The sequence below is a fragment of the gamma proteobacterium symbiont of Lampromicra miyakona genome, from assembly GCF_059730895.1.
In genome coordinates, this window is record NZ_AP035932.1 from 2,859,700 (window position 1) to 2,914,220 (window position 54,521).

At 57.9% G+C, this 54,521-nt stretch carries 59 protein-coding genes, 1 tRNA gene and 1 pseudogene (1 of these 61 running past the window's edge); 32 read left to right on the plus strand and 29 right to left on the minus strand.

Annotated features, from left to right (window positions below):
• The 3 genes in view from AC6I8P_RS13390 to AC6I8P_RS13400 are tightly spaced (at most 22 nt apart) and all read right to left on the minus strand, a layout consistent with a single transcriptional unit that may run on beyond the window.
• Positions 1–671: the 5' portion of an ABC transporter substrate-binding protein gene (locus AC6I8P_RS13390; protein ID WP_058781250.1), read on the minus strand. The gene continues 217 nt to the left of window position 1, outside the view; 671 of the gene's 888 nt are visible here — the first part of the coding sequence; the start codon lies at positions 669–671; its stop codon lies beyond the left edge, outside the window.
• Between the two features lie 22 nt (positions 672–693).
• Positions 694–1,488, minus strand: a complete 795-nt coding sequence (locus tag AC6I8P_RS13395) for a deaminated glutathione amidase (RefSeq protein ID WP_498030665.1) — start codon at positions 1,486–1,488, stop codon at positions 694–696.
• A gap of 2 nt (positions 1,489–1,490) precedes the next feature.
• On the minus strand, positions 1,491–2,450 hold the full coding sequence (locus tag AC6I8P_RS13400) for a hypothetical protein (protein WP_058775270.1): 960 nt from the start codon (positions 2,448–2,450) through the stop codon (positions 1,491–1,493).
• Positions 2,451–2,586: 136 nt separating this feature from the next.
• On the opposite strand from AC6I8P_RS13400, the gene AC6I8P_RS13405 reads away from it, so the two are divergent.
• A complete protein-coding gene (locus AC6I8P_RS13405) occupies positions 2,587–3,942 on the plus strand; it encodes an aminotransferase class I/II-fold pyridoxal phosphate-dependent enzyme (protein ID WP_211725135.1) in 1,356 nt (451 codons plus the stop codon).
• Here the strand turns inward: AC6I8P_RS13405 and AC6I8P_RS13410 are convergent.
• The 3 genes from AC6I8P_RS13410 to pagP all read right to left on the minus strand — a co-directional run bounded on the left by AC6I8P_RS13410 (position 3,926) and on the right by pagP (position 5,643).
• A complete protein-coding gene (locus tag AC6I8P_RS13410) occupies positions 3,926–4,351 on the minus strand; it encodes a GNAT family N-acetyltransferase (RefSeq protein WP_058769427.1) in 426 nt (141 codons plus the stop codon). The genes AC6I8P_RS13405 and AC6I8P_RS13410 overlap by 17 nt on opposite strands.
• A gap of 359 nt (positions 4,352–4,710) precedes the next feature.
• Positions 4,711–4,920 carry a transcription antiterminator/RNA stability regulator CspE gene (cspE, locus tag AC6I8P_RS13415; RefSeq protein ID WP_010615627.1) on the minus strand — a complete coding sequence of 70 codons (210 nt, stop codon included), beginning with the start codon at positions 4,918–4,920 and terminating at the stop codon, positions 4,711–4,713.
• A gap of 150 nt (positions 4,921–5,070) precedes the next feature.
• A complete protein-coding gene (gene pagP, locus AC6I8P_RS13420; RefSeq protein ID WP_021508599.1) occupies positions 5,071–5,643 on the minus strand; it encodes a lipid IV(A) palmitoyltransferase PagP in 573 nt (190 codons plus the stop codon).
• A 398-nt stretch (positions 5,644–6,041) separates the two neighbouring features.
• On the opposite strand from pagP, the gene AC6I8P_RS13425 reads away from it, so the two are divergent.
• Entirely contained in the window at positions 6,042–6,227 is a 186-nt protein-coding gene (locus AC6I8P_RS13425; RefSeq protein ID WP_058757910.1) for an ECs_2282 family putative zinc-binding protein, read from the plus strand.
• A 33-nt stretch (positions 6,228–6,260) separates the two neighbouring features.
• On the opposite strand, the gene AC6I8P_RS13430 is transcribed toward AC6I8P_RS13425, so the two are convergent.
• Positions 6,261–6,383, minus strand: a complete 123-nt coding sequence (locus tag AC6I8P_RS13430; protein ID WP_445081475.1) for a small membrane protein YohP — start codon at positions 6,381–6,383, stop codon at positions 6,261–6,263.
• A gap of 218 nt (positions 6,384–6,601) precedes the next feature.
• On the opposite strand from AC6I8P_RS13430, the gene AC6I8P_RS13435 reads away from it, so the two are divergent.
• Positions 6,602–6,847 carry a hypothetical protein gene (locus AC6I8P_RS13435; protein ID WP_021508600.1) on the plus strand — a complete coding sequence of 82 codons (246 nt, stop codon included), beginning with the start codon at positions 6,602–6,604 and terminating at the stop codon, positions 6,845–6,847.
• Positions 6,848–6,948: 101 nt separating this feature from the next.
• A complete protein-coding gene (locus AC6I8P_RS13440) occupies positions 6,949–8,031 on the plus strand; it encodes a malate/lactate/ureidoglycolate dehydrogenase (protein WP_104092680.1) in 1,083 nt (360 codons plus the stop codon).
• 33 nt (positions 8,032–8,064) lie between these two features.
• Here the strand turns inward: AC6I8P_RS13440 and gntT are convergent, their stop codons facing one another.
• Positions 8,065–9,381 carry a gluconate transporter gene (gntT, locus tag AC6I8P_RS13445; protein WP_021508602.1) on the minus strand — a complete coding sequence of 439 codons (1,317 nt, stop codon included), beginning with the start codon at positions 9,379–9,381 and terminating at the stop codon, positions 8,065–8,067.
• Positions 9,382–9,658: 277 nt separating this feature from the next.
• Here gntT and AC6I8P_RS13450 point away from each other — a divergent pair, with 277 nt between their 5' ends.
• Positions 9,659–10,804, plus strand: a complete 1,146-nt coding sequence (locus tag AC6I8P_RS13450) for an iron-containing alcohol dehydrogenase (RefSeq protein ID WP_498030666.1) — start codon at positions 9,659–9,661, stop codon at positions 10,802–10,804.
• 34 nt (positions 10,805–10,838) lie between these two features.
• On the opposite strand, the gene AC6I8P_RS13455 is transcribed toward AC6I8P_RS13450, so the two are convergent.
• From AC6I8P_RS13455 to AC6I8P_RS13465, 3 genes are all read right to left on the minus strand, one after another.
• Positions 10,839–11,666 (minus strand): Cof-type HAD-IIB family hydrolase, encoded by an 828-nt coding sequence (locus AC6I8P_RS13455; RefSeq protein WP_498031167.1) that lies wholly within the window; start codon positions 11,664–11,666, stop codon positions 10,839–10,841.
• A gap of 109 nt (positions 11,667–11,775) precedes the next feature.
• Entirely contained in the window at positions 11,776–12,237 is a 462-nt protein-coding gene (locus tag AC6I8P_RS13460; protein WP_058781243.1) for an RcnB family protein, read from the minus strand.
• Between the two features lie 779 nt (positions 12,238–13,016).
• Positions 13,017–13,256 carry a DUF1272 domain-containing protein gene (locus AC6I8P_RS13465; protein WP_262256330.1) on the minus strand — a complete coding sequence of 80 codons (240 nt, stop codon included), beginning with the start codon at positions 13,254–13,256 and terminating at the stop codon, positions 13,017–13,019.
• A 192-nt stretch (positions 13,257–13,448) separates the two neighbouring features.
• On the opposite strand from AC6I8P_RS13465, the gene AC6I8P_RS13470 reads away from it, so the two are divergent.
• The 5 genes from AC6I8P_RS13470 (at position 13,449) to AC6I8P_RS13490 (ending at position 17,021) form a co-directional block, all read left to right on the plus strand.
• Complete coding sequence (locus AC6I8P_RS13470) at positions 13,449–14,555, plus strand: AI-2E family transporter (RefSeq protein ID WP_498030667.1); 1,107 nt, start codon at positions 13,449–13,451, stop codon at positions 14,553–14,555.
• A gap of 238 nt (positions 14,556–14,793) precedes the next feature.
• Positions 14,794–15,954: a diguanylate phosphodiesterase gene (locus tag AC6I8P_RS13475; protein WP_282954286.1), complete on the plus strand. Its 1,161-nt coding sequence runs from the start codon at positions 14,794–14,796 to the stop codon at positions 15,952–15,954.
• Between the two features lie 66 nt (positions 15,955–16,020).
• Positions 16,021–16,302, plus strand: a complete 282-nt coding sequence (locus tag AC6I8P_RS13480) for a hypothetical protein (RefSeq protein ID WP_021508608.1) — start codon at positions 16,021–16,023, stop codon at positions 16,300–16,302.
• 180 nt (positions 16,303–16,482) lie between these two features.
• The gene (locus tag AC6I8P_RS13485; RefSeq protein ID WP_021508609.1) at positions 16,483–16,743 is read left to right on the plus strand and encodes a hypothetical protein; all 261 of its coding nucleotides are present in this window, start codon (positions 16,483–16,485) and stop codon (positions 16,741–16,743) included.
• A gap of 80 nt (positions 16,744–16,823) precedes the next feature.
• Complete coding sequence (locus AC6I8P_RS13490; protein WP_058781240.1) at positions 16,824–17,021, plus strand: hypothetical protein; 198 nt, start codon at positions 16,824–16,826, stop codon at positions 17,019–17,021.
• 32 nt (positions 17,022–17,053) lie between these two features.
• On the opposite strand, the gene AC6I8P_RS13495 is transcribed toward AC6I8P_RS13490, so the two are convergent.
• From AC6I8P_RS13495 to ycgZ, 3 genes are all read right to left on the minus strand, one after another.
• Positions 17,054–17,320, minus strand: a complete 267-nt coding sequence (locus AC6I8P_RS13495) for a biofilm development regulator YmgB/AriR family protein (RefSeq protein WP_136545627.1) — start codon at positions 17,318–17,320, stop codon at positions 17,054–17,056.
• Positions 17,321–17,453: 133 nt separating this feature from the next.
• Positions 17,454–17,723: a hypothetical protein gene (locus AC6I8P_RS13500; protein ID WP_136545626.1), complete on the minus strand. Its 270-nt coding sequence runs from the start codon at positions 17,721–17,723 to the stop codon at positions 17,454–17,456.
• A 99-nt stretch (positions 17,724–17,822) separates the two neighbouring features.
• Positions 17,823–18,065 (minus strand): regulatory protein YcgZ, encoded by a 243-nt coding sequence (ycgZ, locus tag AC6I8P_RS13505; RefSeq protein WP_021508613.1) that lies wholly within the window; start codon positions 18,063–18,065, stop codon positions 17,823–17,825.
• A gap of 312 nt (positions 18,066–18,377) precedes the next feature.
• On the opposite strand from ycgZ, the gene AC6I8P_RS13510 reads away from it, so the two are divergent.
• The gene (locus AC6I8P_RS13510) at positions 18,378–18,617 is read left to right on the plus strand and encodes a biofilm development regulator YmgB/AriR family protein (protein WP_058775260.1); all 240 of its coding nucleotides are present in this window, start codon (positions 18,378–18,380) and stop codon (positions 18,615–18,617) included.
• A 221-nt stretch (positions 18,618–18,838) separates the two neighbouring features.
• Here AC6I8P_RS13510 and AC6I8P_RS13515 read toward each other — a convergent pair whose 3' ends face one another.
• Positions 18,839–19,099, minus strand: coding sequence for a hypothetical protein (locus AC6I8P_RS13515; RefSeq protein WP_031279895.1), 261 nt, complete (start codon positions 19,097–19,099; stop codon positions 18,839–18,841).
• Between the two features lie 67 nt (positions 19,100–19,166).
• Here AC6I8P_RS13515 and AC6I8P_RS13520 point away from each other — a divergent pair, with 67 nt between their 5' ends.
• Positions 19,167–19,307 (plus strand): hypothetical protein, encoded by a 141-nt coding sequence (locus AC6I8P_RS13520; RefSeq protein ID WP_168926247.1) that lies wholly within the window; start codon positions 19,167–19,169, stop codon positions 19,305–19,307.
• On the opposite strand, the gene AC6I8P_RS13525 is transcribed toward AC6I8P_RS13520, so the two are convergent.
• Positions 19,299–20,762 (minus strand): sugar porter family MFS transporter, encoded by a 1,464-nt coding sequence (locus AC6I8P_RS13525; protein WP_081316057.1) that lies wholly within the window; start codon positions 20,760–20,762, stop codon positions 19,299–19,301. The two genes, AC6I8P_RS13520 and AC6I8P_RS13525, sit on opposite strands and share 9 nt — an antisense overlap.
• Positions 20,763–21,105: 343 nt before the next feature.
• On the opposite strand from AC6I8P_RS13525, the gene AC6I8P_RS13530 reads away from it, so the two are divergent.
• Positions 21,106–21,681, plus strand: a complete 576-nt coding sequence (locus AC6I8P_RS13530; protein ID WP_193751868.1) for a TetR/AcrR family transcriptional regulator — start codon at positions 21,106–21,108, stop codon at positions 21,679–21,681.
• A 23-nt stretch (positions 21,682–21,704) separates the two neighbouring features.
• Here the strand turns inward: AC6I8P_RS13530 and AC6I8P_RS13535 are convergent, their stop codons facing one another.
• Complete coding sequence (locus AC6I8P_RS13535) at positions 21,705–22,445, minus strand: BPL-N domain-containing protein (RefSeq protein ID WP_498030668.1); 741 nt, start codon at positions 22,443–22,445, stop codon at positions 21,705–21,707.
• Between the two features lie 239 nt (positions 22,446–22,684).
• Positions 22,685–23,140: a MarR family winged helix-turn-helix transcriptional regulator gene (locus tag AC6I8P_RS13540; RefSeq protein ID WP_058769416.1), complete on the minus strand. Its 456-nt coding sequence runs from the start codon at positions 23,138–23,140 to the stop codon at positions 22,685–22,687.
• A 77-nt stretch (positions 23,141–23,217) separates the two neighbouring features.
• Here AC6I8P_RS13540 and AC6I8P_RS13545 point away from each other — a divergent pair, with 77 nt between their 5' ends.
• Positions 23,218–24,297 (plus strand): FAD-dependent oxidoreductase, encoded by a 1,080-nt coding sequence (locus AC6I8P_RS13545; protein ID WP_498030669.1) that lies wholly within the window; start codon positions 23,218–23,220, stop codon positions 24,295–24,297.
• Positions 24,298–24,687: 390 nt separating this feature from the next.
• Positions 24,688–27,921 carry an autotransporter domain-containing protein gene (locus tag AC6I8P_RS13550; protein WP_498030670.1) on the plus strand — a complete coding sequence of 1,078 codons (3,234 nt, stop codon included), beginning with the start codon at positions 24,688–24,690 and terminating at the stop codon, positions 27,919–27,921.
• Between the two features lie 260 nt (positions 27,922–28,181).
• Here AC6I8P_RS13550 and AC6I8P_RS13555 read toward each other — a convergent pair whose 3' ends face one another.
• The 3 genes from AC6I8P_RS13555 to AC6I8P_RS13565 all read right to left on the minus strand — a co-directional run bounded on the left by AC6I8P_RS13555 (position 28,182) and on the right by AC6I8P_RS13565 (position 30,885).
• Entirely contained in the window at positions 28,182–28,403 is a 222-nt protein-coding gene (locus AC6I8P_RS13555; protein ID WP_136545622.1) for a hypothetical protein, read from the minus strand.
• 150 nt (positions 28,404–28,553) lie between these two features.
• Entirely contained in the window at positions 28,554–28,979 is a 426-nt protein-coding gene (locus AC6I8P_RS13560) for a cell envelope integrity TolA C-terminal domain-containing protein (protein ID WP_278427544.1), read from the minus strand.
• 361 nt (positions 28,980–29,340) lie between these two features.
• Positions 29,341–30,885, minus strand: a complete 1,545-nt coding sequence (locus AC6I8P_RS13565) for a methyl-accepting chemotaxis protein (protein WP_481657778.1) — start codon at positions 30,883–30,885, stop codon at positions 29,341–29,343.
• A gap of 826 nt (positions 30,886–31,711) precedes the next feature.
• Here AC6I8P_RS13565 and AC6I8P_RS13570 point away from each other — a divergent pair.
• Positions 31,712–31,833, plus strand: a pseudogene (locus AC6I8P_RS13570) (integrase); the annotation flags it as partial.
• A gap of 36 nt (positions 31,834–31,869) precedes the next feature.
• Here the strand turns inward: AC6I8P_RS13570 and AC6I8P_RS13575 are convergent.
• Both AC6I8P_RS13575 and AC6I8P_RS13580 read right to left on the minus strand, forming a co-directional pair.
• Positions 31,870–31,946 (minus strand) — tRNA-Arg (locus AC6I8P_RS13575).
• 95 nt (positions 31,947–32,041) lie between these two features.
• Positions 32,042–32,545 (minus strand): DUF1198 family protein, encoded by a 504-nt coding sequence (locus tag AC6I8P_RS13580; protein WP_152391275.1) that lies wholly within the window; start codon positions 32,543–32,545, stop codon positions 32,042–32,044.
• 175 nt (positions 32,546–32,720) lie between these two features.
• Here AC6I8P_RS13580 and folD point away from each other — a divergent pair, with 175 nt between their 5' ends.
• Both folD and ybcJ read left to right on the plus strand, forming a co-directional pair.
• Positions 32,721–33,587: a bifunctional methylenetetrahydrofolate dehydrogenase/methenyltetrahydrofolate cyclohydrolase FolD gene (gene folD, locus AC6I8P_RS13585; RefSeq protein ID WP_058757932.1), complete on the plus strand. Its 867-nt coding sequence runs from the start codon at positions 32,721–32,723 to the stop codon at positions 33,585–33,587.
• Positions 33,587–33,799 (plus strand): ribosome-associated protein YbcJ, encoded by a 213-nt coding sequence (ybcJ, locus tag AC6I8P_RS13590; RefSeq protein ID WP_010618497.1) that lies wholly within the window; start codon positions 33,587–33,589, stop codon positions 33,797–33,799. The genes folD and ybcJ overlap by 1 nt, the downstream gene beginning before the upstream one ends.
• Positions 33,800–33,881: 82 nt before the next feature.
• Here ybcJ and cysS read toward each other — a convergent pair whose 3' ends face one another.
• Positions 33,882–35,267 (minus strand): cysteine--tRNA ligase, encoded by a 1,386-nt coding sequence (gene cysS / locus AC6I8P_RS13595; protein WP_282995909.1) that lies wholly within the window; start codon positions 35,265–35,267, stop codon positions 33,882–33,884.
• A 218-nt stretch (positions 35,268–35,485) separates the two neighbouring features.
• On the opposite strand from cysS, the gene ppiB reads away from it, so the two are divergent.
• The 4 genes from ppiB to purK all read left to right on the plus strand — a co-directional run bounded on the left by ppiB (position 35,486) and on the right by purK (position 38,400).
• On the plus strand, positions 35,486–35,980 hold the full coding sequence (gene ppiB, locus AC6I8P_RS13600; RefSeq protein ID WP_021508631.1) for a peptidylprolyl isomerase B: 495 nt from the start codon (positions 35,486–35,488) through the stop codon (positions 35,978–35,980).
• A complete protein-coding gene (locus AC6I8P_RS13605) occupies positions 35,980–36,696 on the plus strand; it encodes a UDP-2,3-diacylglucosamine diphosphatase (RefSeq protein ID WP_262264317.1) in 717 nt (238 codons plus the stop codon). Before ppiB ends, AC6I8P_RS13605 begins: the two co-directional genes overlap by 1 nt.
• A 133-nt stretch (positions 36,697–36,829) precedes the next feature.
• The gene (gene purE, locus AC6I8P_RS13610) at positions 36,830–37,339 is read left to right on the plus strand and encodes a 5-(carboxyamino)imidazole ribonucleotide mutase (RefSeq protein ID WP_058769411.1); all 510 of its coding nucleotides are present in this window, start codon (positions 36,830–36,832) and stop codon (positions 37,337–37,339) included.
• Entirely contained in the window at positions 37,336–38,400 is a 1,065-nt protein-coding gene (purK, locus tag AC6I8P_RS13615; protein WP_211726328.1) for a 5-(carboxyamino)imidazole ribonucleotide synthase, read from the plus strand. The genes purE and purK overlap by 4 nt, the downstream gene beginning before the upstream one ends.
• A gap of 161 nt (positions 38,401–38,561) precedes the next feature.
• On the opposite strand, the gene ybbP is transcribed toward purK, so the two are convergent.
• Both ybbP and ybbA read right to left on the minus strand, forming a co-directional pair.
• Positions 38,562–40,979 (minus strand): putative ABC transporter permease subunit YbbP, encoded by a 2,418-nt coding sequence (ybbP, locus tag AC6I8P_RS13620; protein WP_481657779.1) that lies wholly within the window; start codon positions 40,977–40,979, stop codon positions 38,562–38,564.
• Positions 40,976–41,662: a putative ABC transporter ATP-binding protein YbbA gene (ybbA, locus tag AC6I8P_RS13625; RefSeq protein WP_021508636.1), complete on the minus strand. Its 687-nt coding sequence runs from the start codon at positions 41,660–41,662 to the stop codon at positions 40,976–40,978. The genes ybbP and ybbA overlap by 4 nt, the downstream gene beginning before the upstream one ends.
• Here ybbA and tesA point away from each other — a divergent pair.
• From tesA to AC6I8P_RS13650, 5 genes are all read left to right on the plus strand, one after another.
• The gene (tesA, locus tag AC6I8P_RS13630; RefSeq protein ID WP_021508637.1) at positions 41,630–42,256 is read left to right on the plus strand and encodes a multifunctional acyl-CoA thioesterase I/protease I/lysophospholipase L1; all 627 of its coding nucleotides are present in this window, start codon (positions 41,630–41,632) and stop codon (positions 42,254–42,256) included. The genes ybbA and tesA overlap by 33 nt on opposite strands.
• 31 nt (positions 42,257–42,287) lie before the next feature.
• The gene (locus AC6I8P_RS13635) at positions 42,288–43,061 is read left to right on the plus strand and encodes an SDR family oxidoreductase (RefSeq protein WP_132466477.1); all 774 of its coding nucleotides are present in this window, start codon (positions 42,288–42,290) and stop codon (positions 43,059–43,061) included.
• Positions 43,062–43,140: 79 nt separating this feature from the next.
• Entirely contained in the window at positions 43,141–43,995 is an 855-nt protein-coding gene (locus AC6I8P_RS13640; RefSeq protein ID WP_021508639.1) for a thioredoxin family protein, read from the plus strand.
• Positions 43,996–44,059: 64 nt separating this feature from the next.
• Entirely contained in the window at positions 44,060–44,974 is a 915-nt protein-coding gene (locus tag AC6I8P_RS13645; protein WP_021508640.1) for an SPFH domain-containing protein, read from the plus strand.
• Positions 44,974–45,432 (plus strand): NfeD family protein, encoded by a 459-nt coding sequence (locus AC6I8P_RS13650; RefSeq protein ID WP_058769407.1) that lies wholly within the window; start codon positions 44,974–44,976, stop codon positions 45,430–45,432. The genes AC6I8P_RS13645 and AC6I8P_RS13650 overlap by 1 nt, the downstream gene beginning before the upstream one ends.
• On the opposite strand, the gene cueR is transcribed toward AC6I8P_RS13650, so the two are convergent.
• Positions 45,408–45,824 (minus strand): Cu(I)-responsive transcriptional regulator, encoded by a 417-nt coding sequence (gene cueR, locus AC6I8P_RS13655; protein WP_498030671.1) that lies wholly within the window; start codon positions 45,822–45,824, stop codon positions 45,408–45,410. The genes AC6I8P_RS13650 and cueR overlap by 25 nt on opposite strands.
• A 95-nt stretch (positions 45,825–45,919) precedes the next feature.
• Here cueR and copA point away from each other — a divergent pair, with 95 nt between their 5' ends.
• The 3 genes from copA (at position 45,920) to ybaK (ending at position 49,943) form a co-directional block, all read left to right on the plus strand.
• Complete coding sequence (copA, locus tag AC6I8P_RS13660) at positions 45,920–48,430, plus strand: copper-exporting P-type ATPase CopA (RefSeq protein WP_498031168.1); 2,511 nt, start codon at positions 45,920–45,922, stop codon at positions 48,428–48,430.
• Between the two features lie 68 nt (positions 48,431–48,498).
• Positions 48,499–49,299, plus strand: coding sequence for a TraB/GumN family protein (locus AC6I8P_RS13665; protein WP_021508644.1), 801 nt, complete (start codon positions 48,499–48,501; stop codon positions 49,297–49,299).
• A 164-nt stretch (positions 49,300–49,463) separates the two neighbouring features.
• Positions 49,464–49,943: a Cys-tRNA(Pro)/Cys-tRNA(Cys) deacylase YbaK gene (gene ybaK, locus AC6I8P_RS13670; RefSeq protein WP_021508645.1), complete on the plus strand. Its 480-nt coding sequence runs from the start codon at positions 49,464–49,466 to the stop codon at positions 49,941–49,943.
• On the opposite strand, the gene AC6I8P_RS13675 is transcribed toward ybaK, so the two are convergent.
• Positions 49,940–50,809: a LysR family transcriptional regulator gene (locus AC6I8P_RS13675; RefSeq protein ID WP_021508646.1), complete on the minus strand. Its 870-nt coding sequence runs from the start codon at positions 50,807–50,809 to the stop codon at positions 49,940–49,942. The two genes, ybaK and AC6I8P_RS13675, sit on opposite strands and share 4 nt — an antisense overlap.
• A 90-nt stretch (positions 50,810–50,899) precedes the next feature.
• On the opposite strand from AC6I8P_RS13675, the gene AC6I8P_RS13680 reads away from it, so the two are divergent.
• On the plus strand, positions 50,900–51,331 hold the full coding sequence (locus AC6I8P_RS13680; protein WP_104092665.1) for a multidrug/biocide efflux PACE transporter: 432 nt from the start codon (positions 50,900–50,902) through the stop codon (positions 51,329–51,331).
• A 34-nt stretch (positions 51,332–51,365) separates the two neighbouring features.
• Here AC6I8P_RS13680 and ushA read toward each other — a convergent pair whose 3' ends face one another.
• Complete coding sequence (ushA, locus tag AC6I8P_RS13685) at positions 51,366–53,117, minus strand: bifunctional UDP-sugar hydrolase/5'-nucleotidase UshA (protein WP_278709017.1); 1,752 nt, start codon at positions 53,115–53,117, stop codon at positions 51,366–51,368.
• Positions 53,118–53,280: 163 nt separating this feature from the next.
• Here ushA and AC6I8P_RS13690 point away from each other — a divergent pair, with 163 nt between their 5' ends.
• A complete protein-coding gene (locus AC6I8P_RS13690) occupies positions 53,281–54,480 on the plus strand; it encodes an MFS transporter (protein ID WP_058769404.1) in 1,200 nt (399 codons plus the stop codon).
• Positions 54,481–54,521: the final 41 nt, after the last annotated feature.

Below are 54,521 nucleotides of genomic sequence, written 5' to 3' on the forward strand. Positions count from 1 at the left end.
TGCCCCTGCGCCTGCTCAATGAAATAGGTCAGCGGCGCCTGCGAGGAGAAGAAGGCATCCGAACGCTTCGAGCGCACCGCCAGGATCGACGAAGGCTGATCGGTAAAGGACTGCACCACGACTGCAGGTTTGCCCGCAGCCTCACAGGCGGCTGACTGTTTGCGGATCACCTGCTCCGCCGAACCGGCCGCCATTACCGCGATGCGCTTGCCGCAGGTATCTGCCAGACCGTTGATGTGCGCCGGATTGCCCTTCTGCACGCCAAACACCACGAACTCCTGCACGTAGTCGATGAAGTCCACCTTCTGCTGGCGATCCGGATAATCACCTATCGGCCCGATGGCCATCTGATAGCGTCCGGAATTAATGCCGGCCAGTACGCCGGACAGACCGCTCACCGTCGCGTGTTCAATTTTCACGCCCAGCAGCTGGCCGAGCGCCACGGTAAGATCGGCCGAGGCGCCATCCATTGAGTGCGGCCCGTTAACGATCTCATACGGCGGAAAGGAGCCGTTGTTTACCGAGATCATTTTGCCAGCCTGTTTGATCTGCGCTGGCAGCCGATCGTGCAGCGCCTTATCCATTTTTTGCGTAGGAATGGCGTCCGCTGCCTGGACGACGCTCGCCGTCAGGCCGGTCGCCAGCGCGATGGCGGTTAAAAGCATTTTCATCAGTCAGTTTCCCCCAGGCAGGTCAAAGTGATTGCAATTCCGGACGGGCAAAGCGGCGATTTTCCAGTACCGGCAGCACGCTGCGGGCGTAGGCGATGCGGGCCGGATCCATTTCGGCAAACACCAGTGCAGCGCACTCCGGTGCCTTAGCAATCACCACGCCAAGCGGATCGATCACCAGACTGTTACCAATGTTGCGCGGCCCGCACTCGCCTACCGCCACCATGTAGCAGGTGTTTTCCAGCGCGCGCGCACTGGTCAGCAGTTCCCAGTGCATCTCCTTTAACGGTCCTTTTACCCAGGCGGAAGGCAGCACCAGCACGTCGGCACCGTCCAGCACCAGCCGGCGCGCCAGTTCGGGAAAACGCACGTCGTAGCAGGTCATCAGCCCGACTTTCATGCCAGCCACCTCAACCAGTGGCGGCACGGCATCACCCGGATTAACCCGCTGCGACTCCTGCATGGCGAAGGCATCGTACAGATGCAGCTTGACGTACTGCGCGATGATTTCGCCATTACGCACGGCAATCAGCACGTTGTGCGCTTTGTTATCCTGCGTCGGCACGTGCACGCTCATCATGGTGGTCAGCGCGTTACCTTTGCTGGTTTCCAGCAGCTGACTGACAAACGGCCCGTCCAGCGGCTGTGCGGCTTTTAACACCAGATCGGGATCGGCGATATCGCGCGCCAGCACGCCTTCCGGCAGCACCAGCAGATCGGCGCCCGCCGCCAGCGCATCCTGCATCAGACCACGACAAATGGCGGTGTTCTCCTGCCATTCGCGGCTAACGGCGAACTGCCCCATGGCTACTTTCATTTTCACTCCCCTCTGGCCGCCGCCGGGAAAATCTCCTCCGGCGAGAGCAACGTTGTGGTTAAGCCCTGCTGAAACAGCTCACGGGCGAAGTCGGCAATCATCCTTTTGTTAGCGGTAAATCCGTTTTGATTCCAGTCGGCAGGCAATTCCTGCGCGGTGCGTCGCAAATCATCCAGCAGCCACGGCGTGGTATCCGCGTACTTCTCGCGTTTGCGCATCCACAGCTGATACGCGCGATCGATCACCTCGCTCAGCGCCTGCGGCAGCCACGGATGCGCCGCCGCCAGCGCCGGCTTCAGCGCCAGCAGATGAATACCGGGCACATAGCCGACGCGGTTGAAGTAGTCGCGCTCGGCACTGACGAAATCCGCCTGCAGCTGGCGCAGACCGGAATCTTTCAGGAAAAAGCCCTCAGGCATAAACGGCGTGAACACCGCATCCAGCTCGCCGGCTTTCAACAGTTCAATCAGCGGACGCTCGTCCGGCGCCGGTTCGATACGGCCCGGGCGACCAAATCCCGCCAGCCGGTCAACAATCGGATGATCAGCAGTCAGGCGTCCGGCAAACCAGAAGGCGTCGTTGATATCGACGCCCGCTTCGCGCAGCACGGTGCGCGTCCAGGTATTGCCGGAGTCCTGCCAGCCGGTAACGCCGATTCTTTTGCCTTTCAGCTGGGCTGGCGTGGTGAGCGGGCTGGCGGTGGTGGTGATGATGCAGCGCTGGCGAAAGCCACGCATCAGAAAGTGCGGCAGGCCGAGCAGTGAGCTGTCGCCGCGCGCCCGTGCCTGCGCATAGCGGCTGAACGACACCTCACCGCCTTCGTAGTGTTCACTGCTGGCCAGGTTATCCACCAGCGTGCCTACGCGGTCAATGACCAGCCTGAAGCCCTGTGGCTGAATATCGCCCAGCGCCAGCGGCGTGAAGTAATCCCAGTCGCGCACCGCCAGTCTGATAGTGATCATCGTTGTGCTTCTCCATTTGTTCAGCCGCCACGCTGGCGCTGTGCATTTTTTCTGCAAATTGTGCTTGAATTTGAGTCTAAAACGCGAATACTAATCTGAACAATCATTTCTTTGTTACTGAACAAAGCTTTTTCTTATGACGCAAATTGTGGATGCAGAGTGGCTCAGCCAGCACATTAACGACGCCTCGGTAAAAGGCATTACCCTCGCCGCGTCAACATTGATTCGCGACGGACAGATTGCCGTAGGCATGCAGATGCCGGCAGTGCGCGATTTGGCGGAGCGGCTGGGCGTGAGTCCGGCCACGGTATCCGCGGCCTGGGCGCAGCTGAAAAAGCAGAAAGTGCTGGCGGGTAAAGGGCGAAGCGGAATCTGGGTGTGCGGCAACAGTGTGATGCCGCGACCGGTCCGCTTTGAGAAAATTGGCAACTATGGTGAAAACGTCAAAGCCGCGCTGGCGATGGCAGCACCCGATCCGGCACTGCTGCCGGATCTGCGCCCGGCGATGCTGGCCGGGCTGGCGTCACCGCAGCTGAATAGCTATCAGCGTGAGGCGATTTCGCCACAGCTGCAGGCGGCCATTGCGCCGCGCTGGCCCTGTCCGGCGGAGGCGTGGCTGGCGACCGATGGCGGCTTCGATGCCATGAACCTGATAGTGCAGACGCTGCTGTCACCCGGCGATCGGGTAGTGATTGAAGATCCGACGGCGACGCGTCTGCTGGATATGCTCGACAACATCGGTGCCGAGATCCTGCCGCTGCCCGGTGATGAGCAGGGACCGCTGCCTGAGGTGCTGGCGACACACTTACAGAAAGCGCCAGCGATGTTCATTTATCAGCCACGCACCCACTCAGCGACCGGCTACAGCGTCAGCCAGCAGCGCAGCGAAGCGCTGGCGCAGGTGCTGGCGCAGAGTGCCACCCTGATTGTCGAGGATGATGGCATCGGCGATTTGTCGCGCTGGCCGGTATGGAGTCTCGGCCGCCACTATCCGCAGCGCACGCTGCATGTGCACTCCTTTTCCAAAGCCTACGGCCCGGATCTGCGGCTGGCGGTGGTATCCGGCACGGCAGAACTGGTGAAACGGCTGCAGTCGTGGCGTAACTTCGGGGTCAGCTGGACCAGCCGTATTTTGCAGGATGCGGTGGCCTGGATGCTGAGCGATGCGCCCACCCAGCAGCGCATACAGCAGGCCAAAGCCACGTATGCCGCGCGCCGTCAGCAGTTGCTGGCCGCACTGGCGCGGCGCGGGCTGGTACAGGAAGATCGCGACGGCCTGAGCGTGATGCTGCCGGTGGCGTCAGAGCAGTATGCCATGATCACCCTCGCCGCCCGGGGCATCACCGTGCTGCCAGGCGAACGCTGCAGCATCAACAGCGGACAGTTCATTCGCGTCAGCATTGCGCGGCTGCCGGCCGATCAGCTCGACAGCATCGCCGATGCGTTAGTGATTGCCTGCGGACGCGAGCTTAATATCAGCCCAGATCTTTGATGTGATAGCGTGGCGACTCAACGTAGCCTTCACGCGCATAAAACTGGTTGGCTTTCAGTCGCGAGGCGTGACAATGCACTTCCATGCGGTCGCAGCCGCGGGCGCGCGCCAGTTGCTCGGCGTGGTTCAGCAGCTGCTGGCCGCTGCCTTTACTGCGCTCACCCTCGGCGATACAGAAATAGCTGATGCGCGCGAAATCGCCCGCTAATGCCAGCTGCGGAATAAAGTGCAGCGAAAGAAATCCCAGCACCTGGTTACCGTGTTCCGCCACCAGCAGCGTCTCGTCGGGATGGGCGCACAATTGCGCCAGCCGCTCGCTGATAAATTTTTCCGTGCCGCGATAACCCAGCTCGGTTAACAGTGCACTCAGGGCAAAGCTGTCTTTGGCCTGTGCTTCACGTATGTTCATCCTGCCTCCTCCGTTCCCTGACTGCTGTTATATAGCGTTGCCGCTAAAAAATCTGCAAGTAAGCTTTGTTATGAGTATGTTACGGGAATTATCTGTGAGCGACGCCGCAGAATGTGCCTTGTCATGCCGCTGTCACGCTGGCTTAAGGCTGGCTTAATCTTGCTTTGCCATGCTGGCATAAATGAAGTTGCGAGGCATGGCACATGAAGAATCTGGTACCGCACTGTTTAAATGAATGGCTGGCGCTGTCGCTCAGTACGTTGGTGATTATCGCCTGGGCCATTAGCTGGTGGCAGGGCTGAAAAAAAGCACAAAAAAAACCCGCCATCAGGCGGGTTTTTAAAATTCTGACTGTTAACTTACAGAGCGGTAACGTTAGCAGCAGATGGGCCTTTAGCGCCGTCGGTGATTTCAAACTCTACACGCTGACCTTCAGCCAGAGTTTTGAAGCCGTTGCTCTGGATAGCAGAGAAGTGTACGAATACATCTTTGCTGCCATCTTCTGGAGTAATGAAACCGAATCCTTTGGACTCATTAAACCACTTAACGTTACCTTTGATCTTGGACATCTATATTACCTTTACATGAAAAATGGACACTAAACTGTGTCGGCATCTAGTACAGCAATTGCAGTGACATTTGTCCAGCGCGAATTGATGAAAAAGTGATAAATATTGATTTTTTCCATGCCCTTCACACTTTCTGCGCATCTTCAGAGATTAAAACTGAAATCTTAACCAGGCAAAATAAACGTTGCCGTTGTTATAAGTACCTGGAATATAAGTCATTTGGAAGGTTGCCGGGCCATACCCTATCGAAGCCAGCGGCAATACCAGCGGAACCGGGATATATCGCCAGTTATCCCTGGCCGTCACGCCTGCGGTGTAACCGGCGCCCAGATGGAAATTCTGATCGTTCAGCGGTCGCCAGGTCGCTTCCCAGCCGTAGCCGGCGATGGGCTCCCACTTGTTAAACGAGTCTTTGAACGCCATGGCATACAGGCCGTGCCAGTTGCCCTTTTCATCCCAGCGCGAAACGCCACCGCCCGCACCCCACGGCCGCTCGTTGTACTTTTTGATGTGTTCATCATCGTAAGTAAAGCGGTTGTGCCAGGTGATAGCCGGGACGTAAAGATCGTAATTTTGCGGTTGTGTCCAGGTTTGCGCCACGTTATCGGAGAAGGTATTCCAGCCCGATTTAATCGCTTCACCTGTGGTTGCCGCTGGTGTCGAAAAAGAGACCGATGAAGTCAAAATACAGCCGCAAAAGGCTGCAGAAATACGCCAGTTCACAACAATGCTTCCTGTTAAATCATCCTGTATCCGGCAGTCACCGCGTAGCGCCACATCGCGCCGCACCGTGCTGCCGTGGGTTAATGGCTGATGCCACGAGCGCGTACAGCGCGCGCGCCACAATGGCGCCAGTCGCACCCGGCTCTGCTGGCAATCAGCTGGTTAATTTTACCTCACTGCGCGAACGGAGTCGAAACGGCAAATAAACAAAACGCAGAGGGTAAAAGGTGCAGAAAATGCACCGCTCAGTTGATGATTACTTAGGGTGATTACTTAATATTCAGCAACTTATCCGTAGAAATTGACTTCATGAATAAATTAATAAAATTTATCAATTGAACTCACCCGATGATTGAGATAAATCTCATCACTCCAGGACGGAGATAGGAGGAACTGAGATGACAATTCGTTGCAGCCGCTGCGGTTGCGCCAAATTTTTTTATACAGTACCCGGCAAGGAAAAGGTCGACGATCCCGATCATCACGGCGCCTGTTGCGCCGCGTGCGGCAAGCCGATCAGCCTGCGCGATGTGATCCCGCTGTCATCCCTGCACTCTGCTTCTGCCGCCCGTCACGTTGAATAATGTTTTCAGGCACCCGGCGGGTGCCTGAACGCGTCAGAAAATCAGTTTAAACACGCCAGTAATCGTCAGTAACCCGACAATAAAGATAATGGCAATAATCCACAGTATTATTTTCATTGTTCGCTCCTTCAGGATGAAAAATAACGCATCGTGCATTCAGTATAGATGATTATTCCGGCTTCGCTGGGCGCTGCGAGCGCGATCCCAGTCACTTGCCTCAGAGACTGTTACCTGCTCTTTTTTTCTGCGAGCCCGGTCGCAGCTTATCGCTTAAGTTGCTATCCCGCCGCACGCGTAGCGCGCTGATTGTCTAAAATTACAGCGCCTGTAGCAGGCCTCAATTGTTCGCTATGTCTACGTAACAAGGAGATGATATGAGCACGATTAATACCAGCATGGGTCGTTACAGCCTCAAGGCAAAGGATCATGGCAGTCACATTCGTGGCAGCATTGCGATTAATGACGAAGGCGGTACGCAGCTCACCCTGCAAGAGTTTGATGAGCATTATCTTGACGATGTCGTCAACAACGTTATTTATCCAATCACGGGTGGGAACCGTGAAATTGCACGCGCACTGCGTGAACAGATGGTTAAAGCCGGCTTCGAACAGCCGCACTGAGTTTGTTGGGCCACGTGTTGTGGCCCTTTATCAGCCCTTACTTGCGGTTATTATCCATTTCAGCGCAGGATGCTCTCTCCCCCCATAAGGAGATTAACCGCGTGACTGAACTGCATCGTGTTTCCCCTTCCCGCTTACATCAGTTTGTTCAGGCTATCTGGCTGCATGCCGGTAGCAGTGCCGAAGAAGCGCGCCTGGTGGCTGACCATCTTGTTGCTGCTAACCTCGCGGGCCATGACTCCCACGGCGTCGGTATGATACCGAGCTATATGGCCTCGCTGACGCAGGGCTTTCTCCAGCTCAATCAGCACGTCAGCATCGAAAAAGACGCTGGCGCGGTCCTCACCCTTAATGGCCAGAAAGGCTTTGGTCAGGTGGCCGCGTACGAGGCCATGCAGCACGGCATTGAGCGGGCGAACAGGTTTGGACTCGCGGCGGTCGGCCTGCATCATTCGCATCACATTGGCCGTATCGGTCACTGGGCGGAGCAGTGTGCCGCAGCGGGCTTTGTCTCCTTTCACTTCGTTAATGTGATGGGCGATCCGATGGTGGCGCCGTTTAACGGCAGCGATCGCCGCTTCGGCACCAATCCGTTCTGCGCGGTGTTTCCGCGTCGCGACGGCGAACCGCTGCTGCTGGACTTTGCCACCAGCGGCATCGCCTATGGTAAAACGCGGGTGGCGTATAACAAAGGTCAGCCGGTCGCGCCGGGCTATTTGCTTGATGCGCAGGGCCAGCCGACCACCGATCCGGGCGTGATGCATCAGTCGCCGTATGGCGCGCTGACCGCCTTCGGCCTGCACAAAGGCTATGCGCTGGCGACGATGTGCGAAATTCTTGGCGGCGCGCTATCCGGCGGTCGCACTACGCATGACGCCACGCTGCTTTCCGGCACTGACGCCATCTTCAACGGCATGACCACCATTATCCTGAACCCTGACGCGTTTGACGCACCGGCGATGCAGCAGGAAGCTGAAGAGTTTCTCGCGTGGGTCAGGCGTTCACCGCAAAGTGGTGAGGCGGAGATTCTGGTGCCGGGCGAATGGGAAACGCGCAATCGGGCAGCACGTGAACGCGAGGGCATTCCGCTGGACAGCAATAGCTGGCAGCAGATTTGCGCAGCGGCACGCCAGGCTGGCATGCCGGAGGAGGAACTGGCGGCCTTCCGCGCCTTAGCGCAGTAAGCCGCCGGGGCTGAGGCGCGGTGCCTCAGCCGGTTACAGCGCAGCGGACAGCAGCAAACAGCCCAGCAGACCGCACACCGAGATGATGGTTTCCAGCGCCGACCACGAGCGAATAGTTTCACCGATGGTCAGGTTGAAGTACTCCTTAAACAGCCAGAAGCCCGGATCGTTAACGTGCGAGAAGATGACACTGCCGGAACCGACGGCAATGACCATCAGCTCCGGGCTGGCGCCGCTGGTGGCAATCAGCGGTGCCACAATGCCGCCGGCGGTAATCGCTGCGACGGTGGCAGATCCCAGCGCAATACGCAGCACCGCCGCAATTGACCACGCCATAAAGATTGGCGAGACGTTGGTTTCGTGCATCATGCCGGCGATGTATTTGTCCACGCCGCTGTCCACCAGCACCTGTTTGAAGGCGCCACCGCCGCCGATGATTAACAGCATCATGGCAATGATTTTGATCGAGTCAGTGATGGTGCCCATCACCTCATCCATGCTGCGGCCACGGTTAAGGCCAAAGGTAAAGATGGCAATCAGCACTGCAATCAGCGTCGCCATGATCGGATCGCCAAAAAATTCCGCATACGGCAGCAGTACATGGCCTTTCGGCAGCAGCATTTCTGCCACGGCACGCAGCGCCATCAGGATCACTGGCACCAGCGCCGTCCACACGCTAACGCCAAAGCCTGGCATCTCCGCTTCGCTGAAAGTTTTCGGGTTCCACAGCCCTTCCGGAATCGGCTTATCAATGCCTTTCAGAAAACGCGCATACACCGGCCCGGCCAGAATCACCGTCGGAATACCCAGCAGCGTACCGTACAGCAGGGTTTTCCCCATGTCGGCATTAAATAACGTGGCGATCGCGGTCGGGCCCGGATGCGGCGGCAGAAAGCCGTGCGTGACGGATAAGGCGGCCGCCATCGGCACGCCGACATACAGCAGCGGCACGCGCGCCGATGCGGCAATGCTGAACACCAGTGGCAGCATCAGCACGAACCCGACTTCATAAAACAGCGCAAAGCCCACGGTGAAGCCGGTCAGCACCAGCGCCCACTGAATGTGCTTCTGGCCGAATTTTTCGATCAGCGTGGTGGCGATACGCTGCGCACCGCCGCAGTCGGCCAGCAGTTTCCCCAGCATCGCGCCAAAGCCCATGATCAGCGCCAGGCTGCCCAGGGTACCGCCGACGCCGGTTTTGATCGATCCAATCACTTTATTGACCGGCATGCCCTGCATCATGCCCACCGCCAGTGCCACCAGAATCAGCGCGATGAAGCCGTTAAGTTTGAAGCGAATCATCAGCAGCAGCAGTAACGCCACGCCAATTGCCACATAGAGTAATGGCATAATTTTTCTCCACTTTTGCGCTCGGCGTATTACCGGCAGCGGTTTGTTGTAATGGGACAAAGGGGTTGTCAGTGCCAGATGTTTCAGAATGCGACATCCTGTTACCGGTATCATGTTAAGGGTAACATTGACGGGAAAGCACCTGGTGCAGCGGGTGAATTTCTGTTTTGCGAAGGTGATCAACTTTTTGTCGGAGGGTTATCAGAATGTTTGCCCCGGCAGCGGCGTGGCTTTTGGTTACACTAGCTGTTTTATGCCAACCGATAAGGATCTGCAGGTGAGTGAGAATCTGATTCAGCTGTACAGTAATCAACAAACCCTGTTTGGCCGTGGCAGCATCGACCGCCTGGTCCCGCTGCTGGCGGCGAATCCGCAGCCCACGCTGCTGTTCTGCGGCCGCTCATTTCTCAACAGTCCGGCGTGGGCACGCCTGGGCGCGACGCTGAACGATCACATTCTGGGCTATGAAATTGTCAGCCATGAAGCCTCGCCAGACGAAATCGATGGCTGGGTGACGCGCTGGCGTGGTCACGTCGATCGCGTTGTCGCCATCGGCGGCGGCAGCGTGCTGGATGCGGCCAAAGCCTTTGGCGCCATGATGCAGCATCCGCTGAATATCGCGCGCTACCTCGAGAAAGTGGGCGATACGCCGGTACAGGCGGTCACGCTGCCGCTGATCGCCATTCCTACCACCGCCGGCACCGGCAGCGAAGTCACGCAGAACGCGGTGGTAACCGATCAGCAGCACATTAAGGTGAAGGCCTCGCTGCGCCATCCGGTGTTTGTGCCGCAGGTGGCGATTCTCGATCCCGATCTGCTCAAAGGAGCGCCGGATCGCGTAATGGCCACCTGCGCCATCGATGCCTTTACCCACCTGTTCGAGGCTTATCTGTCACGCAAGGGCAACCTGTTCAGTCAGCAAAACGCACTCAACGGGCTGCAACTGTTCATGCAGGCGTGGCCGTACCTCAATCTGGACGACAGCCGCGGCGATGCGGCACGTGAAGCGATGATGATGGCATCATGGCTCGGCGGCGTCAGCCTGAGCAGCGCCGGTTTGGGGGTGATCCACGGTATTGCCGGCGAGCTGGGGGCGATTAAACCGTTCCATCACGGCGAAGTCTGCGGTCGTCTGCTGTTCCCGTTCCTTGATGTACTGGCGGAGAGCGCACACCCCGAACAGCAGCGGCTAATGGCGGCGCTGGCTGAACGCCTGCTGCCCGATGAAACGGCACCGCCGGCGCTGGCGCTGAAAGCCTGGCTGCAGCAGCAGGCTATCGTGCCGTTCTGGCTGGAAGGACCCACCCTCGCCTCGGAAGAGGTCGACTGGATTGTGGCGCGCGCCAACAGCAAAAACGGCTGGGTCAATTATGATCCCGCCACGCTCACGGAGATGATTACCGCCGCATGGCGCGTCGTCTGAGCCTTTCGGGCAGCGCAGGCTGCCCGTTGCTTATTCAGCCAGCAAACGGCCCTTCCCCCGCCAGCATCTGCTCAATCACCTGCAGCACGCCTTCCTGGTTATTGGACGGTGCGCCGTAGCGCGCAGCGTCTTTGACCCGCTGCGGCGCATTCTGCATGGCAAAGCTGAAGCGCGACTGCACCAGCATCTCCAGATCGTTGCCGCCGTCGCCAAACGCGAGCACCTCATCGCTGCTGATGTCCCAGCGCTGCTGCAGCAGACGCAGCCCGTTGGCTTTGTGCAAGCCGGGCACAATCAAATCCACCGAGCCGTGCCCGCTGGAGGTCGCCGCCGCCGCACCCTGATGCAGACGCTCAATATCAGCCATCAGAATATCGACATAATCATCGGACAGATTCAGCGCAAACTTGAACAGCCGGTCATCGCCCACGTCAGCGAGGCTATCGATCGCCTTGAGGCGATGGCAATAGTGACGCATTTTGACCAGCCACTGCTCATCCATGGTGTTGAAGTGATAAGCGCTGTTACGGCCGCAGAGGATGTATTTCAGGTTGGGATAGTTACCGCGCTGCAGGGTATCAAGCACGGCATTGACATCCTCGTGCGAAAACGCGCCGCAGAATAGCTCCTCATCCCTATCGAGGATCCACGCGCCATTTTCGGCGACAAAGGCGATCTCACTGGCGATGTCGGGAAAGAAGGATTTGAGCTGGTAATACTGATTACCGCTGGCGACCACAAATTTGATGCCGCGCCGCTTCATCTCCTGATAGCAGGCCTGAAAACGTGCCCGGTTGTACTGTTTTTTATCGTCGAGAAAGGTGCCGTCCATATCCACCGCCACCATTTTTACCATGGTCATCATGACTCCTTAACGCGTTGAAAGGAAAAACGGGTTGTCCAGAGAATAACCTGGTGAGCGGTGAAAGCGGAGAGAAACACGGATGGCCGTCGCCATCCGTGCGGCAGGATTAGTTAAATGCGTTATTCAGCAAAATGGCGGTGATAATGCCGGTCGCGGCCGCCACTAACACATAATTTCCGTCGATAAAGGCCCAGTGCTCGCCGCGCGGCGGCTCATACAGACCGCGCGCCCGCCAGTCGTCGACGCGATAGTGTGGACCACGGAACTCCGGCGGTGCCGGATAACCACGGCGAAAATCATGACCGCGCCAGGCAAAGCGATCGCCGCCGCGATGTCCCTCCGGCATACGGTGGTCAGCATAGTGGTCGTGACGATCCGGGCCCGGTCCGCGATCGTGGCCAAAGTCACGACGATCATGATGATCGGGACCCGGGCCGCGATCCTGATGGCGGTCGCCGCCGTGCGGGTCCCAGCGATGGTCACCGGGACCGTCGGCCCAGGAGACGCTGGAAAACAGTGTGCTGCATGCAATAAATGACGCAATAATCGTAAGTGTTGTTTTTTTCATGGTGTTACCTCCAGGGATAACGGCAGTCTGCGCGCCGTTGAGGCTTACTATTACCTAAACAAAGCTAAAACAGCATTTCCAAAAGTCTTAAAAATCGGTGACTTACAATACATTACGCCAGGTTAGCGCTTTCTTAACGATTGTGGAGAGTTTATGGTGGCGTGGCACGATAAGGCTGGCAGGGAAATAAGCAGTTAATTCAGCGGGAATAAAGAAAACCCGATCGCGGGGATCGGGCGGACAATGCTATTTCCATAAAAAGCATAAAGCGGGGAAACCCTGCTAAAAAGAGGGTAAAACTGAAGCACACAACGCCACATCACTAGCATTGCCCGGAAAGAATAACATTCATCAGGGCAAAATACTTTCAGAAAACTTCTATTTTCAGAAAAAACCGTAAAAATGTTCATGGCAGAGAAAATAACCACCAAAGGTACATAATGTGAAAGGAAATAAGGTCCGTGCTCTGACCAGCTGTCGTCAGGAAATATAGTCAGCCCGTATAAAACATCGCCATAAAATCACAATACATTGAATTTAAAAGGCAAAAATTAATCCATGCCATTTTTTAGTTATGCCGCCATTTAAGCCGACCGGCAAACTAGCTGGCCGACACATTTCATTGATAATGCGAGCGCTATTGCTGCCCTGGCAATTAATCGATGTGCGTGATTAATATAACGCTAATTTTTCACTGCGCTGAAGCGTAAGGTTAAATAACCAGCAAGCGGGCGCACAATAATTATGCGCCGGCTATTAATCCAATTGCGCTGGCGAATTTAGCGGGGTGGCGCAGAAACAGGATATCGCTGAGTTGCAGCCGGATGGCGCAGCAGCGCCTGCGCCGGACGTATCGGCCGCCGTACCAGCTCACCCGCACAGTTCGGGCAGTGCTGCGCCAGCACGCCTTCCGCACAGTCAACGCAAAACGTGCACTCAAACGAGCAGATGCGCGCATCAGGCGAGGCCGGCGGCAGATCTTTATCGCAGAATTCACAGTTAGGACGTAATTCCAGCATGGCACTCTCCTGTCAGGGTTCAGGGCTATCATCGCCGCCGCCGCCCTGGCGCGCCAGCCTGTGAGCGGACATCGCGCGGACAGATCGGGACAGCTTTTCATCCTGCACGCCTTGCCTTGCGCGCTAAAAACATTACATTCCGCAAAAGCCGTTCTATAGTTCATTCGCTACGTTTATCTGCGAGGCTTTTGCATGCGTGTTAAAGGGTTAAATATCGGTTTCTTTATAGTGATTCTGGCGATTGTCACGATCGCCTTTTTTGATGTGCTGGCGCCCTATTTCTCCGCCATTTTGTGGGCGGCGATTCTGGCGGTGATCTTTGCGCCACTGAAATCACTGCTGCGGCGTAAAATGGGCGACCGCAACGGGCTCGCTTCCTTTGTGACCTTACTGATTATCTGCCTGATCGTGTTCACGCCGCTGGCAATCATCACCTCGTCGCTGGTGGTTGAGATCAATACGGTGTACACCAAGCTGCAAACCAATTCCGCGCAGTTCCCGACGGTGTTTGCCTCGCTGCTGCAGCATCTGCCGGAGTGGGCACAAACCTGGCTGGCGGATCACGATCTGAACAATGCCGCACAGATTCAGCAAAAACTCTCCGGCTTTGCGCTGAAGGGCGGACAATACATGGCGGGCAGCGTGTTCCTGATCGGTAAAGGGACCTTCACCTTCACCGTGGGCTTTGGCGTGATGCTTTATCTGCTGTTTTTCCTGTTGAAAGACGGCGCCTGGCTGGTCGGGCTGATTCTCGAAGCGCTGCCGCTCTCCACCTATGTTAAGCACCATCTGCTGATGAAATTTGCCGCCGTATCGCGCGCGACGGTCAAAGGCACCGTGGTGGTGGCCGTGGTTCAGGGGGTGCTTGGTGGCTTTGCCTTCTGGATCACCGACATCGACGGCAGCCTGCTGTGGGGCGCGCTGATGGCGTTCCTGTCGCTGATTCCGGCAGTCGGCTCGGCCATCGTCTGGGTGCCAGCGGCCATCTTCTTCTTCGCCACCGGTGCGCTGTGGAAAGGCCTGTTCCTGGTGGGCTTCTTCGTTATCGTGGTCGGGCTGGTGGACAACATCCTGCGTCCGCTGCTGGTTGGCAAAGATACCAAAATGCCGGATTACCTGATCCTGATTGCCACGCTGGGCGGCATGGAAGTGTACGGCATCAACGGCTTCGTGATTGGTCCCTTGATCGCTGCCCTGTTCATCGCCTGCTGGAATCTGCTCTCCGGCCGCGACAACCGGGAAAACGTCGAAGAGATCGACGAAGAGTTTATCGAAGAGGGTAAAACCCGCGACAGCTAAAGCCCTGCTGCCGGGCCGCTATCGCTCACTGGCAGGCTCATCCGGAGCGGCGCTTTAAGCGCCGCTTGTCTTTTCAGCGCGGCCGCCAGGCTGTCAGCACCTTTTCCGACCTTTGAATCCCGCTCAACCCTTTTACCGGACTCAGTCAGCCGCCAGGCTGCACTCAGCCCGGACGTTTCACAATTTAACCCATGCTGCTAAGGTGTCAGAGGACAATCGCGACAATCTGGAGCGTATAATGCTTACAACAATAATTTATCGCAGCCACATCTCTGAAGATGTTCCCGTCAATATCCTGCCGGAGATGGTGGCAAAAGCGAGTCTGCTCAATGCTGAGCATCATGTTACCGGCATCCTGCTGTTTAACGGCACGCACTTTTTTCAAATCCTGGAAGGGCCGGAGCAAGGCGTTCTGGCAATCTACGCCCGCATCTGTGCCGACCGGCGTCATCACAATGTGGTCGAGCTGATGCGCGACTATTCTCCTTCGCGGCGTTTCGGTAATGCCGGCATGGAGCTGTTCGATTTGCGTAATCACCACAGCGGCAGTGTGCTGCAGGCGGTGCTTGATCGCGGCACGTCGAAATATCAGCTGACCTATGACGATCGCGGGCTACAGTTCCTCAGAACCTTTGTCGAAGCGCGTGAAAAAGAGAACTACTTTGAAGTGCCGCCAGCTGATTTCTGGGAGTTCATCCCCGCGGAAGGGCAATCTCCCGCGCCGGCCAGTGGCGTCACTTTCCGCCCTGTGGTTGATCCCCTTGGCCGTGAAGTGACGGCCATTGAGGCGATTCCGCACGCGCAACCCGCCGGACTCGGGGAACATGAGCGTTACACTCATGACCTCAACGTGGTGACAGACGCACTGCATAAAGCCGGCCAGGCCTGTCCCGATGGCATGACGCTGTATATCAGTATCCTGCCGATGACGCTGGTTTATCTTCCCGATGCGGTAAGTCAGCTGGTCAGCGCCATCGCGCAGGCGGAGCTGGTGCCGCAGCAAATCATTCTTGGCGTGAGCGAAACGGAAGTCATCTCCCGGCTCGAAGACTTTTCCACGGCGGTGAGACAGCTGAAAGAGGCTGGCATCAGCCTTTCCATTGATAACTTCGGCGACGGCTCGGCCGGTCTCTCTTTACTGGCGCACGTCCAGCCTGACCGGGTACGTATCGGCGCGAATATTGTTCGTGATATTCACCGTAGCGGCCCGAAGCAGGCGGTGATGCAGGCGGTCATCCGCTGTTGTTCGGCGCTGGAAATCAACGTCATTGCGGCCGGCATTGAGCGTCCCGAAGAGTGGATGTGGCTGGAGGCGGCCGGGATCATCGATTTCCAGGGCAGCCTGTTTACGCCTGAGGGCGGCGCCGTGGCATGGCCTGAGAGCCGCGAGGCGATCTGAAAGCGGTTAAGCCTGACGACGCAGAACCTCTGAAGAGATAAAACGTCAGGCTCACAGGAGAAGACAATGCTGAGCGATGCCCGACTGCAGTTTATATCCAGCCATCCGGAGGAGAACGAACCGGAGGCAGTCTCCATGGCGCGTGAGTTACTTCGGTACCGCAGTGCGCTGGCGCAGCCATGGGCAGTGGTGGAGGGACTGGGTGTGAAGTACGTGGAGGACGGTAACGGGGCGATGATCTGGCCGGCGCGTTACTGCGAACGCGGCGACACCTTACTTTATCGTCTGGATCAGGCGGCTTCAGAAGTCAGCGGGCGCGCTGAAGCTGCGGAACCCGTCAGAAAGTAGCGTCGTGATGGCCAGCGCGAACGCAAATGCCATCCTCTTTGCAACGCCGGCAACTCAATATGCTAATCATTGCGCCGATAACCTGCGTCCGGCATCTTTTAGCGGAGTTTGATGTGCTCAATGTGTCCGGGTGAGATTCCTGTGTTAAGCTCGTTGCCCTAACCGCAGCCGGACAGACTGATGAAAAACAATTTTGACGATAAAATGGCGGATATCATCATCGGAGAAGCCGTAACGGCGTTACTCGATGATAACGTCGCCATAAGCTGGGCGGCCCTTAACGACAGGCTGCAGGCGATGCTTGACCGCGAAACAGACAGTGACCGCATTCGTGCTGTGCTGCGTGTCATTGAGGACGTCAGACGGGAAATGGAGATGAGTGCGGTGAAGAAAGAGGCGTTCACTGCCGGGCATTTCTCTTTTTCCGGCAAGCTGCACTGATCGCTGCCTGACAATCTGCCGCGCCTGACGCTGTGGTTTCTGCTATACTGTATGCTTATCCACCAACGGATGGAGGTCATTTGAGCGATGACACTACCGCCGAAGATATCTACGCCGTTATTGGAACGGTTGTGGCGCGCCTTCTTAAGCCGGACCAGCACCTGACACTTCAGGACATTACCCATGCACTGCATCAGCTTGGCGAAACGGCAAGCGAAGATGAATTGCGGCAGGCCTGTTTAAACGCCATCAGTATGCTTGTGAAGCAGATGCACTAAGCTTAATCTACTGCTCCGGCTTACTAACCTTTTCAGAACCCTTCATCATCCGGCGTTCTGCCGACCACGATTTCAAGCACGTTGCGCAGTACATCCAGTTTGACAATATCGGTGGTCATCTCAAGCTCTGCGATGAGATACAGGATGATGGTTTTGCTCGTCACTTTTTGGCCATGGATGACGATGTCGCGAATCACGGCATCCAGTGCCGCGGCTTCGGCTGCATAGCGCTCACCGCCGCTGCGAAAATGGTGAATAAGGGCCGCTTCCGCGCTGAATGGGTGTTCGTTGGTTTGCATGTGTCGTTATCCATAAACCGGGCGTTGCTGACAGCCCGGTGGTCGCCAAAAAATCGGCCATCCTGAGATGGCCATGTTATGCCGGGCGTCCTGCCACACTCCGGTTAATCACGAGATCGTACCGTCCCTGTCATTAATGCTTTTTACCAGCCCTGGGTTGTGGCATCCCGCCCAGAGCAGCCATCGGCTTTTCACGATTTTCCCGGGCTGCTGACTGCATCTGCAGCTCCCTGATGGCGATCCTGATCGCCTCCAGACGGTCGGGATTAAATTCCTCTGCGGCCATTGACCGGAGTCGGGCTGAAACGGTCGCCACATTGATTCGTTCATTATTATCGAGCAGCCTGACCACCGCCTCGCCCAGAACGATTTCGGTTAAACGTTCAATTTGACTTCTCTGCATGCCCACCCCCTGCGGGACTGTGCCCTTTCGGACAAGTGGCTAACCCTTCCCGGGTCATAAAGCGCATGCTGCAGGTACCACCGATTATCCCTTTTCGTATCAGCGTTCAAACAGCATGCCAATCAGCGTCTGGTAATGACGCTCTTCTTCATAATTTGCCGCGACCTCAAGCCGTCTCAGCAGTTTGGTGCAGATCGCCTTACGGTTGAGGTTTTTTCCTGCGCGCAGGATCTCAACGACAATCTGCCCCAGCGTTTCCTGCTGAGTAGGTGCTGTCGCTCTGCTGAAATAGCGGGCAATCTCACTGGCGCTGTCTGGAAATTTTGCAACATTCTGACGCATGATGATCCCCTCAGATGATTAAAATAACGTCGCTTCTCTCTGTGCGTAAACTTATACAAAGAAATAAAACTTGTACAGCAATACTGTTTCTGTATTAGCTACATTCTTGTGCAAAAAATGCTAACACATTAATCTCAGGGGCTTACGTGCTGAAATAACCGGCATGATGGCTGGGCTCAGCGGCAGGAAAAACGGTATCGGTTTGGACAACCCGCTGATTTCCTGACACGGGGAGAGGATTGTTGCTGTACAGACGATATCGTATCGGTTACTTTGCGCCCTACAAGATGATCGTGTGCTGCAGGTGGACAAATGAGAAACAACGGGCTGCCGCCTTGTCACAATACCGGACTAGCCGGTTACTTCAGTCAGGTCACCGATCCCCGCCAGATTGCGCTACTGGGACGCATCACCGTTGAAATTTTGCGTCAGGAACGTCGGCTGACGCGCACCGCGATCTGTCTCAAGCTTATCGGGCACATCAATGACACGGACGATGACATCGAAGCGGAACAGGCACGTTCCCTGCTGGCGATGCTGTTTGGTCGCTGATCGTTTGATTCATCCGCTCACCTTCAGCGCGTTGCACATCCGTCGCTAAAGCCCGCATCCGTTGCCACATGCCGCGTTGCCGAAAATCGTTAATACGAGGTTTGATGGTGGTGAAGACGTCATCCCTGACAGTTTTCTCCGGCCGGTACACGCTAACGCGCGTCCGATGAGGTCATCTACGTTGTCGTCTTCCGGCCAGAGCCGGACTACGTCTTATGGCGTCAGTTCTTCTCGTCGTTCAGGCCTGCAAGCGTCTGCAGGTACGGCACATGGATCGCGGCCTGCTCCGGCTCATCAAAGCTTCTGAGCCAGCCGATCGCCTCTGAAATCGCGGACAGGCGTGTGTCGCTGCCGCCAGCGCGTTTCATGTGTCTGAGCTCGTCGATAAGCGTATTAACGCTGATCTTCTTTTTGCCCAAAGCCAGGCTTAGTGCCGCTTCGCCAATAATGACGTGCCCTTTCCCGTCGTGTTGAATAGACAAATTTACTTCCTCCATTTCACGTTGATGAGAACCTCACGTCACACTGTAGACCCTATTGAGCGAACCGGTGCAGGCAAGTTCTGAAATGAAGCCTGTAACAGGATTTATTTTAGCGAGCATGAAAAATGCCGCGGCGGGTGCCGCGACAAAGGTTTCTGTCGGCAGGCGCTGGCGCAACCTGCCGCAGCATGACGACGATTCAGCCTGATGACGCGGCTTGATCCGCTGGTTCACCAAAATGCTCGCGCATGTGGGATTCAATTTCTTCCAGTGATTTCCCCCGGGTTTCCGGCAACATCACGGCAATAAACACCAGGGAAGCCACGTTGATTGCGGCAAAGATAAAGAACGCCTTATTACCCACCAGCGACAGCAAAGGCGGAAACGCCAGCGCCACCACGGCGTTGCATATCCACTGAAACGCTACCGCTGAACCGGTTAATACCCCGCGAACTTTCATCGGAAACAACTCCGACATCAGCAGCCAGTAAACCGGGGAAATGCACATCTGCATAAAGAACAGGAACACCAGAATACACGCCAGCGCCAGCAGGCTTTGCGTCAGGCTTTGTGGCATGAGAACCAGCACCGCCCCCAGCGCCAGCTGCATCGCAATCACCACCGACAGCCCGGTCATCAGCATCGGGCGCCGGCCGAAATGACTGATGGCTTTAATGCCGGCAAAGGTGGCCAGTACCGATACCACCCCGTTGCCGATGGTAGCCGCAATCGAAGCACTGGTGCCCAGCCCGGTACTTTTCAGAATGACTGGCGTGTAATACATGAAGGCGTTGACGCCGGTAAACTGCGCGACAATGCCCATGCCGCAGCCCAGCAGCAGCAGACGCACAATCCATTTCTCTTTTAACAGTTCGCGCGCGGGTGGCCCCTGACGGGCTTCACGGGCATTCTGCCGCATCTCTGCCATCTCTTTTTTAATCTCGCGCGGATTTTCCCGCAGTTTGCGCAGGATACGCAGCGCCTCATTAAAGCGTCCTTCCGCCACCATCCAGTGCGGTGAAGCCGGGACAAAAAAGGTGCCAATAAACAGCAGAATGCCGGGGATCATCGCCAGCGACAGCATATAGCGCCACATGCCCGGATCGTGCAGTAACAAACTCATGGCGGCGCTGACGACATAAGCCAGCAGTTGCCCTGACACAATCATCAGTTCGTTGCGGCTGACCAGCGGTGCCCGGCGCTTAGGCCCGGCAATTTCAGCGATAAAGACCGGAACCGTTGACGATCCGCCGCCCACCGCGAAACCCAGAATAAAGCGCATCACCACCATGATTTCCAGATTCGGCGCAACCGTGGTGCCTAACGCCCCGGCAATGAACAACAGGGCAAGGCTGCGTAACGTGATACGGCGACCAAAGCGGTCCGAGACATAACCGCTGATGAACGCGCCGAGCGCGGAGCCAAAGGTGAGCGCAGAGGTCACCAGCCCTTCAGTAAATGGCGTGAGATCGAGACCGCCCTGCGCGGCGGGCAGCGTCATGTAGGGCAGCGCGCCGGAAATAATGCCGGTGTCGTAGCCAAACGCCAGCGCGCCCATCGTGGCGACTAACACCACAAAAAACAGGCGTTGCTGAACAGTAAACGTCAGGCTGCCGCTGTCATCGGATTGAGACTGCGAAGGATTTTGCTTGCTATCGTCCATGGGTGATTCAAGACCTGGTCAATGACGGGATAAAAAGGAGGTTTGAGTATAGTCAGAAACGAGAAAGTGTGAGGCTGGTCACGATTTTTGCCGGATGGCAACTGAATAAAAATCCCGCACCGCCCTGACTGCACAGCGCATGTTTGCGCCGCAGCCGCGCTCTCGCATTGCGCTCAAACCCTGGCTGGCCTGCTGCAATCCCGCCCCCGACAGGGGGAGAATTTTCTGCTAAGGTACGCTGGCTGGTTAATGAGAAACACGCTAAGGCGTAACGCAGAAAGGCAGGTCCGGCGACAGGTTGCTGCATTAACGTTCAGGAAAACGGTGTCTTTTAAGGTTGAACGTGAAAAAAGAAACGGTTAAGAAAAATATCATTCTCGCGGCGCTGCAGCTTTTTCGGGAGCGCGGCTTCAACAATGTTTCAACCCGCGATCTGACCAATACGCTGGGCATATCCCGCAGCCATATCTACCACTATTTCAAAAACTGGGATGCGCTGAGGCTGGACTCGATTGCTTTCATGCTGGATGAGGACGTTGCCGCTTTCTCTGTAGAGAGTGAAAAGAGGGATGATTCACAGCATGACGCCTTTTTTCATGCGCTGGTGGATTATCTCCTGCCAGACGGACCGGCTTCTCACTGGTTGATCTACCTCGAGTTGTGGCCGCTGGCGGCAAGGGATACGCAATTTGAGCAGCTGCTGCTCTCCAGCACGCAGACGTGGACAGCGATCATCCGTCAGGGCTTATCCGGCCAGGCATTTGGCCACCTCAGCGAAGCAGGTAAAGACGAGGTGGCGCGTAATCTTCACGCCCTGATTGACGGTTACTCAAGCGCGCTTATTCTTAACTACTCTGCGGATAAGCGGACACATTTTTTTCTTGAGATAATGGCCGCCTTGCAGAAACTTTGTCGCTAGCGGGGATTTTTCCACATAGCCGCTTACCTCCCGGACTTTAAATCATTAATCAGTCTGGCCATCTTGCTGCCGGCTGAGGTGTAGGCCGGATTGTTTTTCTCCGGCGCCATCCAGCTTTCATCCGCTTCCGGATGCGGTCCGCTCAGGAGCACCGTGCCTTTACCGTAAGTATATTTCGCCAGCGCGATATCACCGTTGGCATAGCGCGCCAGAGCGACAAAGCCGTGCGCGTCTTCGGCATTCAGGTAAGGACCATCCTGATAATAAAATTTTTCGGTTTTACCCTGCCAGACAACATCGACAACGTAATCGCCCTCGTCGGGTATGTTAGTCCCCTTGCGCATGACTTCAGAGTCCAGCGATGAGGGGATCAGCCCCAGCCAGTTTTCATCAGCCAGATACGCGCCCATACACAATCCGAGAAAGCTTTTTCCATTGCGCACAAATTTGCGTATGGCCTCAGCCCCTTCGTCGCCCAGCGCAGCAAAGGCGCCGGGGATGTCCTGCCCGCCTCCGGGCTGGATGTACACATCAAAAGTGGCGAGATTATCCTCCGTGACCTTTATTTTTTCCTGCTCTCCGACATACGCGATGTCCAGCGGCAGACCGCTCTGTTCCAGCGATTTACGGACCATTTCGGAGCAGCCCGGACAGCCTGCACCGCCGCGATAGATAGCGACATGGGTGACGGCAGCACTGGCCATATTCGCGGTGGCTAACCCGCCGGCAAGCAGAATGGCAGCATACGTCAGAAGGTTCTTCATCAGATAACGCCAGAAACGGGAGGAGGCTCTCAGTAACATTATTTTCACCATCAGCGGCAGGACCAGGCTCAAAATTAGAGCGACTGCTCAATTTAGGGCCAGCACGAAGAGGCTGTCAACAGCCTGACAGCGCGAAAAATACAAACCCCTGTTTTAATTAGTCTTTCACATGATCCCGTCAACGGCTGCCGCGATTGTGCCGGTTGCAGAAGGAGTGTCTGAACCTGACCGGCCGGGAATTATTCGATAAAACCGCTGGCAGACTGCCGTAACCGCCCGGTGATAGCGATCAACCCTTCGATGTCTTCCGGCGTCAGCAAATCGAGGAAATTTCGCCGCACGCCCGCGGCATGTATCGGCCGCGCTGTAGCAAGCAGCTGGCTCCCTGCCTCTGTCATGCGGACTGAAATCCCTGCGCGAGTCGTGCGGCTGCGCTGTACCAGATCCCGGGCGGCCATACGTGAAAGCTGGTGCGATAGCCGCGACTTGTCCCATTCAAGGTATTCCAGCAACTCTCGCTGCAGCAGTACGCCCTGCGGACTGCGGTTGATTTCCATCAGGATCATGAAATCCGGACCGGACAACCCGGTCGCCTCATTGATCTCTCTGACAATGCGTCCGGTGATGATTTCAGCAAGCCGGCGATATCCGCGCCATGCCTGCCACTCTGCGTCTGAAATCTCTGTGCTGCCCATTATTTATCCCGTCGCGTAGTTGATATGTCAACTTTGTGATTATACAGTATCCACTTTCACATTGGGGAAGAAAAGACATGTCGGACAAACTGACTATCGCTATTGTGGGCGGCGGCCCGGCAGGCCTCACGGCGGCCGTGATTCTTCAGCGCCACGGTTTTAACGTAACGGTGTTTGAGGATGAGCCGGCGGATGCTGCGCGGAGTCAGGGCGGCTCGCTTGATTTGCATGCTGACAGCGGCCAGGCGGCACTGCACAGAGCGGGCCTGCTGGAGCAGTTCATCAACATCGCCAGGCATGAGGATCAGGAAAGCCGGATGCTGAATTACCTTACCGGAGACATTGAGGTCGACAGATTCACGCCGGAAGGTGAAATGGATAAACCGGAAATCGATCGCGGCGAGTTGAAAAACCTGCTGCTGAGCGCCCTGTTACCGCAGACCCTGCAGTGGGATCACAAACTGCATTACGTTGACTATGGCCAGCAAAAAGCGCACGGGCTGGTATTCAGAAACGGCAGGCGCTACGAAGCCGATATCGTGATTGGTGCTGACGGTGCCTGGTCGCGGGTCCGCCGTTACCTGACGCCGGTACGTCCGGTTTATACCGGCATTACCTTTTTCGAAGGCTGGATAGATCACCCGTCCGACCAAATCAACAGCATTGCCGGCAACGGGACCGCGTTCAGCTTTGGCGGTGCGCAGGCGCTGGTCACGCAACGCAACGGCGGCGGGAGGATTTGCGTCTATGCGGCGATGAAGCGCGCCCCTGATGTCATCGATCAACACATAGCCTCCTCCGGCCTCACCGCCTGGGTGCGCGACAGCTACCGCGACTGGGCCGCTTCCCTGCAATTGGTGGTGAACGCCACCGGTGACTATGTCAGACGCCCGATTTACAGCCTGCCCGCCGATTTTGGCTGGGCACCACGGCCGGGCATCACCCTGATTGGCGATGCCGCTCACCTGATGCCGCCGGTTGGCGTAGGGGTCAACCTGGCGATGCTTGATGCTGCCGATCTGGCTCAGGCACTGTGCGAAGCCCCGCACCCGCAGAACGGACTACGCTCTGCGGAGACCCTGATAATGGAACGCGCCCGCGAAATGATGCCTGATGCAATAGCGGGGTTTCAGAACTGGTTCGATGAGAAAGCCTGAGCCGATGTGACAGCATGAGTTCAGACAACGCACTCGCGGATTATTGCCTAACCCGCGTGATAGCCAGTTTTTACTCCCTTAATTACGCTTTTGTCATCGTCGCTTCCCGGTAACATAAAAAACATAAAAATACTAATCATCTCTGGGTAGCGCATGAATGCTTCTTTAACCGCCAGGCGTATTTACGCCTGGCTGATAACGGCTGCTTTTTTTTGGGGGTTCACTCCGTCAGCCTCAGCGTTATCTAACGGCTGTGCTACCGTCAATGCCCTGTCAGGTTCCACCTCTCTGTCCTACAGCGCCAACAGGTATCCTGCCTCGGACTTTACCGCTGGCGACGCGTTGACGCTGAGCTTTACCGACAGCGGTTCTGCTGCGGGCGGCCCTCCTATGAATGCCGACAGTCTGAGCGTAGCCCGTTTTGACCTGAGTAATGCTCAGACTTACAACGCCGCAAATTCAACCACAACCACTTCCCACACCGTGACAATCACCGTGCCGGCCGGCAGTCTGGAGACCAACGGGCTGGCCGTGCGGATTACCACCTCGCATGGACAGCTCAGTAACCTCGTATTTAACTGTACCAGTGCAACATCGTCATCCAGCGATGCCACGCTGTCAGGCCTGTCATTGTCTGCTGGCGCACTGTCACCGTCTTTCAGCGCCGCCACCAGCAATTACAGCGCATCGGTTGCGTTCGATGTTTCGTCGGTGACGGTAACGCCGGTAGTGAATGAAAGCCATGCCACGGTGACAGTCAATGGCTCATCAGTGGCTTCGGGTTCGGCCTCGCAGGCCATCGCGCTGAACGTCGGAAGCAACACTATTTCCGTGGTGGTGAGCGCGCAGGATGGTACCACCCGCGGGTACAGCATCAGCGTGACCCGTGCAGAAGCGCCGCCAGCCTCGGCAAACAGCAGTTCAACCGTTGCGGCCAACAGCACCAATAACACTATTTCGCTGGCGCTCAGCGGTGGGGCGGCGACGTCGGTAACTCTCGTAACGCCTCCGGCACACGGTAGCGCCACGGTTTCAGGTACTGACGTGATGTATACGCCGGCAGCAGGTTATTCCGGCAGCGACAGCTTTGTCTGGCATGCCGCAAATGGGGGTGGAACCTCTGCGGATGCTACCGTAACGCTGAATGTCAGCGCTCCGGCGCTGGCGCTGTCACCGGCATCGGGTGCGCTGTCCGCCGCGACGGCCGGCAACACCTGGTCGCAGACGATCACCGCCTCAGGCGGCACGGCTCCGTATACCTGGAGCAGCACCGCTTTGCCGCCTGGCCTGTCGCTGAACGCATCCGCCGGTACGCTGTCCGGAACGCCCGCAGCGGCAGGAAATTATCACTTCCAGGTCATCGCCACGGACGCCCACGGGGCCAGCGGCTCCGCCAGCTACACACTGACTATCAACGCTGCGGCCCCCTCAGCCAGCAACAGTGCCGCCACGGTCGCCGCCAACAGCAGCAACAATACGCTGCCTCTCAGCCTTTCCAGCGGCGTCGCGACGTCCATCACCATCATTACGCCACCTTCACACGGCAGCATTACCGTAACCGGCACCAGCATAACGTACCAACCTGCTGCAGGATTCTCGGGAAGCGACAGTCTAACTTACACCGCCAGCAACAGTAGCGGAACCTCCAGCAGCGCGCAGGTTTTAATCAGCGTGTCGCAGTCCGTCCTGACGCTTTCGCCACCCGGCGGAACGCTGCAGCCTGCAACCGCTGGCAGTGACTGGACAACAACAGTGACCGCAGCAGGCGGGACGGCCCCCTATTCCTTCAGCGCGCTTAACCTGCCAGCAGGCATCAGCCTGGACAGCCCGACAGGCAAACTCTCTGGCATGCCTGAGGCAGCCGGGAACTATCGCTTTCAGATCACCGCAGCAGACAGCCTGGGTAACCGCGGCACAGCCAGTTATACCCTGGCTGTCACGGTAACCTCGCAGTCAGCCCTGCAGCTACAACCCGCAGGCGGTCAGCTGCTACCGGCTGAAGCAGGAAAAATGTACGCACAGACTTTCAGCGTGACGGGAGGAACCGCGCCCTATCGCTGGCTGTCTGGCGGAACGCTGCCTGCGGGCCTGGCGTTCTCTGATGGACAGCTCAGCGGTGTGCCACAGGCAGCCGGTAATAGCCAGTTCAGTGTTCAGGTTACCGATGCTGCCGGCAGTACCCTGCGGGTTAATTACACGCTGTCGGTGACGGCGGCCGGGCCTCAGGCCACTGATCACAGCGCCACGCTTGTTGCCGGTCAGTCAGTCATGGTGAGCCTGACCAGCGGTGCGACAGGCGGTCCGTTTACCGGTGCGCAGTTGCTTGATCAACCGGAAAGCAGTCTCGGCAAAGCTGAAATACATGCGTCGGGAAGTGAGTTTCAGCTGTTTTTCACCGCAGCCGCACAGGCCAGTGGCAGCGTCGCACTGCGCTATGTGCTGACCAGCCCTGCCGGCACAACGCCGCCGGCCAGCGTGACGTTGACGATTACCGCCCGTCCCAATCCTGCGCAGGACGCAGATGTCATTGGTCTGGTCAGCGCTCAGTATCGTGCCGCGCAGAGTTTCGCTCGCGCGCAGCTACGAAACTTCAGCGACAGGCTGGAACAGTTACACAGCGGCGGCGAGCTCCCTTCGGACATCAACGGCATCCGCTTTTCGCTGCCATCGGCTCAGGCAGAGCATGATGCTGACGAGAAAATGTGGGCAACCGCGTGGCAGCAGAAAGCCTTCAATGATCACCGTCCGGCGCAGCCCTCTCTCCCCGCGCTGCCCTTCTCCACCGACAGGCAGGTACAGCGCCTGTCTTACTGGACAGGCGGCTATGTTGATTTTGGTGGTGATAAAGCCGGCGGCGTGCATTTCAGTCATACCACCGTGGGCGTGTCTACCGGTGCCGACTACCGCTTCACTTCCGCCGTCGCGGCAGGATTAGGTATTGGTTTTGGCCGTGACGTCAGCGACATTGGCGACAGCGGCACGCGGACCAACGGGCGCGCATTCAGCACAGCACTGTATGGCAGCTATCATCCAGGGACGTTCTTCGTGGACGGCCTGCTTGGGCATGGCGTGATGGACTTCGATAGCAAACGCGTCATCACCGGCACTTCCAGTGAAGCTCGCGGCAGCCGTTCCGGACGGCAGATTTTCGCTTCGCTGACCTCAGGCTATGAATTGCGAACCACAGACAGCCTGTTATCACCTTATGGCCGCCTGCAGTATTACCGCACATGGCTTAATGGCTACAGTGAGTCCGGCGCAGGCGCATATAGTCTGGCTTATGCCCCGCAAACGGTTTCTCAGATCATTGGTGGCGCCGGGCTGCGCGGTGAGCATCGGGTAACAAGCGGTCAAATCGCGCTGCGCTTGCAGGGCCGTGTGGAGTATGCGCAGACACTCAGCAACAATGGTATCGCTCGCGTGGGTTATGCTGATACGGGCAACGACACGTGGCGAGTACCGCTGACCGAGCCAAGCCGCCAGACGTTAACGGCAGGCACCGCGGTCGATTTTCTGCTGCCGCACAATATCACGCCCGGAATCGCTTACCAGGGAACGCTGGGGCTTGATGCACAGCGAACCCGCGACCAGATGATTATGATTCGGGTGAATATTGGATTCTGAGTAGAGAGTTGCGGGGTTGGATAACTTACTGATGAGGCAAAGACTCATCACAAAGCAGAAGACACCAGTTGGAAGCTGCAGCTACTCAGTTCCATACACTGTCGATGTAAAGCCCAGCCTCTGACAGCAAAACCTAAAAAGCGTCCTTCGCGACGCTTTTTCATATTTATAAGTCTTATTTCTGGCCAGGGCTAAATCAGACATCGCTCTCAGCCAGTCGCAAAAGATTATCACCCGGCTTTGAATATGCCCGGCGCGGTTTACTGTTGCTGTTGCTTTTGTTCCGCCTCTTTCTGTTTTTTGGCGGCCATGTGGTGGCCCACCGCGCAGCCCGCTGCCGCACCGGCAACGCCATGATGAACCAGATGACCTGCCACGCCGCCAGCGACAGCGCCTTTCAGGCACCCTTTTGCCTCTGCCTGGGCGCTAACGACTAAAAGAAGGCCTGCCGCTGCCAGAGCCGCAATCCACTGTTTTTTCATTGCCGTAAATCTCCATAAAGATACGTGTTATGTCAGTAATGCTGAGCATAGCCTGGCAGCACTGACGGCGTGATATACAGGGGTTAAACGGCAAACTTTGTTACCTATGGTTACGCTTATGCAGCAACGGTCTGATCGGTAGAAAGCCAGTCAGGGCGCAAAACGCACCGGTATCTTTTCTTTCAGATACGCAGGCCGCATGGGAAAGGTGTTGGCATCTATCGCCTGCTTTACCGCATCGATAGCGACGGCGCACAAATCAGCATCTCCGCCCTGCGCAGTGACGTTTGTCGGTGGCTGACCTAAGGGTTGCGTAATGACCAAATCACAGGTCTTACCGTGATATAAATTCGCGTCAAAAAACCGATACTGTATTGCGGTAACGGCCTGACAAAGCCACAGATGGGTATCTTTATTTGCTAATTGCGAGGAGGTTTGCGATTCGCACTCGCTTCTTATCTCGGAAGTGGTTGGAAACCTGAATGACTGCCTTGCTGTTTGTTTAGTATGGGACTGGCAGCCGACTAATAACATGATGGCGATAAGTGAGAGTGTTTTTTTCATCATGGCATCCATGCAGATCATTTATGCATTTATAGCATCCCGGACAGATTGCGGAAACCGCGCCTGCTATCGGGTTGCTTTCGCATTGGCAGCGAATACTCACAACCCAGCAACCGACCGCATTATAGATCTGAGAATAAACAGCGTAACGTCTCAAGCCAATTCGCAGACCCCATCAAAGGTTGCGAAAAAAGGCCAGCGTGTTTTGGCCAGCCTGACATGGCGGGGTAGGTTTCTGTTGAAAGGTCGGGACGGCTGCAGAATAAATTCAGCAAACATCTTTCCGCCCCACCCGACTCAATCCCCAACATGCACGTGATTCATTGGGCGTCCTAAGTCTGATTTCTACTCAGGAACGCTGAGCCCTTTTACGTCAGACACGAAATGTGTCCACCATCCCCCGCAGAGCGTGCGCCTGCTCAGAGAGAGACTGAGACGCCGAAGAGGACTCTTCAACCAGCGCAGCGTTATTCTGCGTGACACCATCCATCTGACTTACCGCAATGCTAACCTGAGAAATGCCCTGCATCTGTTCTGAAGAAGCCAGTGAAATATTATCCATGGCCTCTGCCAGTTCGCCCACCATGCTGACAATCTTCAATATGCTCTGCCCTGTACCTGCTGCCACCTCAACGCCGCTTTCGACCTGCTCAACGGCCTGTTCAATCAGCTGTTTGATGTCGCGAGCAGCATTTGCACTGCGCTGTGCAAGCGTTCTGACTTCACCGGCAACCACGGCAAAACCGCGTCCTTCTTCACCTGCCCGGGCAGCCTCCACGGCTGCGTTGAGCGCCAGAATGTTGGTCTGGAAGGCAATGCTTTCGATCACGGAGGTGATGTCCCTTACCTTTGTCGCGCTCAATGAGATCTCATTCATGGTTTCAGACATACGCTGTACGTCGGCCTCACCTGCGCGTGCCAGCGTTGCCGCATCCCGGGCAGACCCAGCGGTCTGCTGCGCGCCGGCCGTATTACTTTTCACGGTGGCGGTAAGCTGCTCCATACTGGCCGCAGTTTCCTGCAGTGCTGCAGCCTGCTCCTCAGTGCGGGATGACAATTCTGTATTGCCCTGTGATATCTCATCCGCCGCCAGCGCCACTGAAGCAGCAGAGTCTTTTATCTTTGACACCAGACCACGCAGGTTTGCCTGCATGCCATCCAGAGAAGCCATCAGGCTGGTACTGTCATTGTTTCGCAGCGTTACAGGCGTCGTCAAATCGCCAGAAGCAATGGTTGCCGCAAGAGTCTGCGCCTGTACAGGCTCGCCGCCCAGCTGACGCATCAGTACGCGAATGGTCATAACGCACGTTCCCACTGCCAGCAGTGCTGATGCGGCCGCGAGCAACATCAGGATCAGCGATGCCCGGCGTGTCGCCTGACTGTTGGTTTCAACAGCGGACTGCGTATTTTTCATCTGGACCAGCGTCATGTCATTAAGCGCTTTGAGCAAGGTACTCTGCACCGGGCGCGTGACGTTCAGCAGATAGGCAGTGGCTTCCTCAGCACGATTTTCAAGCCCGAGCCGGCCAGCCTGCTTCAGCGACGAAAGTGCAGGCTCCTCAGCTTCAGTAATGCGGCTCATGACTTCCCGCCCCTGCGGTGTTGAATCCTCCTGCATCACCTCAGCCAGAGCCTTACGGCTGGCTATATACTGCGCTTCTTGTTTTTGTACGCGCTCCCATTCAGGCTTCATTGCCTCAGTATCCGTTAAGAGCGCCAGGTTACGAACCGCAATGCCCATATCCCTGATGCTGCCTCGCATATCCAGCACCAGCTGATACTTTTTCATTTTGACGTTGACCGCATCGTCCATGCCTTTGGTCGCACTACTCAGGGCGTTGAGCGCAATGCCGGTACAGATAATAAAAAGCACAATAAGCAGGCCAAAGCCCGTTGCAAGTCGGGTAGATATTTTCATATTAATTCTCGCTGTAAGTAGATGAGAGTGTCAGATATGAATGTGTTATCGGCATTGTGTGACGCAGATTCATCACCCGGAATAGTTAATTTTAAAATTTATTTCGGACCATTTAATCAGATTTATGCTGGCTTCGCATCGCTATATTAGTGACACTTTCATTGGAAAATTAATTTCAGGCTTTTTTAGAGAAATCATTGTTGCGTACAGATAATCAATACTCATCACAAAACCGCCCGCACTAGGAAATTTTTCACCGATATGCTATCGCTGATACCCTTGTCTTTTCCTGGCGAAAGGATTCTTATTTTGCACAAAACAAAAGCAAGTCATTGATTAAATGACAAAATTACAGAGGAACCGTCTTAAATAAACATTCTCCTCGCCAACGCAAAACACCTGTTATCATTCAACCGTAAATTCACTAAACCAGGTCGAAATAAATTGCGCCCAAAATCTCATAAAAAAAAGATTAATTATCATTTAGTATCCCTGCATAAAAGGTGACAGGTTGATATTAACGGCCGTAAGTATTTAGCAGGAATGGCCAGACGCGATCCCGAGTCAGGTGCCATAATTATTTCCAAAACATTTTCAATGAATATCGTCATCCGCGCCTGACTGACAGAGGTTCAGAAACTCTGTCTGACAGGAAACAGCGCATTTATCCTGAATGGTCAGGTTAGCGTATATAATTCCGGTCTAAAAAAGGCAGCGCGCGTTGACTGTCAGCGGGAATAATTCATCAGGGTACTTATACCCCAGTGAGCTGGCGTTTCGCCTTGTCATGTTGTGCTCTGGCATCAGCACAGAGATGGGCGGATGAGAGAGCATCGAAATGGTTCGCAGGTATGCACACCTGACATCTAACCATCTGACAGGCATGCGAGGCAAATTGACGCGATTTTTGGCAGTCGTGTCCCAAATCTGTCCCACAGTGAAATTTAGGTGGCTGAAGGAGGTTGTTAAGTGATTGATTTTATTTGGCACGCCCTACAGGATTCGAACCTGTGACCTACGGCTTAGAAGGCCGGTGCTCTATCCAGCTGAGCTAAGGGCGCATAGAAGATGCGTCGGATTATACGTCGGCACGCTGGCGCGTCAACGTTTTTGCCGCCAACAGACGGCAGAGTGTCGAGGGAATGAACAATTCGCCTTAATGACGCTGACGCCACTCGCTCAGCGAGACCAGATTACTCACCTCCGCGGATTCCCCTTCCAGTTCAATCCCCTGCGGGGTGAAGCGCGCATTATACTGCTCGCATAAGGCATGCAGCTCCTGGCTGTCCGGCTCAAGCTGGCGCAGAAAGCCCAGCGCCAGCAACAGCTGCTGACGTGAAATCAGAGCGGAGAACCCCGCCTTCGTCAGAATGTGATGCCAGCGCTGTGCGTTCCCATCGCTGCCATCAACAATCAGCACCTGCCAGATCAGCAGCACCGCCGCGCCATTATTGAGGTGCGCTTCGTTGTCGCCGCGAATGTAATCGGTGAACTCGTTTGCTGCCTCTTTGCCCATCTGCGCAAGCAGCGATTCAACATGCACTGGCGGCAGCTGCAGCCGCTTGCTGAGCGCCTGCGCGGCGTGGCGCGAACCGGCGGTCAGCAGCTGAAATCCCACAACAAACACTATCGCCAGCGTGGCGAGCATCAACCAAATCATCACGTGTTCCACATCGTTGCCTGGCGGGCATAATACGCGCTAAGCCTGGCGCGCGCCACGGCGAAAAATCGGGAAACCGATGGCGTAAACGAATCTGTGACTGACAGCCGCACGCGCTTCTGACAGAATAGGCGCCATCCCCGATTCAACTCTCTACAGATGGATTTCCTCTCTGATGGCAGCAAAAATTATTGACGGTAAAACGATTGCGCAGCAGGTGCGCCTTGAGGTTGCCGAAAAAGTGCAGCAGCGTCTCGCTGCCGGCAAACGCGCCCCTGGCCTGGCCGTGGTGCTGGTCGGTGAAAACCCGGCATCGCAGATCTATGTCGCTAACAAACGCCGCGCCTGCGAAGAGGTCGGTTTTGTATCGCGCGCTTATAACCTGCCCGCCAGCACCAGCGAAGCCGAGCTGCTGGAGGTGATCGATGAGCTGAACAATGACGACGCTATCGATGGCATTCTGGTGCAGCTGCCGCTGCCGGCCGGGATCGATAATGTCAAAGTGCTGGAGCGCATCACGCCGGATAAAGACGTTGATGGCTTCCATCCTTATAACGTCGGTCGTTTGTGCCAGCGCGCCCCTAAGCTGCGTCCGTGTACGCCACGCGGCATCGTGACACTGCTGGAGCGCTATAACATCGATACTTACGGCCTGAACGCCGTGGTGGTTGGCGCATCGAATATCGTTGGTCGCCCGATGAGCATGGAGCTGCTGCTGGCCGGCTGCACCACCACCGTTACTCACCGTTTTACCAAAGATCTGCGCCATCACGTTGAGCATGCCGACCTGCTGGTAGTGGCGGTCGGTAAGCCGGGCTTTATCCCGGGCGACTGGATTAAACCGGGTGCGATTGTGATTGATGTCGGCATTAACCGGCTGGAAAGCGGCAAAGTGGTCGGCGATGTGGATTTTGCGTCAGCCTCTGAGCGCGCGGCTTACATCACGCCTGTACCGGGCGGCGTTGGCCCGATGACGGTCGCCACGCTGATTGAGAACACGCTGCTGGCGTGCGAGCAATATCACGATGTGGAGCAGGCATAATGGCGAGTTTTTCACTGGGTAAACATGCGCACGTTGATTTGTGCGATCTGCTGAAGCTGGAAGGCTGGGTGGAGAGCGGCGCGCAGGCCAAAGCGGTGATCGACGAAGGCGAAGTGCGTGTCGATGGTGCCATCGAGACGCGTAAGCGCTGCAAGATTTTTCCCGGTCAGACGGTTGAGTTTGCCGGTCAGCGCGTAACGGTTGTGGCCTGATTAGCCAGGTGCGCATGAATGCGCACCCTACACCAGTTAATTGCTGATGATAAAAAGGGCGAACCGCAGTTCGCCTTTTTTGTTATTTACGGCGCCAGCTTGATCCCTGCGGGCCATCTTCCACGATGACGCCCAGCTCGTTCAGCTTGTCACGTGCGATGTCCGCCTGCGCCCAGTCTTTCGAGGCGCGCGCATCGGCGCGGGTTTTCACCCAGTGTTCAATCTCCGCCACTTCATCGGCATTCACCTGTGCGCCACTCTGCAGGAACTGCTCCGGATCCTGCTGCAGAATGCCCAGCACATCGGCCAGCTGACGCAGTTTCGCGGCCAGCGCATCGGCGGCGGCTTTATCTTCACCCTTCAGGCGATTGACTTCACGCGCCATATCGAAGAGCACCGAGTAAGCTTCCGGCGTGTTGAAATCATCGTCCATGGCGGTACGGAAGCGGGCTTCAAACGCCTCACCGCCAGCCGGCGTCGCGCTGGCATCGGTATGGCGCAGCGCGGTGTAAAGGCGCTCCAGCGCCGCGCGTGCCTGATTCAGGTTATCTTCGCCATAGTTAAGCTGGCTGCGATAGTGGCCGGACATCAGGAAGTAGCGCACGGTTTCCGCATCGTAGTGCTGCAACACATCGCGCACGGTAAAGAAGTTGCCGAGCGATTTCGACATCTTTTCCCGGTCAACCATCACCATGCCGGAGTGCATCCAGTAGTTCACGTACGGGCCATCGTGTGCACAGGTCGACTGCGCCACTTCGTTCTCATGGTGCGGGAACATCAGGTCTGAACCGCCGCCGTGGATGTCGAAATGGGTGCCAAGCTGTTTGCAGTTCATCGCCGAGCACTCAATGTGCCAGCCCGGGCGGCCGTTGCCCCACGGTGAGTTCCACGCCGGCTCATCGGCTTTGGACATTTTCCACAGCACAAAGTCCATCGGGTTGCGCTTCACTTCCGCCACTTCCACGCGCGCGCCGGCCTGCAGCTGTTCGAGATCCTGACGCGACAGCGCGCCGTAATCTTTATCACTCAGCACATCAAACATCACGTCGCCGTTATCCGCCACGTAGGCATGGCCGCGATCGATCAGCTTGCCGACCAGTTCGATGATCTCCGCGATGTGGCGCGTGGCGCGCGGCTCGAGATCCGGCGGCAGAATCCCCAGCGCGGAAAAATCTTTGTGCATTTCGGCGATCATCCGGTTGGTCAGCGTTTCGATGCTTTCCCCGTTTTCGTTGGCACGTTTGATGATCTTGTCATCGATGTCGGTGATATTACGCACGTATTTCAGTTTATAGCCCACGTAACGCAGGTAACGCGCGACCACGTCGAATGCCACAAAGGTACGCCCATGGCCGATATGACAGAGGTCGTAAACCGTGATTCCACACACGTACATACCGATTTCACCGGCATGAATGGGTTTAAATTCCTCTTTCTGGCGACTCAGGGTGTTATAGATCTTTAGCATTGAACGATTCCGTTGTTTACGTGTGCGGGATACGCCTTCTTGATGTAGCCGGTTATTGTGCCGTATTTTTCCGACTTGTGCATCGCTCGCTTCGCAACTGCCGTTGCCTTACTGACGCGTTATTGGAAATTGTGATATAAGAGGCGTCTACAAAAATGCCCCGCCGCCTTGCCGGTGCGGCAGTTGATACTGACGACAACCTCCACAGGACGAATATAATGGTCACTTTCCAGACGAACCATGGCGATATCGTAATCAAAACCTTCGATGACAAAGCGCCGGCTACCGTACAGAACTTCCTGGACTACTGCCGTGAAGGTTTCTACGACAACACCATTTTTCACCGCGTGATCAACGGTTTCATGATTCAGGGCGGCGGTTTCGAGCCGGGCATGAAGCAGAAAGCCACCAAAGCAGACATCCGCAACGAAGCCAATAACGGCCTGAAAAACACCAAAGGCACGCTGGCGATGGCGCGTACCCAGGCACCTCACTCGGCTACCGCACAGTTCTTCATCAACGTTGCCGATAACGACTTCCTGAACTTCCGTGACGAAAGCCTGCAGGGCTGGGGTTACTGCGTGTTTGCTGAAGTGGTTGAAGGCATGGACGTGGTCGAAAAAATCAAAGCAGTGAAAACCGGCCGCAGCGGCATGCACCAGGACGTGCCGGTTGATGACGTGATCATCCAGAAAGTGACCGTCAGCGAGTAATGTCGCGCACGCTGTTTATCGCAGATTTACATCTGTGTCAGGAAGAACCGGCAATCACTGCCGGTTTTCTGCATTTTTTGCAGGGGGAAGCGCAGCAGTGTGATGCGCTTTACATCCTTGGCGATCTGTTTGAAGCCTGGATTGGCGATGACGATCCTAATCCGCTGCATCAGCAGATCGCCGACGCCCTGCGTGCCCTGCCGGTGCCAAAATTCTTTATTCACGGCAATCGCGACTTCCTGTTAGGTCAACAGTTCGCCCGCGCCAGCGGCATGACGCTGCTGCCCGAAGAGCAGGTGCTGGAGCGCTATGGTCAGCGCGTGCTGATGATGCATGGCGACACGCTGTGTACTGACGATCACGGTTATCAGCGTTTTCGCGCCAAAGTCCATCAGCGCTGGCTGCAGCGGCTGTTTCTCGCGCTGCCGTTGCGTCTGCGCATGCGCATTGCTGCGCGGATGCGGGCCGACAGCAAGCAGGCCAACCAGCACAAGTCACTGAGCATCATGGACGTCAATCCGCAGGCGGTAGCCGCGGCGATGACGCGCCAGCAGGTGCCGATCCTGATTCACGGCCACACCCATCGTCCGGCGATTCATCAGTTCGAGCTCGCCGGCACGCCTGCGCAACGCGCGGTGCTGGGCGCGTGGCATGAGCGCGGATCAATGATTCAGCTGGACGCACAGGGCGTGCAGTTAATCGAATTTCCTTTCTGAGTTTTTGCGGCGGAAATGCCGGTTTTCCGCCTACGCAACCGTTTTCCTTGCCGCTGTCTCGTGCTATTCTCTGTGCCCTTCTTTACCTGCCCGCCCGGCCAGGTTCGTTTGATTATTCACAGGAGTTGACCGCATGTCATCCAACGCCGCCCCGGCCCGTATCGCCATCGTCATGGGTTCCAAAAGTGACTGGGCTACCATGCAGTTCGCCGAGGAAATCCTTAACAGCCTGGATGTCCCGTTCCACGTTGAAGTGGTCTCTGCGCACCGTACGCCAGATAAGCTGTTCAGCTTCGCAGAGCGCGCAGCCGACAACGGTTTTCAGGTGATCATCGCCGGTGCCGGCGGTGCGGCGCACCTGCCAGGTATGCTGGCGGCGAAAACCCTGCTGCCGGTGCTGGGCGTACCGGTACAGAGCGCAGCGCTGAGCGGCGTGGATAGCCTCTACTCCATCGTGCAGATGCCGCGCGGCATTCCGGTCGGTACGCTGGCCATCGGTAAAGCCGGTGCCGCCAACGCCGCGCTGCTGGCGGCGCAGATCCTGGCGATTCACGATCGCGAACTGGCTGCACGCCTGGCCGCCTGGCGTCAGAGCCAGACCGATGAGGTGCTGAATAATCCGGATCCGCGGGAGGACGCATGAAGCCAGTTTGCGTACTCGGCAACGGTCAGCTGGGCCGCATGCTGCGCCAGGCCGGCGAACCGCTGGGCATCGCCGTGTATCCGGTCGGGCTGGACGCGGAGCCGTCAGCACTGCCGATCGCGCAAAGCGTGATTACGGCGGAAATCGAGCGCTGGCCGGAAACCGCGCTGACGCGCGAGCTGGCTAACCATCCGGCGTTCGTCAACCGCGATATTTTTCCGCGCCTCGCCGATCGCCTGACGCAAAAGCAGCTGCTCGACCAACTCAACCTGGCAACCGCACCGTGGCAGTTGCTGGCTGATAAAAGCGAGTGGCCGGCGGTATTTAGCACGCTGGGCGAGCTGGCGATCGTCAAGCGCCGCACCGGCGGCTACGACGGCCGCGGTCAGTGGCGCCTGCGCGCCGACGAAACCGCAACGCTGCCGGATGAGTGCTACGGCGAGTGCATCGTTGAGCAGGGTATTAACTTCAGCGGTGAAGTCTCGCTGGTGGGCGCGCGCGGGCACGATGGACGCACGGTGTTTTATCCGCTGACGCACAACCTGCATCAGGACGGCATTCTGCGCACCAGCGTTGCCTTCCCGCAGGCTGATGCCGCGCAACAGCAGCAGGCAGAAGCGATGCTGAGCGCGATCATGCATGAGCTGAATTACGTGGGCGTGATGGCGATGGAGTGTTTCGTCACGCCGCAGGGCTTGCTGATCAATGAGCTGGCACCGCGCGTGCACAACAGCGGCCACTGGACGCAGAATGGCGCCTCAATCAGCCAGTTTGAACTGCACCTGCGTGCGGTGCTCGGTCTGCCGCTGCCGCAGCCGGTGGTGTTTGCGCCGTCGGTGATGGTCAACCTGATTGGCACCGACCTAAATACCGACTGGCTGCAGCAGCCGCTGGTGCATCTGCACTGGTACGACAAAGAAGTCCGCGCCGGACGTAAGGTCGGCCACCTGAATCTGACCGACAGCGATCCGGCACGCCTCACCGCCGCACTCAATGCGCTGGTGCCGCTACTGCCTGACGCCTACGCGAGCGGTATTGCGTGGGCCGTGGCGAAGCTGTAGTTCTGCGGTGTTCCCCTCACCCTTGCCCTCTCCCACAGGGAGAGGGGATTATACGGTGCGATCTTTAAGTTTGACGCTCACCTGAACGTTCTGAAGTGCAAAATCACGCATACGGGCTCGATCGGCCCCCTCTCCCGTGGGAGAGGGCCGGGGTGAGGGCATCAGGCAGCATCAAACCGTCTGAACAGCGCTTTCCCCTTCAGTAAGCGGACACCCAGCCAGCCGCCGCACAGCGACAGCAATGCCGCGCCACACAGCGGCAGCGCCAGCCACAGCGTCCAGTCCGGCTGCCACGGGAAATCAAAAATCTTGCGCTGAAGCCCCCACAGTGCCGCTTCCGCCCCCAGCGCCGCCGCGATTCCCGCGACCACGCCAAGCAGCGCAAACTCACACCACAGCGTACCGCGCAGCAGGCGCTGGCTGGCACCGAGCGTGCGATACACCACCAGTTCCTGCCGGCGCTGGCGCATGCCGACCTGGATCTGCGCCAGCAGCAGCAGCACACCGCAAACCGTCACCAGGATCACCATGATCTCCAGCGCCTGGCTCACCTGCGCCAGCACCTGTCCAATCTGCTTCAGCATACTGCCGACATCCAGCAGGCTCAGCGTCGGGAACGCGCGGTTTAGTTGCGTCAGCAGCGCGGGATCGTTCGCCATGCGGAAGCTGGTCAGCCAGGTTTGTGGCTGCTGATCGAGCGCGCCCGGCGGGAAGATAAAGAAGAAGTTTGGCCGCAGGCTCTCCCAGTCGACCTTGCGCAGACTGGTGATCGTCGCACTGAACTGCTGCGTATCGCCGCTGAAGGTCAGCCTGTCGCCGAGCCTGACGCCCAGACGATCGGCCAGCTCGACCTCCATCGAGACTTCACCGGCTTTCGGCGGCCAGCTGCCGGCCACCAGCGGATTGTGATCCGGACGCTCCGCCTGCCACGTCAGATTAAGCTCGCGATTCAGCGCGTTATCCAGGTTGGGATCGGCTGGCTTGCCGTTCAGTTCCGTGAGTCGCGCCCTTACGATCGGATAGAAGGTTCCGGCGTTAACCTGATGCTGCCGCAGAAACTCGTCTACCTGCGGCACCTGCTGCTGGGTCAGATTGAGCAGAAAATAGTTGGGCGCATCCGCCGGTAATTGCTGCTGCCAGCGATCGAGCAGATCACCGCGCATCACCAGCAATAACGCCAGCAGCATAAAGGAGAGCGAAAACGCTGCCAGCTGGCTGAGCGTCATGGCTGGCTGACGCAGCAGACGGTTGATCGCCAGGCGCAGCGCCAGATTACGCACCACCAGTCTGCGCAGCAGCAGGAGCGTGCCCCAGCCGAGCAGCGCCAGCAGCAGTGCCAGCATCACCACGCCAGCCAGCAGCGCCCACAGCATTTTGCTGCCGCCCATCAGCAGCGCAAGGAGCGCTACCACCACCAGCGCCATCACCGGCAGATAAATACGCAGCGGCCACAGTGTGGCTACCGCATCACGACGCAGCACGCGCAGCGGCTGTGTGGCCATCAGCAGACGGTACGGACGCAACCCGACCAGCAGCGAGATCACCACCAGCGCACCAATCGCCCACAGCCACGGCCAGACGCTGGCAGCCGGTAAAGCGGCGGGCAGCACCGGTTTGAGCATCAGCAGCAGCGCGACTTCAATGCCCTGCCCCAGCGCACTGCCAGCGATGGCCGCCAGCAGCAGCACGGCCAGCCACTGACCGATAATCAGCCGCTGCAGCGATTTACGCGTGGCGCCCAGCGTTTTCAGCACCGCCACCAGATCGTAACGGCTGCGGCAGTAATGACTCATGGCGACCGCCACTGCGGCAATCGCCAGCAGCAGGGTTAACAGCGCCGAGAGCAGCAGGAACTGCTGCGCACGCTGCATTGAGCGGCCCAGCGCATCCTCGGAATTCTCCACACTGATCCAGCGCTCGCCGGCCTGCAACTGCGGCTGAATCCAGCGATCATAGCGCGCCAGCGGCACCGCCTCGCCGGAGAACTTATAGCGCCAGCTCAGACGGCTACCAGGCTGGATCGCGCCGGTTTTCTCCACGTCAGCAAGGTTCATCAGCAAACGCGGCGCCGTCTGAAACGGATTAAATCCGCCGTCCGGCTCCTGAATCACTTCGCCGGCAATGCGCAGCGTGGTATCGCCCACGTCAATGCGGTCACCGACCTTCAGGTTAAGCAGCGCCAGCAGACGCGGTGCGGCCAGCACCGTTCCGGCCACCGGACGCAGGCCGGGCGGATCCGTCTGCAGGGTGCCGAACATCGGGTACGCATCATCGACCGCTTTGACATCGGCCAGCTGCGGTGTCTCCTGCGCAAAGGTCATGGTCATAAAGCTGAGCTGCCGGCTAACCGCCAGCCCCTCTTCGCGCGCTTTGTCCAGCCACGCATCCGGTGCCGGTTTACTGCTGCGCAGCGTGCGGTCGCCGGCCATAAAGTCACGGCTCTGCTGGCTCAGCCCTTTCTCCATGCGATCGCTGATGGAGCCCAGCGCCAGCACGCAGGCCACCGCCAGCGTTAGCGCCAGCCAGACAATCAACAGCGAGGGCGAACGCCACTCGCGCCAGAACCAGCGCCAGATCATGCTTCCTCCCACAACTTGCCGTCGCGCAGTCGCAGGCGACGATCGCAGCGTGCCGCCAGCTGCTCATCGTGCGTCACCAGAATCAGCGTGGTGGCGAAGTCGCGGTTGAGCGAAAACAGCAGATCGGCGATGCGATCGCCGGTTTTGCGATCGAGGTTACCGGTCGGCTCATCGGCAAACAGCAGGCCGGGACGGCCGCTGAAGGCGCGTGCCAGCGCCACGCGCTGCTGTTCGCCGCCGGAGAGCTGGGCCGGCAGATGGTGCAGACGATCTTTTAGTCCGAGCTGCGTCAGTAATTCAGTGGCCTGCGCGCGACTGTCGCGATCGCTGTCTCCGCGCAGCAGTGCCGGAAGCTGGACGTTCTCCAGCGCGTTGAGCGTGGGCACCAGCATAAATGACTGAAACACAAAGCCGACCTCACGTGCACGTAACGCGGCGCGCTGCTCTTCGTTCATCTGGTGCAGCGGCTGGCCCAGCAGATGCACTTCGCCGCTGCTGCCATCATCCAGTCCGGCGAGAATGCCCAGCAGGGTGGATTTCCCGGATCCCGACTCGCCGATCAGCGCCAGCGTCTCGGCTGGTTTGACAACCAGCTCAACTCCGGTAAGGATGGTCAGCTGATGCTCTCCCTGACCGACGGACTTAGTAAGATGATGAACTGCAACAATGTTTTCCGCTGGCATTATTCCTTCCTGTTGTTATTGCTGCTGCTGGTGTCGCGCATCGCCGCCGCCGATACCCTGCTGATTCTCGGCGATAGCCTGAGTGCCGGCTATCGCATGTCCGCCACCGCCGCCTGGCCGAGCCTGCTCGACAAAACCTGGCAACAGCAGCCCAAAGTGGTTAACGCCAGCATCAGCGGTGATACCGCCGGTCAGGGGCTGGCGCGGTTGCCGGGCCTATTAAAACAGCATCAGCCGCAGTGGGTGTTAATCGAATTGGGCGGTAACGATGGGCTGCGCGGCTTCCCGCCGCAAAACATCGCGCAGGATCTGAGTAAAATTATCGATCAGGTCAAAGCCGCTAACGCCCAGCCGCTGCTGATGCAAATTCGTCTGCCGGCTAATTATGGCCGACGCTACACCGACGCGTTCAGCGCGCTCTATCCGCGCCTCGCGCAGCAGTATCATATTCCGCTGGTACCGTTCTTTATGGAGCAGGTTTATCTGAAGCCGGAGTGGATGCAGCAGGACGGTATTCACCCCAATCCGGATGCGCAGCCGTTCATCGCCAACCTGATGGCTGAGCAACTGGCTCCGCTAGTTAAGCATGATTAACGCCGCGACGTGCCCAATGACAGGTAAAGATATGCAAAAGTCTGTATTAATAACCGGCTGCTCCAGCGGCATCGGTCTGGTGGCGGCCAACGATCTGCTGGCGCGCGGCTATCGCGTGCTGGCCGCCTGTCGCCGTGCTGACGATGTGGCGCGCATGGATGAGCTCGGCTTCACCGGCATCCTGCTGGATCTTGACGATCCGGCCAGCGTGGATGCCGCCGCCGATCGCGTGCTGGCCCTCACCGACCACTGCCTGCACGGGCTGTTCAATAACGGCGGCTTCGGCCAGTACGGTCCGCTGACCAGCGTGTCGCGTCAGCAGCTGGAGCAGCAATTCTCCACCAACTTTTTCGGCACCCACCAGCTGACGCTGCGCCTGTTGCCGGCGCTGCAAAATAGCAGCGACGGGCGGATTATCAACACCAGCTCGGTGCTCGGCCTGATTTCCACGCCGGGCCGCGGCGCTTATGCCGCCAGTAAATGGGCGCTGGAGGCGTGGAGCGATGCGCTGCGCATGGAAGTGCGCCACAGCGGCGTGCGCGTCAGCCTGATTGAGCCAGGCCCGATTACCACCCGGTTTACCGAAAACGTGCAGCAGGGCGAACGCGACAAGCCCGTGCGCAACCCCGGCATCGCCGCACGCTTTAGCCTGCCGCCGGAGGCGATTCTGCCGAAACTGCGGCATGCGCTGGAGAGTAAACATCCGCGCCTGCGCTATCCGGTGACGCTGGTTGCCTGGGCGATGAGTCTGCTAAAGCGACTGCTGCCGGGCTGGATGCTGGATCGCATTTTACGCAGTAACTAAACTGCAAGCCGGAATTGAACTTGAAGCCGGGGCGTTTGCCCCCATATCCTCAACACACTTTCTGCCAAGAGACGTATTCATGTCACACGCTTTGATTATCGACATCAACGAATCCAACCTGCAGCAGACGCTGGAGCAATCGATGCAGCTGCCGGTACTGTTCTACTTCTGGTCGGAGCGCAGCCAGCACTGCCAGCAGCTGACGCCGGTGCTGGAGCGTCTGGCACAGGAGTACGCCGGCCAGTTTATTCTGGCGAAGCTGGATTGCGATAAAGAGCAGCTGGTGGCATCGCAGTTTGGCCTGCGCTCTCTGCCGACCGTCTACCTGTTCCAGAACGGCCAGCCGGTCGACGGCTTCCAGGGCCCGCAGCCGGAAGAGGCGATTCGCGCGCTGCTGGAGAAAGTCCTGCCGCGTGAAGAGGAGTTAAAGGCGCAGCAGGCGATGCAGCTGATGCAGGAAGGCAAGCCGCTGGATGCGCTACCGCTGCTGAAAGACGCCTGGCAGCTGAGCAATCAGAACAGTGAAATCGGTTTTCTGCTGGCAGAAGTCCTGATCACCCTGAACCGCAGCGAAGAAGCCGAAGCGGTGCTGGCTGTCGTGCCGTTGCAGGATCAGGATACGCGCTATCAGAGCCTGATTTCGCAAATCGACCTGCTGAAACAGGCCGCCGACACGCCGGAGATCCAGCAGCTGCAGGAGCAGATGGCAAGCGAACCGGACAACGCCGGTCTGGCTGCTAAACTTGCGTTACAGCTGCATCAGGTGGGCCGCAATGAAGAAGCGCTGGAGCTGTTGTTAGGTTTTCTGAAGCGCGATCTCAGCGCCGGTGACGGCGAAGTGCGCAAAATGTTCCAGGAGATTCTGGCGGCCCTCGGCACCGGCGATGCCCTCGCCTCGCGCTATCGTCGCCAGCTCTACTCGCTGCTGTACTGACCGGTACCGCGCGGTAAACGGGCCGAAGCGACTCGGCCCGACAATCTGACAGCCAGGAGGTTATATGTTAACAGTGATTCCCGTCATCATCGTGCTCGCGCTGGTTACCGTGTGGGCCGGTGTCAAAATTGTGCCACAGGGCTACCAGTGGACGGTGGAGCGCTTTGGCCGCTACACCAAAACGTTGCCGCCCGGTCTGAATTTAGTCGTGCCGTTCATGGACCGTATTGGTCGCCGGATCAATATGATGGAGCAGGTTCTCGATATTCCCTCGCAGGAGATCATCTCCAAAGATAACGCCAACGTCACCATCGATGCAGTGTGCTTTATTCAGGTGGTAGATTCGGCGCGCGCCGCTTATGAAGTCAGCAATCTTGAGCTGGCCATCATCAACCTTACCATGACCAATATCCGCACCGTGCTCGGCGGCATGGAGCTGGATGAGATGCTGTCGCAGCGCGATAACATTAATACCCGCCTGCTGCACATTGTTGATGAAGCGACCAATCCGTGGGGGGTAAAAATCACCCGTATTGAAATCCGCGACGTGCGCCCGCCGCAGGAACTGATAGCGGCCATGAACGCACAGATGAAAGCTGAGCGTACCAAACGCGCCGATATCCTCGCCGCCGAAGGCGTACGCCAGGCGGCCATCCTGCGCGCCGAGGGCGATAAGCAGTCGCAAATCCTTAAAGCGGAAGGCGAACGTACCTCCGCTTTTTTGCAGGCGGAAGCGCGCGAGCGTCAGGCCGAAGCCGAGGCCAACGCCACGCGTATGGTGTCAGAAGCTATCTCTGCCGGGGATATCCAGGCGATTAACTACTTTGTGGCGCAGAAATACACCGATGCCCTGCAAAAAATTGGCGAAGCGAATAACAGCAAAGTGGTGATGATGCCGCTCGACGCCAGCAGCCTGCTCGGCTCGGTGGCCGGTATCAGCGAGCTGCTGAAAGAGAGCCGTCAGGAGCGCAAACCGTGATGCTGATGGAGCTGATTGCGCATCCGCACTGGTTCTGGCTCACGCTGGGCGGTTTACTGCTGGCAGCGGAGATGCTCGGCACCAGCGGTTACCTGCTGTGGAGCGGCGTGGCGGCGGTGCTGGTCGGGATCATTGAGTGGCTGTTTCCGTTCTCGTGGACCAGCCAGGGCATGCTGTTCGCCACTCTGACGCTGCTGTGCGTGTTTTTCTGGTATCGCTGGATGCGCTTTCGCGAAAGTGCGCAGCAGCCCAATACACTTAATCAGCGCGGCAGCCAGCTGATTGGCCAGCACCTGACGTTAGACAGTGCGCTAAAAGACGGCGTCGGTCATGTGCGCATTGGTGACAGCAGCTGGCGCGTGCAGGCGCAGGAAGATTTGCCAGCGGGCACGCCGGTGATCGTGACCGGCGTGTCAGGCATCACGCTGCTGATTCAGCCGCGTTTGCCGCCCTCCTGATGACCGCAGCCCGCCAGGTGATTGATGATAGGACATTCGGCACCGTCATCGCCCGGGCAGGCTGCAGCCAGGTCCAGCAGACGTGCGCGCATCGCGTGCAGCTCTTCAATGTGCGCCGCGATCTCATCCGCCTTTTGCAGGGTGCGCGCTTTAACATCGGCACTGTGGCGCGCCGGGTTATTAAACAGCGCGACCAGTTCGCGACACTCCTCGAGCGTGAAGCCCACCTGCCGCGCCTGGCGCAGAAAATTGAGCTCATCCAGGTGGTGCGCGCCATAACTGCGATAGCCGTTGTCACTGCGTAACGGCGGCGTAACCACCCTTTTCTGTTCGTAAAAACGAATCGCTTTGCTGGTCAGCCCGGTTTTTTTTGCTACATCGCTAATGTTCATCTCTGCCCCTTGACCTTCCCCTGAATGGAAGGTTTAGGCTTTATAACTAATGCAAACCTTGCAGCGAGTCAAACCTGATAAACGAGGAGTTGATGATGTCACACACACAATTACTGGCTCTGGACGGCTTGTCCTGTGGCCACTGCGTTAAACGCGTTAAAGAGGCGCTGGAGCAGCGCAGCGATGTGGAACAGGCCGAGGTAACGCAGCAGGAAGCGCGCGTCACCGGCGCAGCCAGCGCCAGCGATCTGATTGCCACCGTTGAGCAGGCTGGTTATCACGCCACGCTGAAAAATGAGGCGTCCAGCCCAAAGCCTGATCCGTTGCCAGCTCAGGAGCCGCAGCCGGAGGCGCTGACAACGGAGTCGCAGCCGGCAGAAGAGAATCTTGCGGTGCACCATCTGCTGATAGGCGGGATGAGCTGCGCCAGCTGCGTCAGCCGCGTCGAGCAGGCGTTACAGAAAGTGCCCGGCGTGAACCAGGCGCGCGTCAATCTGGGTGAGCGCAGCGCGCTGGTGCTGGGCGATGCCTTACCCTCAGCGCTGGTCAGCGCCGTAGACGAGGCGGGTTATTCTGCGGAAGTGATCGAAGATGAACAAACCCGGCGCGAGCGCCAGCAGGTCAGCGCACGGCAGGCGATGCGCCGCTTTAGCTGGCAGGCGGCGCTGGCGCTGATCGTCGGCGTGCCGATGATGGTCTGGGGCATGGTCGGTGATCACATGATGCTAAACGACAGCAATCAGACGCTCTGGCGCGTGCTCGGTGCCGTCACGCTGGCGGTGATGGTGCTTGCCGGCGGCCACTTCTATCGCAGCGCGTGGCGCAGCCTGCGTCATGCTACCGCCACCATGGACACGCTGGTGGCGCTCGGTACCGGTGCGGCCTGGATCTACTCGATGAGCGTCGCGCTGTGGCCGGCATTTTTCCCGCCGCAGGCGCGCCATCTTTATTTTGAAGCCAGCGTGATGATCATCGGCCTGATTAACCTAGGCCATGCGCTGGAACAGCGCGCGCGCCAGCGCGCCTCACAGGCGCTGGAGCGGCTACTGGATTTAACCCCGGCGCAGGCCTGCGTGATCACCGCTGAAGGGGAAAAGCCGCTGCCGCTGAGCGAAATCGCACCGGGCATGACGCTGAAGCTGGTGACCGGCGATCGCGTACCGGTGGACGGCGAAGTCAGCCGCGGCGAAGCCTGGCTTGATGAAGCGATGCTCACCGGCGAAGCGCTGCCGCAGTCGCGCCGTCCTGGCGATAAGATTTATGCCGGGACGCTGGTGCAGGACGGATCGCTACAGTTCACCGCCCGCGCCACCGGCAGCCATACCACGCTGGCCCGTATTATCAATCTGGTGCGTCAGGCGCAGAGCAGCAAGCCGGAAATGGGCCGGCTGGCCGATCGCATCTCGGCGGTGTTTGTGCCGGTGGTGGTGGCGATTGCCCTGCTCAGCGGAGCGGTCTGGTATGTTGTCGGGCCGCAGCCGCAGCTGGCCTATACGCTGGTGATTGTCACTACGGTGCTGATTATCGCCTGCCCATGTGCGCTGGGCTTAGCCACGCCGATGTCGGTGATCGCGGGCGTCGGCCGCGCCGCCGAGCTAGGCGTGCTGGTGCGCGATGCCGATGCGCTGCAGCGGGCCAGTGAAGTCGACACCATTGTGTTTGATAAAACCGGCACCCTGACCCAGGGCACGCCGCAGGTCAGCGAGGTGCTGCTGTACAGCGACTGGGATCGTCAGCAGGTAATGCAGGCCGCCGCCCAGCTGGAGCTGGGATCGGGGCATCCGCTGGCGAAGGCCATCGTCGCCGCCGCACCTACCGTCAGTGACGCCCGCGTTGCGCAATTTCGTACAATACGCGGCAAAGGCGTGAGTGCTACTGTCGCTGACAGAACGCTGCTGCTGGGCAATGCGGCGCTGCTGGAAGAGCAGCACATTGACCTGCGCGCCGCACAGCAGGATATCGCGCGACTCGCTGCGCAGGGCGCCACGCCGGTGCTGCTGGCGGATCAACAGCAACTGCTGGGCCTGATCGCCCTGCGTGACCAGCTGCGTCCGGAGAGCCGTGCGGCGCTACAGCGGCTGCATCAGCTGGGCTATCGTCTGATCATGCTGACCGGTGACCATCAGACCACTGCCGAAGCCATCGCTGCCGAAGCGGGTATCGATGAGGTGATCGCTGGCGTGCTGCCGGACGGTAAAGCGCAGGCGATTGCGCAGCTGCAACAGCAGGGGCGCAGCGTGGTGATGGTGGGCGACGGCATCAACGACGCTCCGGCGCTGGCGCAGGCGGATGTGGGGATCGCCATGGGCGGCGGCAGCGATGTGGCGGTTGAAACCGCGGCGATGGCGCTGATGCGCAACGATCTGCACTGCGTGGCCGACGCGCTGGCGATGGCCAACGCCACGCTGCGCAATATGCGGCAGAATCTGCTGGGTGCCTTTGTCTATAACAGCCTGGGCATTCCGATTGCTGCCGGCGTGCTCTATCCGTTTACCGGTGTGCTGCTCAGCCCTATCGTCGCCGGTGCCGCCATGGCGCTGTCGTCGATCACCGTGGTGAGCAATGCTAACCGTTTGCTGCGCTTTAAACCGGCGCAGCGGCAATAGCAACCTCTGCCCTGTCTTTCGCTGAGCGAAATCGCTAGCATGGATTTTTGACTTAAAAAGGACACGGCATGAGACGCAGTGTGTGGCACCGCCTGCAACAGCTGGCCAGCAGCCTGTTCCCCGCCAGCTACAGCTGGCCCGCCATGGATATCAGACTCGGAGACCGCCGTCTGCATCTGGCTGGCAGTATTCATATGGGCACGCGCGATATGCAACCGCTGCCGGCCGGCTTGCTGCGCCAGCTGCAAAAAGCCGATGCGCTGGTGGTGGAAGCGGATATTACCCGCGGCAGTTCACCGTTTAGTGAGGGTGAAGCGTATCCGCCGCTGGCAACGCGGCTGACGCCAGAGACGCTGCAACAGCTGACGGCGCTGTGCGATGAGCTGTCACTGAACATCGCGCTGTTTGATAGCCTGCCGTTCTGGCAAATTGCGCTGATGCTGCAGGCGCAGCAGGCGCAGCGGCTGGGGCTGCGACCGCAGTACGGTATTGACTATCAGCTGCTGCAGGCAGCGCAGGCGGCAGGAAAACGCATTATTGAGCTGGAAGGGCCGGAAACGCAGATCGCGTTGCTGAAATCACTACCGCAGGATGGCCTGGCGCTGCTGCTGGATACGCTGGAACACTGGCACACCAACGCGCGACTGCTGCAAACCATGATCAGCTGGTGGCTGGATGCGCCACCCGCCAGCCAGCCGGTGGCGCTGCCGACTACGTTCAGCAGTGAACTGAACGATACCCTGATGCGCAACCGTAATCAGCACTGGCGCGAGCTGCTGCTGGCGCTGCCGCGCGGACGCTATGTGGTGGCGGTCGGTGCACTGCATCTGTACGGCGAAGACAATTTGCCGCAGCTGCTGAAGGCATAAAAAAAAGAAGGCCAATATTGCTATCGGCCCGTCAAAGAGGAATTTGTTTATGATTTTGGTTATCGCCAGGGTGACTGGCGCCGGCCAATTTTCGCGCAAAGTTCAGATTTTCGCCAGTACTTTCACGCAAACCGAGATAAGAATTTTCGTAGCAAGGATTGAATATGACACCCGCCGTAAAACTGCTGGAAAAACAACAGGTCGCTTTTACCCTGCATCCCTACGAGCATGACAGCCATGAAACCCACTTCGGTGACGAGGCGGTGCGCAAGCTCAACCTGGATGCCCGCCAGGTGTTTAAAACCCTGCTGGTGGCGCTTAACGGTGATGGCAAAGCGCTGGCAGTGGCGGTGACGCCGGTCTCTTCACAGCTGGATTTGAAAAAAGTCGCCAAAGCGCTGGGGGCAAAAAAAGCCGACATGGCCGATCCGCAACTGGCGCAGCGCGTCACCGGCTATCTGGTGGGTGGCATCAGTCCGCTGGGGCAGAAAAAGCGGCTGCCGACGGTGATCGATCAGCAGGCCAGCGAATTCCCGACCATCTTTATTTCCGGCGGCAAGCGCGGGCTGGATATCGAACTGGCCGCGCAGGATCTGGCAAGGCTGCTGGATGCCACGCTGGCTGACGTGGCGCGCCGCGATTAATCAGGCTGCTGCGCGCACAGCTGGTCGATCATCCAGCGGCCGGCCGGGCCCGGCGGATTGCGCCGCGACCAGATGACATCCACCGCAATATGCTGCGGCCAGCCCGGCACCGGCAGCTCGCGCAAGACCTGATGACCAAACTGCTGCACCAGCCAGCGCGGCAGTACGCTCCAGCCAAACCCCTGCTCCGCCATCTCCAGCAATAAAAGATAGGTTGGGGCCGACCAGGTGCGGCCCGCCGGCAGCGGCTGGCGGGTTTCCACCCAGGTATTGAGCCGCAGCTGACGCAATTCGCCCAGCTGCGCCTCGCTCACCTGCGAACGGGCTGCCAGCGGGTGATCCTGATGCAGGAAAATCGCCATTTGCGCTTCAACCTGCAGTCGCGCCACCGCCAGATCCGGCGGCAAACGCGGCTGGGCGCGCACCACGCCAAGATGTACGCGCCCGGCCTGCAGTAAATCCAGCACATCCTCATCTTCTGCAATCATGCATTCAAATTCGATATCCGGATAGCGCGCCTCAAAGCGCGTCAGCAGATTTTCATGGTGATCGGCCTGCCAGAAGTCGGAAATGGCCAGGCTGAGTCGCGGCTCAACGCCCTGCGACAGCCGCACCGCCAGTTCATCCAGCCGCTGGCTGGCAGCAAGAATTTGCTGCACCTGCGCCAGCGCGCGCTGGCCCTGAGCGGTCAGCACCGGCTGGCGTCCGCTGCGATCAAACAGCGCAAAGCCTAAGTCATCTTCGAGATTGGCCACCGCGCTACTGATGGTGGACTGACTTTTTGCCAGCGCACGCGCCGCTGCAGAAAACGAGCCGCTGGCGACGGTCTGAACAAATGCCTCAAGGGATTCTGGTGAGTACTTCATGCTGAACCATCGCTTTTATCGATAGGTAATCATTTTATCTTAGCATTGTGCAGTGAGAAAATGCGTGGCGTTACTCAAAAGGAGGTTTATATGCGTACCCGTTCACTGAAAGAACGTTTTTGTCATGCCGCAGGCTTTGAAGGGTTAGCGATCGTCACGGTTGCGCCGCTGGCCGCCTGGGTTATGGATAAACCGCTGTTTCAGATGGGCGCGCTGGCGATTATGCTGTCGACCGTCGCCATGCTGTGGAACATCATTTATAACAGCGGCTTTGACCGTCTCTGCCCGCCGCAGCGCCAGCGCGGTCTCGGCCTGCGCGCGCTGCATGCGCTCGGCTTTGAGGGCGGCTTTATCCTCATCGGCCTGCCGATTGCCGCGTGGATGTTGCATATTTCGCTGCTGGACGCTTTCCTGCTGGAAGTGGCGTTCTTTCTGTTCTTTCTGCCCTACACCATGGCTTACAACTGGGCATGGGATAAGCTGCGCCAGCGCTGGGTGAGCCAGAAATCCTGCAGCGCCTGAAAAACCACGGGCGGCTGAAGTGCCGCCCGTTTTGTCACTCATGCGCCGCGCGTGGCCAGATCCACGCCAGGATCATCTGCGGATAGCTGCGCTTCTTTTGCTTCTCCAGCGCTTTGTCGCGCTCCTCAACCTGCTGCGGTGTCAGATGCACAATCTGCGGTGGCGCATAATCGGCGACGCGCAGCGGTGAGTGCTGACTGACATAGCTGCGCAGCACCTCCGCATCACGCAGGCCGCTGTTGCGGAAACCAGCATGGCCATCAATCACCGGGTAGCCGTCGCCGCCGCTGGCGTTAAAGCTGTTGGTGGCCATGCGATAGGTTTTATCCAGCTGCAGCGGCTCGCCATTGATTTTCACTGCGCTGACGCTTTTGCCATCGGCCACCAGGCTGATGTTGCTGAACTGCGCGAAACCGCCGGAATCGGCTTTGATATTCGCCACCGTCGCCAGGTAGTTCAGCAGCTCTTTGCCCGTCAGCGTCACGGACACCACCTGATTGCCAAACGGCTGGATCTGCAACAGATCGCGCCAGCTGATCTCGCCCTGCGCCAGCGAGGTGCGAATACCGCCGCCGCTGATAACGGCAAAGTCGGCCTGAGTGGCCGCCATCTGCGCGCGCAGGATCAGCTGAGCCAGTGGCATTTGTTCAAAGCGCACCTTGCTGCGGTCGCCATCAAACACGCTGTCGCTGCGACCCACGTTGACCGCCAGCTGTTTGCCGGCGCGCAGCTGATACGGCGTCAGCAGCTTCATCATTGCGCCGTTCTGCGCTATCGCTTCCTGATACGGCAGCCAGGTTTCGCTGCCATCAAGGTTCTTTACCTTGTGCTTAAGGTTGACCGGAATCAGCTGATAGTTATCCAGCGTCAGCTCACCGTTGCGGAAGGTGAAATCGCCGCGACCGACAAATTTCCCCCACTCTTTTGCCTGCACGATCCACACGCCGTTCTGGCGATCCGGCTGGCACGGCTGTCCGGGCTGATAATCCGCCACGCTGACGTTCTCTTTTGCCATGCACACTGCATCATGCGAATGCCCGCCGACGATCACGTTAACCGTGCCCGGCGGCAGGCGGCGCGCCAGTTCCACATCGCCCGGTGCGTTGCTGCCATGCTGCCCGTCGTCGTAGTGGCCCATGTGCGTCAGCGCGATAATCACATCCGGCTTGTCGCTGGCGCGCAGTTCCGCCACCGCTTTTTCCGTCTCTTTCACCGGATCGCGAATCTCTATCTGCGCCACGTTTTGCGGATTGGCGATGCGCAGCGTGTCAGTAGTGGTCAGGCCGATCACCGCAATTTTCAGCCCCATGCGATTAAAAATCGCCCACGGCTTAAACAGGCGCTTATCGCTGCCTTTGGCATAAATGTTGGCGGCAAGAAACGGAAACTTCGCCCATTTCTGCTGCTTTTGCAGCACGCTGAGCGGTTTGTCGAATTCGTGGTTACCGAGCGCCATCGCGTCATAGCCGATAAGGTTCATGCCGCGAATGTCCGGCTCGGCGTTCAGCACATCCGATTCCGGCACGCCGGTGTTGACGTCGCCCGCCGACAGAATTAGCGCGCCGCCGCCCTTCGCCTGCACATCATACCGCTGCTGATCCATTAGCGTTTTTTGCGCGGCCAGACCATATTCACCCTGCGCATTGGCCCAGAAGTGGCCGTGATGATCGTTGGTGTGCAAAATGCTGAAACGGTAGCTGCGGTCCGGCTGCCACGCCTGCGCCAGCAGCGGCAACAGCAGCATAATCAGCGCCAGCCAGCGCCCTCTGTGCGGTGATAACAACAAAGCCGATCTCCTTATTCTGCGTTTTTTACCGGGCGGTGCGCCGGATGTGCTTTTTCGCCCTTCTGTGTCGCACAGTTCGCCCTTTAACTCAAGGCCAAAGGCGAATACAGTCATGCATGACGTAACAATCTGATAACGAAATTCCCACCCCTTCAGGATCTTTATGGCAAGTGAACAGACGTTAACCCCGACGCGGCGCACCGGGCGTACAGCTTTTGGCATTCTTGGTGCCATCAGTCTCGCGCATCTGCTGAACGATATGCTGCAATCGCTGTTACTGGCGATCTATCCGCTGCTGCAGAAAGATTTCAGCCTCAGCTTTGTGCAAATTGGTTTGATTACGCTGACGTATCAGGTTACTGCCTCATTATTACAACCGCTGATTGGCTATTACACCGACAAATATCCGAAACCCTGGTCACTGCCGGTCGGGATGGGGTTTACCCTGTTCGGTCTGGTGCTGCTGACCTTTGCCAGCACTTATCCGCAGGTGCTGCTGGCCGCGGCGCTGGTTGGCTGCGGCTCATCGGTGTTCCATCCGGAATCGTCGCGCGTGGCGCGCATGGCCTCCGGCGGCCGCCATGGGCTGGCTCAGTCGCTGTTTCAGGTCGGTGGTAACTTTGGCAGCGCACTGGGGCCGCTGCTGGCCGCCATCATCGTCGCGCCCTATGGCAAAGGCCATCTCAGCTGGTTCATGCTGGCCGCGCTGCTCGGCATCATTGTGCTGCTGCAGGTGAGCCGCTGGTACAGCCACCAGCAGCGCGCCACCCAGGCCAGCGCTGCCAGCAGGCCGCGTAACCCCCTGCCGCGCAATAAAGTGGCGCTGGCCATCGGCATACTGCTGCTGCTGATTTTCTCCAAGTACTTTTACCTCACCAGCCTGAGCAGCTATTACACCTTCTATCTGATGCACAAATTCGGGCTGTCCGTGCAGGCCTCGCAGTTCCATCTGTTTGCCTTTCTCGGCGCGGTCGCCGCCGGCACCATTATCGGTGGGCCGATAGGCGATAAAATCGGGCGGAAATATGTCATCTGGGGATCGATTCTCGGCGTGGCGCCGTTTACCCTACTGTTACCGCACGCCAGCCTGATGTGGACCAGCGTGCTGAGCGTAATTATTGGTCTGATCCTGGCCTCGGCGTTTTCCGCCATTCTGGTCTATGCCCAGGAGCTGCTGCCCGGGCGTATCGGTATGGTTTCCGGGCTGTTTTTCGGTTTTGCTTTTGGCATGGGCGGCCTCGGCGCGGCGGTCCTGGGCGTAGTAGCCGACCACACCAGTATCGAATGGGTGTATCAAATCTGTGCCTGGCTGCCACTTATTGGCCTGTTGACCGCTTTCTTACCTGATCAGCAGCAGCGCTGAGCCCTTTCGGGGGGCAACTATTTTTCTCTGCCCCCCTCCAT

Bases quoted from the DNA above. Each gene is read 5' to 3' on its own strand.
- AC6I8P_RS13465 (WP_262256330.1), bottom strand. From the start codon at position 13,256: ATGCTGGAATTACGTCCTAACTGTGAATTCTGCGATAAAGATCTGCCG.
- AC6I8P_RS13550 (WP_498030670.1), top strand. From the start codon at position 24,688: ATGAATGCCGACAGTCTGAGCGTAGCCCGTTTTGACCTGAGTAATGCT.
- AC6I8P_RS13645 (WP_021508640.1), top strand. From the start codon at position 44,060: ATGTTAACAGTGATTCCCGTCATCATCGTGCTCGCGCTGGTTACCGTG.
- purE (WP_058769411.1), top strand. From the start codon at position 36,830: ATGTCATCCAACGCCGCCCCGGCCCGTATCGCCATCGTCATGGGTTCC.
- ybbP (WP_481657779.1), bottom strand. From the start codon at position 40,979: ATGATCTGGCGCTGGTTCTGGCGCGAGTGGCGTTCGCCCTCGCTGTTG.
- AC6I8P_RS13475 (WP_282954286.1), top strand. From the start codon at position 14,794: ATGCTTACAACAATAATTTATCGCAGCCACATCTCTGAAGATGTTCCC.
- AC6I8P_RS13495 (WP_136545627.1), bottom strand. From the start codon at position 17,320: ATGCAAACCAACGAACACCCATTCAGCGCGGAAGCGGCCCTTATTCAC.
- AC6I8P_RS13435 (WP_021508600.1), top strand. From the start codon at position 6,602: ATGAGCACGATTAATACCAGCATGGGTCGTTACAGCCTCAAGGCAAAG.
- gntT (WP_021508602.1), bottom strand. From the start codon at position 9,381: ATGCCATTACTCTATGTGGCAATTGGCGTGGCGTTACTGCTGCTGCTG.
- AC6I8P_RS13425 (WP_058757910.1), top strand. From the start codon at position 6,042: ATGACAATTCGTTGCAGCCGCTGCGGTTGCGCCAAATTTTTTTATACA.
- AC6I8P_RS13665 (WP_021508644.1), top strand. From the start codon at position 48,499: ATGAGACGCAGTGTGTGGCACCGCCTGCAACAGCTGGCCAGCAGCCTG.
- AC6I8P_RS13675 (WP_021508646.1), bottom strand. From the start codon at position 50,809: ATGAAGTACTCACCAGAATCCCTTGAGGCATTTGTTCAGACCGTCGCC.
- AC6I8P_RS13555 (WP_136545622.1), bottom strand. From the start codon at position 28,403: ATGAAAAAACAGTGGATTGCGGCTCTGGCAGCGGCAGGCCTTCTTTTA.
- AC6I8P_RS13460 (WP_058781243.1), bottom strand. From the start codon at position 12,237: ATGAAAAAAACAACACTTACGATTATTGCGTCATTTATTGCATGCAGC.
- folD (WP_058757932.1), top strand. From the start codon at position 32,721: ATGGCAGCAAAAATTATTGACGGTAAAACGATTGCGCAGCAGGTGCGC.
- AC6I8P_RS13690 (WP_058769404.1), top strand. From the start codon at position 53,281: ATGGCAAGTGAACAGACGTTAACCCCGACGCGGCGCACCGGGCGTACA.
- ycgZ (WP_021508613.1), bottom strand. From the start codon at position 18,065: ATGCGTCAGAATGTTGCAAAATTTCCAGACAGCGCCAGTGAGATTGCC.
- cspE (WP_010615627.1), bottom strand. From the start codon at position 4,920: ATGTCCAAGATCAAAGGTAACGTTAAGTGGTTTAATGAGTCCAAAGGA.
- AC6I8P_RS13480 (WP_021508608.1), top strand. From the start codon at position 16,021: ATGCTGAGCGATGCCCGACTGCAGTTTATATCCAGCCATCCGGAGGAG.
- AC6I8P_RS13535 (WP_498030668.1), bottom strand. From the start codon at position 22,445: ATGAAGAACCTTCTGACGTATGCTGCCATTCTGCTTGCCGGCGGGTTA.
- AC6I8P_RS13410 (WP_058769427.1), bottom strand. From the start codon at position 4,351: ATGAACATACGTGAAGCACAGGCCAAAGACAGCTTTGCCCTGAGTGCA.
- AC6I8P_RS13455 (WP_498031167.1), bottom strand. From the start codon at position 11,666: ATGACCATGGTAAAAATGGTGGCGGTGGATATGGACGGCACCTTTCTC.
- AC6I8P_RS13580 (WP_152391275.1), bottom strand. From the start codon at position 32,545: ATGATTTGGTTGATGCTCGCCACGCTGGCGATAGTGTTTGTTGTGGGA.
- copA (WP_498031168.1), top strand. From the start codon at position 45,920: ATGTCACACACACAATTACTGGCTCTGGACGGCTTGTCCTGTGGCCAC.
- AC6I8P_RS13400 (WP_058775270.1), bottom strand. From the start codon at position 2,450: ATGATCACTATCAGACTGGCGGTGCGCGACTGGGATTACTTCACGCCG.
- AC6I8P_RS13395 (WP_498030665.1), bottom strand. From the start codon at position 1,488: ATGAAAGTAGCCATGGGGCAGTTCGCCGTTAGCCGCGAATGGCAGGAG.
- cueR (WP_498030671.1), bottom strand. From the start codon at position 45,824: ATGAACATTAGCGATGTAGCAAAAAAAACCGGGCTGACCAGCAAAGCG.
- AC6I8P_RS13500 (WP_136545626.1), bottom strand. From the start codon at position 17,723: ATGCAGAGAAGTCAAATTGAACGTTTAACCGAAATCGTTCTGGGCGAG.
- purK (WP_211726328.1), top strand. From the start codon at position 37,336: ATGAAGCCAGTTTGCGTACTCGGCAACGGTCAGCTGGGCCGCATGCTG.
- tesA (WP_021508637.1), top strand. From the start codon at position 41,630: ATGATGAACTGCAACAATGTTTTCCGCTGGCATTATTCCTTCCTGTTG.
- AC6I8P_RS13565 (WP_481657778.1), bottom strand. From the start codon at position 30,885: ATGAAAATATCTACCCGACTTGCAACGGGCTTTGGCCTGCTTATTGTG.
- ybaK (WP_021508645.1), top strand. From the start codon at position 49,464: ATGACACCCGCCGTAAAACTGCTGGAAAAACAACAGGTCGCTTTTACC.
- AC6I8P_RS13545 (WP_498030669.1), top strand. From the start codon at position 23,218: ATGTCGGACAAACTGACTATCGCTATTGTGGGCGGCGGCCCGGCAGGC.
- cysS (WP_282995909.1), bottom strand. From the start codon at position 35,267: ATGCTAAAGATCTATAACACCCTGAGTCGCCAGAAAGAGGAATTTAAA.
- AC6I8P_RS13405 (WP_211725135.1), top strand. From the start codon at position 2,587: ATGACGCAAATTGTGGATGCAGAGTGGCTCAGCCAGCACATTAACGAC.
- AC6I8P_RS13680 (WP_104092665.1), top strand. From the start codon at position 50,900: ATGCGTACCCGTTCACTGAAAGAACGTTTTTGTCATGCCGCAGGCTTT.
- AC6I8P_RS13525 (WP_081316057.1), bottom strand. From the start codon at position 20,762: ATGGACGATAGCAAGCAAAATCCTTCGCAGTCTCAATCCGATGACAGC.
- AC6I8P_RS13635 (WP_132466477.1), top strand. From the start codon at position 42,288: ATGCAAAAGTCTGTATTAATAACCGGCTGCTCCAGCGGCATCGGTCTG.
- AC6I8P_RS13650 (WP_058769407.1), top strand. From the start codon at position 44,974: ATGCTGATGGAGCTGATTGCGCATCCGCACTGGTTCTGGCTCACGCTG.
- AC6I8P_RS13640 (WP_021508639.1), top strand. From the start codon at position 43,141: ATGTCACACGCTTTGATTATCGACATCAACGAATCCAACCTGCAGCAG.
- ybcJ (WP_010618497.1), top strand. From the start codon at position 33,587: ATGGCGAGTTTTTCACTGGGTAAACATGCGCACGTTGATTTGTGCGAT.
- AC6I8P_RS13470 (WP_498030667.1), top strand. From the start codon at position 13,449: ATGCGTGTTAAAGGGTTAAATATCGGTTTCTTTATAGTGATTCTGGCG.
- AC6I8P_RS13560 (WP_278427544.1), bottom strand. From the start codon at position 28,979: ATGGATGCCATGATGAAAAAAACACTCTCACTTATCGCCATCATGTTA.
- AC6I8P_RS13540 (WP_058769416.1), bottom strand. From the start codon at position 23,140: ATGGGCAGCACAGAGATTTCAGACGCAGAGTGGCAGGCATGGCGCGGA.
- ybbA (WP_021508636.1), bottom strand. From the start codon at position 41,662: ATGCCAGCGGAAAACATTGTTGCAGTTCATCATCTTACTAAGTCCGTC.
- AC6I8P_RS13485 (WP_021508609.1), top strand. From the start codon at position 16,483: ATGAAAAACAATTTTGACGATAAAATGGCGGATATCATCATCGGAGAA.
- AC6I8P_RS13605 (WP_262264317.1), top strand. From the start codon at position 35,980: ATGTCGCGCACGCTGTTTATCGCAGATTTACATCTGTGTCAGGAAGAA.
- AC6I8P_RS13510 (WP_058775260.1), top strand. From the start codon at position 18,378: ATGAGAAACAACGGGCTGCCGCCTTGTCACAATACCGGACTAGCCGGT.
- ppiB (WP_021508631.1), top strand. From the start codon at position 35,486: ATGGTCACTTTCCAGACGAACCATGGCGATATCGTAATCAAAACCTTC.
- AC6I8P_RS13430 (WP_445081475.1), bottom strand. From the start codon at position 6,383: ATGCACGATGCGTTATTTTTCATCCTGAAGGAGCGAACAATGAAAATA.